The sequence below is a fragment of the Rhodococcus sp. P4_F3_2 genome (genome assembly GCF_056401335.1).
This window is the reverse complement of sequence record NZ_JBFUJN010000025.1, coordinates 1-55,511: the sequence shown is the minus strand read 5'-3', so window position 1 is coordinate 55,511 and position 55,511 is coordinate 1. Positions and strand designations below refer to the sequence as shown.

The window sequence follows — 55,511 nt, the reverse complement described above, 5'->3', positions numbered from 1 at the left end:
GCCGACATCGATTCCAACCCAAACCTTTTCGACCATATGCACTCCTTTCGGCACTGTCACGTTGATTGAAAGATGCAACGCGCAGTCAGTTTTGGAGCTTCTACCCTGGAATACTTTCGGATTGTTCGCCTTTCAGGCGGCAACATCGGTCGCGGTGATTTCCTGCCAGATCGCGAATCGGTCGGCCATCTCGGTACGCCATTCGGACGCCGAGAGCCGATGCCGGACTGGCCGGAAGTGCGGAGAGATACCCGAGAAGGCGGACAGGAACCGTTGCGCGTGCCCGGGCGATGTGAAGCGTTTCATCGCCCGTTCTCGCTGTCGGGTCGGTTGATGCGAGTTCTCTGCCCGGTTGTTCAAGTACTTGGATCGGCGATGCTCAACCGAGGCCAGTATCTCGCGGTGTGCGACGCTGTAGCTCGCCAGATTGTCGGTAACGATCACTCGCGGCACATACTCCAATCCTTTGAGTAGTCGGCGGAAGAACTTCTTGGCTGCCAATGCGTTTCGGCGGGACTGGACCAGCACGTCGAGCACGTTGCCGTCCTGGTCTACCGCACGCCACAGGTAATGCTGGGTGCCGTTGATCCGGATGAACACCTCGTCGAGATGCCACCTGTCGCCGGTCCGGGCCCGCCGTCGGCGCAGCTGGTTTGCGTAGGCCTGCCCGAACTTGGCGCACCACCGTCGGATCGTCTCGTAGCTGACCACGACACCGCGTTCGAGCACGAGTTCCTCGACTTCGCGAAAGCTGAGCGGGAAGCGGAAGTGCAGCCACACGCAGTGGTTGATGATCTCGGCCGGGTATCTGTGGCCTTTGTACGACGGCATTGCGGTGCTCACGCCTCATTCTCCCAGTTGTCCGCGTTCAACAACGTGACAGTGCCCGTGCGAGTTTCAAAGTAGATCGGTCTTAGTGGGTACTTCTCGGTCGTTGACGCTGTCTGTGTCCACGAGGTGGCGAGCGCGCTGGGGAATGGATATTGCCGAGGCGTCTTTGACCGATTCGATTGTTGCTTTGTGTCAGCCTCGTCGATATCGGTTATCACGAAACATGAAGTGCCTCACTGCAACAGCCAGTGATTTCGTGAAGAACGCAGGCCGCTCTTTTCTGCCCATGGCGCAACCGTCGCGAAGGAGTCATCGCAGACGGAGGATATCGGGGATGGTCGCGTCGGAACAGCGTTTCCCATCTTGGCTGCGAGAGCGCGGCGTTACGCCTCAGCCCGTACACGCCCAGACGCAAGGGGGAAGGCCGGGTGACTTACGCCGCGTTTTCGCCGAAGAACTATTTACAACCGTGAGCGCATCAGTGAGCTGATGCAGCACGGCATGCCGCCGCCGAAGTCTGGAATCTTCACGATAAATATATCGCCGACCATATCCGGAAGCGTAGAGGACTGCCGGACGCTGAGGCCGGGTCAATGGGTCCGTGCCTCAAACGCGCTCAGGTGTCAGCAAAATCGGATCGATTCGGGAGGGGAGCGCAGCTGAGAGAAAAAACAGCTCGCGCGGTATAGTTCGTTGCGACTTGTACGATTCACGGGGGTGTGGGAATGCAGTCTGAGCAGCTCAGGGCCGTTGGTGGGACGGGGGCACTTCATCAGCTTGTGCACAAAGCGAACCCCCAGGCATGTTTGATTAGTGGTTGGTCGCCGCTGCGGCCTCCGGAGTCGTATGTTCTGGAGATCGACTGGTCTTCGGCCGACTCGAGTTTCGAGTCGGGCACGGATGGTCTGGATGTGCTTTTGGTAGCGGAGACGGTCAGACAGGCTGGCTTGCTTATACCTCACATCGGGTTCGGTATACCGCGGAACTGGGTATACGTCATGTCCTCGTTGGAGGTCGAAGTTTTCACAGAGCTTTCCGGCCGTGCCGCGAATAATGTTGGGGCCCAAGTTGAATGTCGTGATGTGATCTACCGTGACAGTGCTCTGCAGGCGCTGACTGTGAACTTGCGTTTCAGTGCAGAACACCGCGATGTCGCTATCGGAGTAGGTAAGCTGCGGGTCCTCCCGCCCGACGTTTACCTACGCTTGCGGAGCAACTCCATTTCGCCCGCCACTTTCGAAGCGCCGACGTCAGCGACCTTGCAATCCTTCGACGGCAGTTCAGCGCAGTGTTTCCTGCGAGAAGCCGATGCCGACATTACTGACGACTTGCTCGGAGGAGACCTCAATGGTGGAACTGAGCTGCGAGTTGACACCCGTCACCCTGTGTATTTCGACCATCCGTCAGACCACATCCCAGGAATGGTTGCCATCGAAGCTTGTAGGCAGTTAGTGGAACGTGACGAAGGGATACGCTCACCAGCACGGATGACGGCGCTGTTTCATCGTTACCTCGAATACGACCCTCACCCCGTATTGCGACTTGACTCCCACGGATCTGACCTGGTGGTCAACATCTACCAGGGTGAAGACGACATTCTCGGGCCTGCAGCAACTGTCACGTTCGCCGACCATCACCCGTGAAGCGCGAATCGATCTTGGTCACCGGTGGATCTGGATTCGTCGGCTCTGCAGTTTCGCGTTGTCTGGCCAAGCGCGCAGGGATCCGCGTGAGATGGGGAGTGCACACGGCACTCCCGCCGACACTTCGACGAACCGACGAACTCGTCGAAGTGGATCTGGCTCGTCCCGAAACCATCCGCGCTGCGGTCATCGGTGTGGACGTAGTGCTCCATCTCGCACATCTAGTTCGCGGACACGAGAAGGATCTCCACGCCGTTAACACGGTGGGGGCGCAGGTATTAGCCGATGAAGCCAGACGCTGCGGCGTAGAGGTGATCGCTCTCAGTACTGCAGCAGTGTATGGCGACGGTCCCTGGCGAGGGCAGGACATTCACGAGCTCGTTGAATCGCCGACGTCGATGGTCAGCAGAACGCGGGCGGCCGGAGATCGCTATGTGATCGAATCCGGCGGCACCGTGATACGTCCCCACTTTGTCCTCGGGCCTGGGGATCGATGGGTGATTCCGCGGGCGGCTGAGCTTGTGCAGAAATTTGGGTGGATAGGTCTTCACGCTCGACACACTCAGATCGGTGTTGACGCACTGGCCGAGCTTCTTATTGCAACCGCCACGGAGGAAGGATTGTCGCCCGGCATCAAACTTGCGGCGGCAGGCGCGGCGCGTAACCTCGAGCCGGAGATAAGGAACTATCTGCGGTCCCAAAAGGTATCGGTTGATCCTCCTGCGGCTCCAACGAGTCGAATCATGAGGTCGCTCACTCACGCCGAACGCGGAACTTTAGAACACGATCTTCGTTTGCTGACCACTGATCATTACCTGACGTGCTCCTGCGGAGCAGTCCAGTAGTCTCGCGTGATCGGCCAGGAGGGGCATGAGTTCCGCTCTCTCCGATGTGTTGTCGTGCGGCGTTGCAGATCCAATCTTGTGCGGACACAGGTCTCTCAATCCCACCCCTGCAAGTTCGGAGACTTTGATGGGGCGAGGCGATTCGGTAGAGGTGCGGGGTAGAGGTGCGGGACGGCCTGTGGTGTGGTTGCCCTGGGGTATGGCGCGTAAGACGGCGAAGCGCTCTTACCGGTTTCTGTGGGGCGTGCGCTCGCCTGCCGTGACGTGGAAGCGGAGGTGGTTGCCGACTGGGGGTAGTGGGCATGTGGCGAAATCTATGAAGGCGCAAGGAAGGTTGAGCGCGCGATTGAAGTCCAACTCCAGGTGTGCGGCCGAAGAACCGATAGTGGACTCTGAACCCTGGCCGATGATGAGCTTCCGACTTGCCTTGTAAGTGGATACACCGCTGGTCGCGTCGGTGAAAAGTACTACTGGCCGGCCTTGTTTTCCGCTGAATACGGTGAGGCTGTGTTCGGTGCCGTTGAAGTTGAACATGACTTCGCCGGGTGCAGTGCAGACATGTTCGAGTCCCTCCACCGATGCACCGACTGAGATCAGGTGTGGTTGCTCGAAAGCGCGATATTTCGCTGGAATGACCCACGCCTCATCAACTGGGAAGGTCGGCACTCCGACAAATGAGTGCAACGCCGGGGATTTTGGATCGCGAACTCTGACAACAAAATCCTCCCCCCGCCGAACGATTTCGGCCGCTATGTCACCGAAGGGAACGATGGTTCCAGGACCCAATGGATCGAGCCCGTCGAAGCGCGTTTCGTGACCGTTGTCGTCACTCATAACTGCTGATCTCCCCTCTGCCCACCACTGGCCCGGCAGCCTCGTCAAACGTCGGGGTTGGCTATCCAGCCATTCGAGGCTTGTAATCGATAACCATCCGAAGGGATCTGAAAGCTCAGCTTCCCGTGCAGCATGCCACTGCTTCCAGGACGTAGTGAAGGATGCACGGTTCTCGACTGTCACTTTCCGTCTCCCGTTTGTCTGACTCGATCGTTAATGCTCTTGAATCGCAGCGGCGATTTGACAACCAAATACCGACCGCTGAGCGTGCCTACTATCGGCGTCTGCGATACAACGTTCGGTTGTGCGACGATTGGGCTATGCAACAACGTGCGAAAGCTACACGCGAAGCAGTGCTCAACGCCGCAGCGAAAGTATTTGCCCTGCGCGGATACACGTCCGCAACCATAGCCGAGATACTTGCTGAAAGCGGAGTTACGAAGGGCGCAGCCTACTTTCACTTCGATTCCAAGGAAGATCTTGCACGAGCAATTGTCAACGAGCAACTGTCGTGGATGGCGAAGCAGCCGGAGGCTCAGGAATTGGGTTTGCAAGCCTCTGTGGACCTGAGTTACAAGTTCGCTGAGGCTCTTCAGTCCAATCCGGTTGTACGTGCGAGTATTCGGCTGACCTTAGAGCGCAATACATTCGAGGACCGGCCCGGCGAACAGAATCCTTACTGTGGCTGGATCACCCAAGTTAGTAACAGTCTTGAGCCGGATGTTTCGTCCGGTGTGCTCCGAATCCCAGCGCCTGACGCTGCGTACCTCATAGTGTCGATGCTGACGGGTACTCAACTGGTAGCGGAGGCTCTGACTCGCCGAGCTGACCTTATCGAGCGGGTCCATTTCTTGTGGGTTTCGATCCTTCCAGCCTTGGTGTCTTCGTCCGATTCGGGTATTGATATCAGGCCTCCCTGGTCACGAAAATAGCCAGCCCTGGCGCCTCGGCGCCGATCCAGCGTCAGAGTGTGCGATATCACATTTTGACCCCTTTTGTTGGTCGACACCGCGGCTTCTGCAACTGAATAACACCAGCTAGATCTTGTTTTTCGGCAGTGGAGACTCGCTGCCGAATGTCGGCGCATACGTCGTGGTTCGGCGTGTGTCTTAAATGAACCGCGTGCGCGGTTTTGTGCTAGCTTCACTCGTGTGAGATCGAGGCGCGACAAACCTGAGGGTGGGGCGGTCCCCACACGATCCTGTTCGTGCGAATACGGGGCCGTGAAGAGTTTGGTGTCTGGCGCGGCGGATTCGCCAGAGTGCGATGTTCGTGGCGATGGCACACGAACTGTGAAAAATAACAGCCGACAACATCTTTCGTAGCGGGGGGCCATGAGTCTGTCAGCGAAACTGGATGCGATCCTCCCTAGTGGGCCGCGTCTCAACCGGGAACACTCGCGTACCTCGGAGGACCACCTGGAATGGCCGAGAAAGTTCGGCCTGATCACCGATGACGAAGGGGTACAACGACATCGAGCGGGCGATTATGCTGAGTTGGCCTGCCGGTTCTATCCAACTGCGTCAGGTGACGACCTTGATCTCGGGGTGGATCTGATGAGCTGGTTCTTTCTCTTTGACGATCAGTTCGATGGTCCGCTCGGATCCGATTCTGCGAAGTCTCAAATGTTGATCACCGAGTTGGAAGCGGTCCTCGAAGAGCGGCAGCCTGCGACTCATTCTTCCGCGAAGACAAAGATCGCGATTGCCTTTCGTGACATCTGGTTGCGGACGTGCAATCCGATGCCTGATCACTTCATCGATCGGGCGCGGCAGAATTGGATCGGGTACTTCCGAGGATATCTGTCGGAAACTGAGGCCAAGCTGGCAGGCACGCGGCTCTCGCAAAGTGACTATCTGGCAGTGCGGCGTTCGACGATCGGGGTACTGCCGACGCTTGACATGGCGGAGAGAGTGACACGAAGTGCATTGCCTGAGAGAGTGAACGACGCCCACATAGTATCGGCCCAGCGAAACATCACGATCGATGTGAACGTGTTGTTCAATGATATCGCCTCGTACACAAAGGAACTGGCGATCGGAGAGCTCAACAACTTGGTTCTCATCGTCGCCGGTAGCCAGGATCTCGGCGAAATCGCGGCCGCTGCAAGGGAAATAACGCAAACGGCGGTATACAAAATTCGAGAATTCACTGCCCTGTGCGCCGCCGCAGACCAACATCTTTCGTCCATTTATGACCTGTGTCCGGCTGATCAAGAAGCTCTGAAGAACTACCAGCAGAATGCCCTGACGACGTTGATTCGGGGATCGCTCGATTGGCATCGCACATCTGGACGCTACAAGGCAGACTTCGCCCGCGATGCGGCCAAGCGCCCGCATGTGGACGACCTGGTAACGGTTTCCGGGGACGCCACATTGAATCAAAATCGTTGATCACTGTTCGGCTTCTACGAGGGGATTTTAGACACCATGACCACGACTGCCCCGCCACTCCGCCAAGTCAAGACGGCGCCTGGCTCGCTTCCTTTGATCGGCCACACTTTCCAATTAATGCGTGACCCTACGAAATTTCTCGCTCATCTGGCGGACGGTGGAGACGATTTGGTGAGGATCAAGATCGGCCCCACCGAGGCATTTGTACCTTGCCGCCCTGAGTCCCTTCAGAAAGTTCTCAAAAACGACCGTGTCTATGACAAGGGCGGAGTGTTCTACGAGAACGCGAGAGATATCGCCGGTAACGGCCTGGTGACCTGCCCGTACAAAGATCATCGACGCCAGCGGCGTCTGATGCAATCAGCATTCCAACGGTCCCAGCTTGAAAAGTACTCCGAGTCCATGAGGGAGGAAATCGAGGACAGTGCCTCACGATGGGCATCCGGAGAAGCATTCGACTCGTTTCCCACGATGTTCGGCATGGCTTTGCGGACTGTTGCTCGGACACTGTACGCGGTCCCAGTAGCGGAAGAGACCGTTCACCGCGTCGAAAAGTCCTTCGAGTACGTACTGAGTTCACTTTTCCGGCAAATGTTTTTACCTCAAACCCTTCGGCGGTTGCCAACACCCGGCAACCGCCGATACCGACGTGAACTCGATTTCCTTCACAGCACCGTTCAGGACCTGATCGACGAGTATCGGCGGCGCGAGCCAGACGAGGAGCCCGACGACCTCCTGTCGGCATTGCTGACGTCCGTTGATGACGAAGACGGTTCGACATTGTCCGACAAAGAGATTCACGACCAAGTCATCACCATCATGGCAGCCGGCACGGAAACCGTTGCGGCCACATTGACGTGGATCTTCTATTTGATGTCGACGCACCCCGAAATAGCGGAGGCGCTGTACCGTGAGATCGACGACGTCCTTGACGGTCGACAGGTCGAATGGTCTGACCTCGACAAACTCGAGCTAACCAACCGAGTCATCACCGAAACGCTCAGACTTTACCCACCGGCGTGGCTATTCACGCGACGAACCGCGACCGAAACCGAATTGTCGGGCGTGCGGATACCCGCGGGCAGCACCATCGTGTACAGCCCTTCAGCGGTGCAGAGGGATGCCGGGGTGTACGAAGCCGAGGACACGTTCGATCCCGACCGCTGGACTGCCGATCGTGTCACTGCGAAACAACGTCAGGGATTCGTTGCATTCGGCACCGGAGCGCGAAAGTGCATTGGTGACATCTACGCGAGAACCGAGATTGCCATAGGTCTGGCGACCATCCTCGGCAAATGGAACGTCGTATGCGAGCCGGATCATGACGTGCGGCAAGTAGTACTAGCGACCGTCTATCACCCTCGCCAGCTCAAGATCAGACTCGAACCTCGGCCAAAAGTGAGAGTTTCAGAAGCGAATCCTGGATGACTCGATCACTTTTCAGATAGAGAGGAAGTGGCTACCGCCTATGTCCATCAAGGTTGGGATTAATGGATTCGGACGGATCGGAAGGAACGTGGTCCGCGCCGCCGTCGCAGCACAAGCGGATATCGACTTCGTAGCGGTGAACGATCTCRCGACTCCGCACGTTCTAGCGCATCTTTTGCGCTACGACTCCATCGCAGGCCGGTTTCCGCTAGATATCGAAGTCCATAACGACCATATCGACATTGGGTCAGGGAAATGGACGATCAAGGTCACATCGGAACGTGACCCCGCCCAGATCCCCTGGTCCGAACTCGGCGTCGACGTTGTTGTCGAATCGACGGGCCTGTTCACTTCAGCTACGCAGGCGCACAAGCACATCGACGGGGGCGCTAGCAAGGTGATCATCGCAGCACCTGCAACAGGCGAAGACGTCACCATTGTGCTGGGCGTCAATGACGAGCAGTACGTCCCTGATCTCCACCACGTCATCTCGAACGCCTCATGCACGACGAACTGCCTCGCAGTTCTGACCAAAGTGTTGCAGGAGGGCATCGGAATCGAACAGGGCATGATGACGACCGTTCATGCGTACACGCAGGATCAGAACCTCCAAGACGGTCCCCATCAGGACCTTCGCCGTGCACGTGCTGCTGCGGTGAACATCGTGCCGACGTCGAGTGGGGCGGCGAAGGCTATCGGGGTTGTGCAGCCGGAGCTAGCAGGCAAACTCGACGCGTTCGCGCTGAGAGTCCCCGTGGCGGATGGATCGGTGACGGACCTTACAGCGACGCTATCCCGGACGACTACCACCGAGGAGGTCAACGACCTTTTCAGGCACGCTTCCTCAACCCCGCAGCTGTCCGGAATTCTCGACTTCAGCACGGAACAACTAGTCAGCAGCGACATCGTCGGAAACTCGGCGTCATGCGTGTTCGATTCGCTGCTCACACGCGTTAACGGAACCCAGGTCAAAGTTGTCGGCTGGTACGACAACGAATGGGGCTACTCGAATCGCGTCGTCGATCTCATAGTGAAAATCGCGGCCAACTCGTAGGCCATAACCCCGGAAGGACGGAATACATCGTGGATCACGAAAACACCGGTTTCGCCCCCTACGAGGACTGCTCCGAGTTGCTGGCGAACCGCTCTGCTCTGGACGAGTTTTACAACACGAACGGCTACGTATTTCTACGTGGGGTGCTCGACCCGGTCAAAGTCGAATTAGTAGCTACCCAGATGCTCGACGGTCTCCGACAACTCGGACATGTTCCTGACGGCGCGACGTTGGAGAATACCGGCCTGAAATCGTATGAGGCGGTGGACGAAGCGGCCTTGCACGAGTACGTCAACTACGACGAATTTTGGAACGACCCCTCCACTGTCAGGGTCTTGGAACAAGTTTTCGGGGAACCGATCAGCGTTTTCAAGAGCACCACGATCCGCTACTACCCCGGTGGCACGAATCCAGACGGCCCGAACTACGTCACGCCACTGCACCAAGACGGCTACTACATCGGGCCAAACAAGGATTTCCGCACTACGTGGGTGCCGCTCCTTCCCACTTCCTCTACGGTCGGCGGTGTTGCGCTCGCGCCGGGTAGTCACACCGAAGGAGCGCGGGATCATGTGAGGGACGAGCGCTACGAGCGGTTCGGTCGAGCTGTGAGTGGAATCCCCGCTGACAGTCTCGAGAATTTCTATCCCTTCCGGTTCTCGCCCATGGAACCGGGTGACGTGCTCATATTCCATGCGTTCTTGTGCCACAAGTCGGTGCCCAATCTCGATCGGACTGGAAAGATCCGGATGTCGATGGACACTCGGGTCCAACCCGAGGCGACTCCGTTCGGTTACAACGCTGCCACCCCCTGGGTCGAGTCATCGAAGGATGCTTCCAAAGGGATCATGTCCAAGCTGACCGGGACACCCACCGTCGAGGCCTGAGCCAGGAGTATTGATGGACAAATCTGAGCCTCGTCTTGACCGGGCGAGTTCAATCGATCTCGCAGCAAGAGGGTCTGAGACTCTGTCACGATACGGGCTGATCGTGCTGCTGAGCGGTTTCGCAATGACGATCGCTGACACCTTTATCGTCAATGTTGCGCTCGATACGATCAAGGTCAGCCTGGGAGCTTCTCCAGCAATGTTGTCGCTGGTGGTCGCGGGATACGGAGTCAGCTACTCACTCGGTCTTGTTCTCGCCGGCCGATTCGGCGACTCATTCGGCAGAGCACGACTGTTCGTGATAGGAGTTGCCGGATTCACTCTTGCCTCCGTTGTATGCGGCCTTGCCGGCTCTCCACTTATCCTCGTCGGTGCCCGAATTATCCAAGGGCTCGCCGCCGCACTGATGGTGCCCCAGGTCCTCGGCACCGTTCAGGCGACCACCGAGGGCGATCGCAAGACGAGGGCAATTGCCCTGTACGGCTCCGCCGCCGGCATCGCTGCAGTAGCAGGACAAATCATCGGTGGACTGCTCCTGGAAGCCGACTTGTTCGGAACATCCTGGCGGATGCTCTTCTTGATCAACGTTCCCATCGGTATCTGGATTCTGTTGTCATCGCGCAGCGTTCCCGAATCACGATCACCGCAACCGTTGGGGATCGATACAGTCGGAACGATTACCTTCGCAGTTGCCCTCGCGAGTTTGCTCCTTGTCATCGTCGGCGGACCTCCGTTGGGATGGCCCTGGTGGCTGCTCATCGCACTCGCCGTCAGCATGCTCCTCGCCGCCGCTTTGTACATCTACGAACATTCGTTGGAGCGGTCAGGTAAGGCCCCTCTGCTACCTCCGGCAGTTCTGTCCATCCCCTCCGTCCATCGCGGGCTGGCGTCAATGGTCGTGTTTTCACTGGGATTCGGCGGTTTCCTATACGTCTACGCGATCGTCACTCAGCAGATGTTGGGATTCAGCGGGTTGAAATCCGGACTGATCTTGGTGCCGTTCGCATCGGCGTTTTTCCTGGTGTCTTTGGCAACTCAAAAGATTGTGAAAGTTCTTGGCGTTCGGATCATTACCGTCGGCGCCGCGATTCAAGGTCTAGGGATCACCTTGCTCGCGGTGACCTTCGCAGACCAGTGGGGTGACCCGTCAATCGTCGTACTGGTGCTCATCCTCGGATTGATCGGTGTCGGGCAAGGACTAATCGGACCGACCCTGTTCCGCGTGATTCTCTCGCGTGTTCCCATTGCCAGCGCGGGCATGGCGTCCGGCGTCGTGGTGACAAGCCAGCAGGCAGCAACGGCTGTGGGAGCCGCCGGTGGCGGAGCTCTCATTGCGGTCCTCGGCAGTCACTTCTCCGGTGGCGCGATCGCTGCTGCGTGTTTTGCAGCATTAGCGGGTGTTTCGGTCCTGACTCTCCTTTCCAGCCTCGCCCTACCTCAATTGGACAAGTGATGAGTCACGACGAATATTGGACACCGAAGGCGGCACTAGTGACCGGGGGCGCGAGCGGAATTGGTCGAGCACTGGTAGCTGCTCTGTCAGCGAATGGCGTCGAAACACTGCTCGTCGATCGCGACAGAATCAGAGTGAATGATGCTGTGAACGCGCTGAGTGGGCGCGGGGCGCCGATACACGGTCTGAATGTCGACCTTGCGACGACACATGCGGCGCCCATCGTCTCGGACCGTGTGCAAGAAGTTTTCGGCCGCCCAGCAGTCGATGTCGTCGTCAGCAACGCAGGTATTCTCGGCCCCGTTGGTACGGAACTGTGGAACACCGACATGTCGCGGGTGCGGACAACTATCGACACGAATCTCCTCTCACATATTTCCCTCGCACACCAACTCTTGCCGAAGATGATCGCTAGTGGCACTCGATGCCGATACATCTTCACCGGTTCGATGGCACCCTTCGCATCCGGGTACAACTCGGTGCCCTACGCAGCGACGAAAGCCGCACTGGTGGCAGTCGCGCGGGGGATTTCTGCTGAACTTCGTGGCACAGCTGTGCATTCAGCCGTCGTGTGCCCTGGCTTCGTTCGTACACCGATGACCGCAGAACTGATAGTTCCAGCAGGCGCTGGGGGAGAAAGCGAACTTGCGCCAGAGCACGTTGCCGAAGCAGTCATTGCTCACCTTCAGACTGATGACCTGTACATCTTCCCGAGCCCAGATACCGGAACCAGGATGCTCCAGTATGTCCAGGAACTAATGCAGGCAACTGAACCTGAACAGCATCTCCCCGAGACTCATTGGCGTGCAGGCCAAACCGACGAATACACACGGAGCGAAGCACAAACCCAAAGTAGCGATGAATGGCCGTGCAGCCTGCAGTGGACGGGCACTCACCCAATTGAGGACGGGCGATGAACAAGAAGTCGCAAACCGAATCGCCGGGGCTTCACAACACACGAAAAAGGTACGCCGCGGAGCGTTCGAAGAGATCCGAATCCGACCGCCGATATGTGCGTTTGTCCAGCATTTCGTGGGCCCGATCTAAGGACCATGTCAACCGTGCACCCTGCACCGACGCAGTTGACGTCACCATCATCGGTGCCGGCATCGGAGGATTGGTCCTCGGGGCGCTGTTGCGTCAGACAGGATCTGTGCAGCGGATCCGCCTTGTAGACGAAGCTCCGGAAGTAGGCGGGACCTGGGCAGTCAATGATTTTCCCGGCCTTGAATGTGACGTCGAGAGTTTCATCTATCTGCCGTTGCTCGAACAAACCGGGACTGTCCCTGACTACAAGTACGTGTCAGGTGAGAATATCCTCGATCATTGTAAATCTGTCGCTCGGCGCTTCCGGCTCTATGACGATGCCCTACTATCGACGAGAGTCACGGCAGCCGAATGGAATTGCGCCGATCGCGTCTGGAATATCAAGACCGATGCAGGGGACAGTTTCACGTCGAGATTCGTGTGTTCGGCCATAGGATCCTTGAGTATCCCGAAGATGCCAGACATTCCCGGTATCGAAAGTTTCATGGGTCACTCATTCCATGCGAACCGCTGGGACTACGACTACACCGGGGGAACGGGCGGTCGTGAGCTCAGCAACTTGACCAATAAGACGGTAGCTGTGATTGGCACGGGAGCTACTGCGGTGCAGGTGATTCCGAAGATCGCTGACGCAGCTCAGCGCCTACTCGTCATCCAGCGAACGCCCGCTGTCGTTCTACCGAAGCCAAACCCGGCCACCGACGAAAGATGGTACGAATCACTCCCTTCTGGATGGCAGTCGGAGCGCCGGGACAATTTTCATCGCGTCACCTCCGGGGGGACCGTACACAACGACCTCGTCGACGACGGATGGACTACGATCGCTGCACCGCTCGCAGCGTCCCTGCTGCGGTCTGCCATGGATGGGGACCGAACTGACGCGGAGGTTCTCGATCTTCGGACGATGGAGAAGATCCGCGATGGGATCGACATCGCTGTCGACGATCCGAAAACTGCCGATGCACTCAAACCGTACTACCGCCTGTTCTGCAAACGGCCGACATTTCACAGCTCGTACTATGAGACATTCAATCGAGCGAACACCGAGTTGATCGACACCAGCGGACGCGGTGTAGACCGCATCGATGCTCGAGGGCCCGTAGTGAACGGAACTGTGCATCCCGTGGATTGCATCATTTACGCGACGGGATTCGAATCTGAGTTGACGACGCCTTACACAGCGCGGGCCGGGATCGAGTTCACGGGCAGAGACGGAAGGCGACTATCGGATTGGTGGGCGGACGGAGTACGAACATTCCACGGCGTGATTTCCCATGGATTTCCAAATCTGTTCTTCATGGCCAAATCTCAGTCAGGTCTGCACGTCAATGTTCCTCACATGCTCGAAGCTGTAGCCGAGCATATTTCGTTCATGGTCGAAGAAGCTGTGGCGAATGACGCGCTCGTGGAGCCGACGCAACGAGCAGAAAGCGCCTGGGTGCAGGAAATCTCGACGTCAGCTCCGCGGGACCTCGAGTTCGCACAAAGTTGCACGCCGGGACTGTTCAACAACGAAGGCGATCCAGAACGTTCGCCTCGCCAGAACAGCAGTTACGGGAAGGGCTCCATCGCCTTCCTCGAACTTCTTGAACACTGGCGTAACTCAGGTGACAAGTCGGACGTCGGCCTCAGCAACTAGAAGAGCGTTCGCGGTGCGGAAGAATTGAAATATCAAGGGGAGGAAACCATATGAGGATCGAGAAGCTCCACGGCAGCCCCTTTGGCGCGGTAGTCCACGACGCTCCGGTCGGACCAGAAATCTCGGACGGAGCGGTTGAGCAAATCCGACGAGCCGTCGACGAACACATCGTGCTGGTTTTTCGTGGCCATCAGTACCCGTCTGACGAGGACCTGATCGCGTTCGGCCGCAGGTTCGGCTACATACCTCGAACCGGGCTCAACGCAGGAAAGGGCGCGGCCGAGATGTACAACGAGATGCTTCTGATCTCGAACATCATTGACGACAATGGGGCCAAGATCGGTGTCGGAGACGCCAACTTCATGGACTGGCACACGGACTACTCTTTTCGCCCCAAAGTCTCACAATTCGGGTTCCTGTCAGCAGTGGAACTCCCGAGGAAAGGTGGCGAGACAGCATTCACGAACATGTATGCCGCATACGAATCGATGACGCCCGAACTCCGCGGCCGCCTCGCGAATCTCAGCGTACGGCACAGCTTACGAGGCGGGTATGAAGATCATATCGAAGACGTCCTCCAGGGTGAAGTTCTCAACGGCGACCCAGCCCGTTCCAACCCGGCGGACGGGACATCAACGGTTCATCCCCTATTGGCGCGAAATCCCCGCACCGGTCGTTCCGCCATATATGTCAACCCTTTGAACTCGAAGAAGATTATTGAGTACGAGAACGAAGAAAGCGCTCTCCTTCTCAAGGAGATGTTCAAACTGCCTGGGCGAGAGGATATTTCATACACCCATCACTGGCAGGAAGGAGACATCGTACTGTGGGATCAGCTCGGAACGGTGCATGCCCGTCTGCCGTTCGACAACACGGAGAGACGCAAGCTCCGGAAAGTGGTCACCATCTTCGATGACGCGCAAGCTCCTTGGAAGCATGCGCATGCTTGACGCCAGGGCCCAGCCATTGGGGTACGGCACCAGTCACGCGAAGGTCATACTTTTCGGCGAGCACGCGGCACTTTTCGGCGGACCTGCAATTGTGTGGCCGCTGAAGCAGATTGCAGCCGAATCGGTGATCATGTCAGCAGCACGCCGCGGGATCACAGTAGTCGCTGATTCGACAGCGTCAGGTCGACTTGTCCAACAGGATGAAGGCAGCCCTCTGGCTATCGCTGCAACCGAAATGTTGTCGGTCATCGACCAGCCAGACGCGTCGTTGCTCGTCGAAGTCCGAAGTAACATTCCGGTCGCTCGCGGGCTCGGGGCCAGTGCCGCTATGGCCGCTGCAGTGGTGGACGGCATCGCCGCCGCATTTCAACTCACCTTGTCCGCCGAAGACAGATTTCATGCCATCCAGGTAGCGGAAATGCAGGCTCATGGCCGGTCCAGCGGAATCGACATACACGGTGTCACATCTGATTTGCCGATCATCGTAGAGGGGGAGACAGTCGCGGAGTTGACCCCGAGCGGTCAATTCGCTCTGACAATCGCTGACTCCGGGATCCCCTCTCGCACCGCCGAATCGGTCAGTGCGGTTGCACGATTGGTTGCCACTGATGTGGGCACGCAGGACATGCAGAATCTACTCGGTGTCTGTGCAACCGCGGTAGACACAGCGAGGAAGGCATGGGATCCGAGTGTGATCGGAAGTCTCATGCACGAGGCGCACTCGGCGTTACGTGCGTTGGGCGTGAGCAGCCACGGCATCGACCGCATGGTCTCAGCTGCCGCACACGTGCCCGGAGTGCACGGCGTCAAAGTGACTGGTGGAGGAATGGGAGGGTCAATCGTGGCAATGAGTACCACCGATGCGGCAGAGCAGGTGGCCGAGGCGCTCATTTCTGCGGGTGCGCGGCACTGCTGGAAGGTTCCCGTCCACGCTGGAGTGCCCGTATGAACGCAACCGCCACTGCCTACCCCAACATCGCTCTCATCAAATACTGGGGGAAGCAGGACGAGAATCTGATACTTCCGGCCACCCCCAGTTTGTCACTGACCCTCGATGTTTTCGCGACAACCACGACAGTGCGTTTGGTAGACCACGAGTTCGACACGGTGGTGCTCAATGGCGACGAAACAGATGGCCCCTTCGCTGAGCGCGTCGTCAGGTTCCTGGACATTGTTCGCGCTCAGTCGCGTAACTCCGCTCGTGCGCAAGTCATTACGAGAAATAGCGGACCGACGGCCGCTGGGCTCGCGTCCTCATCTTCCGGCTTTGCAGCCCTAGCCCTAGCGGCGAGCACAGCGTTCGGCATGGAGCTCTCGTCGAAGGATCTGTCAAGGCTGGCGCGCCGTGGCTCGGGCTCGGCATGCCGCTCGATCTATCCTGGCCTCTCGTCGTGGCATCCCGGTTCGGACGAGACTTCGCACGGTGAGCACATCGCCTCGACCGGCCTCGACCTCTCCATGGTGATCGTCATGGTCAACGCAGCATCAAAGTCCATATCGAGTCGCACAGCGATGCGATTTACCACCGAGACGTCCCCCTATTACGCCGCTTGGGTCGACAGCTCGCAGACCGACATGCAGCGTGCGCTCGATGCGATTGCATCGGCGGATCTACCCGCGCTAGGGCTGCTCGTCGAACGCAACGCGCTCAAAATGCACGCATCGATGCTCGCTGCCGACCCCCCCATCGTCTACTTGGAGCCGCTCTCCCTCGAGCTTGTCAGATTTGCCGGATCGCTACGCAGAGAAGGGATCGATGTCTTTGCCACGATGGACGCCGGCCCCAACGTGAAGCTTCTTTGCTCCTCGCAGGACGCCGGCATCGTGGCGGAGCAGATTTCGAAGTCTTTCGACATCGAGACCATTGTCGCACGGTCCGGTCCTGGGGTGTATCTGGATGACAGTGCGGTGAAGTCGTGACAACCGGTGACAGGCGAGACGACATCTGCACAGGCATAGGTTACGGAAAGCTGATGATTGCAGGCGAATACTCGGTCACACGCTCGGGTCGTCGAGCGATTGTCATGGGAGTGAACCGAGGAATAACTGCTCGTACGACTCCTTCGATGAGCAAGTCGGTGAGTTTGCAATACAAGCAACGCTCGGAGACAATCAGGATTGAAAAACTCTGCAGCACAGACTATTTACACTATGTGTCCCCGGACAATTCGTACGCCCTGCACCTCGTAGCCAAGATCGCGAAATTGGCGCAGTCCATGGGAGTGAGATTTACCGGCGCCAAAATAGCGATCGATTCCGACCTCGATGACCCTTTACTCCGCGTGAAGTACGGACTTGGAGGATCATCAGCTGTTGCAGCCTCGTTGGCGGTATCCCTGGACGCGTACCTAGGTCTCGCACTCGACCGCGACCGTCTCTGGAAGCTGTCGTACCTGGCGACGATTGAGTCCAACCCGCAGGCTTCCGGGGCTGATCTCGCCGCCGCGTTGTGCGGAGGGTGGGTCCACTATCGGTCACCCGACCGTGAGTGGCTAACCGACAAGATCGACAACACTGAACTCGGAGCACTGATTTGTGCGGATTGGCCCGGACTTGAGATCGAGCGACTGACGCGACCGCCAGATGCGGGTGCACTCGTGGTGGGGTGGTCCGGAACCCCAGCTACTACTGCAGATTTGGTCACGGCTGCCAGGTCTCGAATCTCGAATGATTTTCTCGAACACAGCGATCGGACCGTAGCCGGACTTTCGAAGGCGTTAACTACCGCCGACTACTCTGCTACCGCCCACTACGTCCACCAAGCGCAGGCACACTTCGAGGATTTGGACAGCCCCCCGGTGGGGATTCTCACCGACAACTTACGAACAATGATCCTCGAATCCTCGAAACTCGGGGTACCGGCCAAAGTATCTGGTGCAGGCGGGGGAGACTGCTGCATCGCCTTTCCATCCGACATTCACCATCAACGTGCACTGACTCAACGGTGGAACGATCTGGGCTTTCCAGTTCTGCCGCTGAGCCCAGCCCCGGAAGCAGAGGCCCCCGAATGAGTGAGAACGCGAGCAACCGGAAAGACGATCACGTGAGGCTCGCCAACAGCTTCCACGATGTCAGCACTTCCCTTGGAGAGCGACGGGCGTTCGACGACGTTGACTTCGTCCACCATGCGTTGGCAGGTGTAGATGTCGAGGAGGTCGACATCTCCGCCACTGTTCTTGGTGATCATTGGAGCAATCCTTTCTACATAAACGCAATGACAGGCGGCAGTCTCTACACCGGTGAAATCAATGCTGTGTTGGCTGAAGCTGCTGCCGCTACCGGCACGGCCGTCGCCAGCGGCTCGATGGCCGCGTACCTGAAAGACCCGGAAACGGCAGCGAGCTTCCGCGTCCTTCGAACCAGGAATCCGAAAGGGTTCGTCGCTGCCAATATCAATCCCAACTACCCGGTAGAGCAAGTGCGTCGAGTGGTCGATCTGCTCGAAGCAGACGCCCTGCAAATCCACGTGAACCTGGTCCAGGAATTGATCATGGGTGAGGGAGACCGGACTTTCTCTCACTGGATTCGCAACATAGCTTCGATCGTCGACGCGATGTCCGTTCCGGTCATCGTCAAGGAAGTCGGCTTCGGACTCAGCGCCAAGACATTACACAGTCTCGTGGACGTAGGGATCGAGACAGTAGATGTGAGCGGTACGGGTGGGACGAATTTCGCTGCGATCGAAGACAATCGGAAGGAGGACGGTGCTCCACGATTCGACTACCTGCACGGTTGGGGGCAGAGCACACCTCTTGCGCTGATTGAGGCTGACCAACGCGGACCGATCGTGACACGACTGGCGTCTGGCGGGGTCAGAAGCCCCTTGGACGTTGCCAAGTGTTTAGCGCTAGGTGCCCAGGCGGCAGGTGTATCGGCCTCCTTCCTTGCCAGTGCCTTGCGGACTGGATCTGATGGGCTCATTTCTGAAATCAACAGATGGCGTGGGGAATTGACCAGCATCTACAGTTTGGTCGGGGCTCAGTCGACACCAGATCTGTCGAGAACGGACCTAGTCCTCACCGGCCGGCTGCGCGATATATCAGTGGCGCATGCGCTCGAGCCCAACGCCTACGTCAATCGGACCGACACTCACGGCAGTCCTCGCACTACTCCCATCAGAGAGGTTCTCGCGCAATGACCGGACACTCAGACACGACAACACCTCCCACGCTGATCCCTACCAGATGGGTAGGCCCCCTGCGTCTTTCCGGCCCGATCATCGACGAAAGCGTTGAAGTTCCATTGGCCACGTATGAAGCGCCACTGTGGCCCTCTGTTGGGCGCGGCGCACGAGTGTCGCGGCTCGTACCGGAGGGTCGGGGAATTCGTGTGGAGGTGCTGAGTGAAAGCATGACGCGATCCGTCGTGGTGCGTACAGCGGATGTCACGGCGGCTGCGAACGTGGCCTCACGGGTGGAGGCGGATCTGCACGAACTCCAGACGGTCGTAGCCGACACCAGCAGGTTCGCGCGACTGAAAGGTGTACACACCGAGATCGTCGGTGCGTTGGTCTTCCTTCGGTTCCAATTCACGACAGGTGACGCGTCGGGGCACAACATGACGACACTCGCGTCCGAACATTTGATCGCACACGTGATGACGCACTACTCCGCAGAGTACGGTTCCATCTCTGGAAATCTTTGTGTCGACAAAAAGAATTCCTCGATCAACGGAATCCTCGGTCGAGGAAAGTCTGTGACTGCCGATATATTAATTCCTTCCGAGATTTTATCGAGTCAACTCCGTACTTCCGCTTCCAGTGTTGCGCGACTGAATCAGGAGAAAAACTATATTGGGAGCATCCTTGCCGGCGGCGTTCGGACTGCAAACGCACACTACGCCAACATGCTCCTCGCCTTCTATTTGGCTACAGGTCAAGATGCGGCGAACATAGTAGAAGGTTCGCAGGGATTTACCTATGCGGAGGATCGGGATGGTGACCTCTACTTCTCATGTTCACTTCCGAATCTCATCGTCGGAACGCATGGCAATGGAAAAGGCAGCCCCGCGATCCAGGCCAATTTGGCTCGATTGGGGTGCGGAGACGGGCACGGAGTCGGCGACGCTGCGCGGCGGTTGGCGGCCATCTGTGCTGCGACCGTCCTCTGTGGTGAGTTGTCACTCCTCGCGGCTCAAACGAATCCCGGCGAATTAATGAAATCCCATCTCTCGCTCGAAAGAAGTGAAACTCATGCCAATGCCTGAAAGCGTGACTGTTGGAATCGAAGATATCGCCTTCTCGACAGCAGGATCAGTAATCGATCTGTCGGTGATCGCGGATGCGCACGGCGTTCCTCACGACAAGTTCTATGTCGGCATTGGGCAGAATCAAATGAGTGTGGCAGGGCCCGACGAGGATCCTGTCACACTTGCTGCTGCCGCGGTGGACGAGATCAAGCAAAGAAATGATCTCACAGCCGTGCGGACTCTACTTCTCGCTACCGAATCAGGAGTTGACCAATCCAAGTCGGCGGGCGTGTTCGTTCACGGACTCGTGGGTCTCCACCCCAATGTCCGCGTGCTTGAACTCAAGCAAGCGTGCTATAGCGCTACCGGCGCCTTGATGCTTGCGCGATCACTGGTGACCTCCGATCCTTCGGAGAAAGTGCTCGTCGTCGCCACTGATATCGCCAAATACGACATTGGATCCAGCGGAGAACCAACGCAGGGCGCGGGCGCCGTTGCGATGCTTATTTCCACTACACCGAGGATCCTCGCCTTCGATAGGCCTACGGGTGTTTACACCGACGATGTCATGGATTTCTGGCGACCGAACCATCGGAAGACAGCCTTGGTGGACGGCAAGTTTTCTATCGAGGCTTATCTTCGGGCGCTGAGTGAATCATGGGAAGACTATTCCGCCCGCGGAGGGCGTCCGTATTCTGAGCTAACTACTGTCTGTTTCCATCAGCCGTTCACAAAGATGGCCAACAAGGCTCACAGGCATTTGGCTGAGATCAACTCTTCGCGGCAGACAGGCGAGGAGATAGCCACTCTTCTGGATCCCACGCAAATTTACAACCGAAGGATCGGTAATACGTATACGGCATCAATGTATTTCTCTTTGATAAGCCTGTTGGAGAATTCTGAGAAAGATTTGGACGGCGCGCATGTAGGATTCTTCAGTTACGGATCCGGAAGCGTCGGCGAATTTTGGTCGGCAACCATTCAGCCCGGGTATCGAAATTACATATCTCGTGAAAATAGCGTTCGAAAATTAGATTGCCGTACCGAGGTTGGTTATCTAGAGTATCTAGATTTTCATCAACATGGCCTTCCGGAAAATGGCTCGTCGGCTGAGGTGGAGCGTAAAACATCTTCCGGTGGATTTAGGCTTTCTGGAATAGATTCAGATCGTCGTCGATATGAGAATTTTATCTGAGTGCTCATTTTTAATTCATCTCAATCGGGATTAGAGAGGTAGGAGGACGGTATGTCCGATAGTCAGGCAACGGTGGTCGAAAATCTTCTCCGGACCTCGCGAGACCGAGTAGAGCCCGCGTTGTGGAGCGCCATCCAAACATTGGAAGAGCCGATTCGGGAGGTTTGTGAGTACCACTTCGGCTGGAGGGACCTTGACGGCGTTACTCGCCGCAGGGCGTTGGCGTTGGGCAAAGGTATTCGACCAGCGCTGGTTTTCCTCGGTGCGCGAGCGCTCGATGGTGGCGATCGAGATGCTCACGAGGCAGCAAAAGCTGCAGCCGGAATTGAGCTAATCCACAACTTTTCGCTTGTGCACGACGACATCATGGATGAAGACAAGACTCGGCGTCACCGTGAAACGGTATGGTCTGCGTTCGGGCAACCTGCAGGAATACTTGCTGGCGACGCTCTACTGTGCTTGGGCCTCAATACCGGGCCTGTTCAGTGGCGGGGAGGCGGGGAACTTGTCCGAGCGGTTCAGGAGTTGATTCATGGCCAATTCCTCGATCTTGACTTCGAGGCACGACAACATGTGGATCTACAGACATGTATTCGAATGGCGGATCTCAAAACTGCAGCACTCACGGCGGCAGCGTGCGCCCTGGGCGGTCACTCAGCGGGGGCAGACGACTCTGAGATCGAGGCACTTCGTAACTACGGCAGGAATTTCGGCTTGGCCTTCCAACTGGCCGACGATGTCCTCGGAATCACCGGTTCCTCTGGCTCGACAGGCAAAGCAGAAAAGAACGACATCTGGAGGCGCAAGCGTAGCCTCCCCGTCGTTTACGCGCTCACACAGAAAACTACTGCCGCTCAACGACTCCGAGATCTTTACGCACAAGATCAGTGGACAGGTGGTGATGTGGGCGAAGCGCATACGATCATCACCGCACTTGGTGCAGTGGAGTGGGCTCGTGAGGAATCTGACGGTCATGTGAAGGCGGCTGTCGACGCTCTGACTCGAAGTCCTCGCATTGCGAACAGCCCCGTTCTTCCGCAGCTTGAAGCGCTCGCGGTATTTGCCTCGAACCGAAATCTCTGAAGGACGTCCGCTGGCCACTCCCGTTGTCCGCCTGTCTCTGGAGCAGCGAACGATTGCTGCTGTAGCCCCGGTTGTAGCTTGTGAAACGCTGTTCACCACAGTTCTCCAGGAATGATCTGGATGGTTGAGGGGCACGGTAGGCCCCGTAGTAGCGATGCGTTCGGCGGCAAGGTGCAAAGAATGGTCAGAGCAGATGCCCATGAGCCAGCACGGGTTCACTTTGAGGTAATCGGCAGTGGAGATCGTGAGCCGATCGTAGTCCTTCCAGGCGGCGGCGTTCGATCACCCGAGTACCTAGGGGACATACGTCGGTGGGGTTCGGTTCGCCCGCTCGCAGTGGTGCACTACCGGGGAACCCCGATGTCGCCAGGACTTCCAGGGCCGTGGTGGAACCAATTCGACGACCTGGAGGAGGTGCGCCGGACACTCGGATTGAAATGCGTTGACATCCTGGCGCATTCGGCAGGTACACGAGTGGCATTGGCCTATGCCGCGATGGGCGCACCCGTGCGGCGGTTGGGGTTGGTAGCACCATCTCCCACACCTTGGTTGGTCGATACTGATGACGACACCGAGGCACTCGCCAGCGATCGTCGCGGAGAGCCGGCTATCGAGGCTGCGCTGGCAGCAGGGCCCTTGGAGTTGGAAGACGAGACGAGATTCTACGCACAACAATTCGTGACTGCCCCGCTCGGATATGCGCGATGGGACGCGAGGTCACAGCGCCATGCATTGCTCGGCGAGACTAACTTCAGAGCGCTGCAATCTTTCTTTTCTGCCCCACCTCCGCACGGGCTGATTCGCCGAATCGGCGAACTCCGTGTTCCAGTTCACATCATTGGTGGCGCTGCAGATTTGTTGTCCGGCAGGGCGACGGTTGAGGCGCTGCGTAGGGCACTTTTTGACTCTTCTGTGGAGTTTCTGGAAGCGAGTGGACATTATCCGTGGGTCGATCAACCAGAGGCGTTTGCGTGCGCCGTGCGCCGGTGGTCGTCCGCTTATACAGAGTAGGACGGCGGGGCGGGTCGGGCGTTGGGGAAGGAAGCTCCTGTCCTGTCGGTTCCAGAAGCCTGTGGTGTGTACGCGGGCGTTATATGACCGGACTGGGAAGCGGAATTTACGTGGTACTGACCGAAATTCCGCATGGACCCCGTGTCGAGCGCTCGCTGTACTTTGAAGGTGGCCCTGTCGGTTTCGTGTGAGAAGCGAGGCAATTTGCAGCCACCCTACGGGATCTCGACAGACCGCGGTGTCCAGGTGAGTGCGGGCGTACCCTCTCTGTAGCCGGTATCGTCAGCACCGAGATGCCACTCGGCCGGACTGCTGAAGACGTGCGGCCATTGGCAGGGCGTGACATCTCTGTTCCTCGGTTCAGCTGAGTAAGTCTCGCTTTTTACAGAGACTTACTCAGTCGTTGACGTTGGCAGCGGCCCGGAGGGTGGCGAGTGAGATGGGAGGGCCATTTTCCGGGTGCGGCCACGACGGGTGCGGCCACGACAGATTCGATTGTTGCTTTTGCGTCAGCCTCATCGATATCGGCGGCCACCAAAAACGAAGCGCCTCTTGGTTCGATCCGATCCCCGTCATAGGTGTGCGTCGCCTGAACGGACACCCACGACCGTCGCGCTGGTTCGCACCGCGGTTCGTCTCGCAGAGGCGACGGGCCCCAGCTGGTTGGTGGCATCCAATCGATCTGCAGCGGCGAAGTGACCACCATTTAAACGAGGGCGTTGTACGCGGCGTGGCTGGCGATCGACGGAATCAGTGACCTTGTCCAGATGGCAAGTCCGCCCCAGAGAAGTCCGGCAACCACCGTGACTGCTGCATTGAGGGCGGAGAAGGTGTAATGCGCCATGCCGAATTTGTAGCAGAGAAGGATCCACAGTCCAGCGCTCATTACGTGTGCTGCCCATTTCGGCCAGCCGCTACGAAAGTATCGGCGTGCGAGAACGACTGCAGCGATCAACGGTCCACGCCACAGGATTTCTTCTGTGACGACTCCGGAGATCAGTGTGAGACCAGGGATGTGGGATGCCCAGCCTGAACTCAGCCAGGTTGATCGTTCGGCGTCGGCGGCAAGTTGTTCGGGGGATTGATGTGTTCCTACTGTCTGGACTGCGAGGTCGAGAATCGGTCCTTGCAGCAGAGCGGTGATCGCCAGTGTGACGATGGTGACGGCGACGAGTTTTGCCATTGTTCGTGGTTGGGGGAATGTGCAGCCGATGCCCGAGCCGCGAGGAAGGTCAGCTGATGCGCTCGACCGTGAGATGGGACGTCGAACTGACTGCCCTGTCGTCGATCTCGCAGAAAGGCGAGGAGTCGGAAACGACGACCACAGTTTCGCCGCGAACCGATCCTGCAGCCCGACGGGAGGAAAGTGCTGGTACCGGTCGTGTCGGGGAATTCGCTGCGGGGAGCATTGCGACGTACCGCCGAGGAGTTGTTCCGCGATGTGATCGGCTACGAAGGACAGATACCTCTCTCCGCGGCGCACGCACTGCGCAACGGCGGCAACCTGAGCAAAGTCGCCGGCGACTCACTGACCGGCCGCAGGCGTCAGCGCCTGCGCGAACTGGTCCCGCCGATCAGTTTGTTCGGAGGCAACTGAGGCGGTGCGCCGCCGATGGACGGATGCCTGAAAGTCGGCAAAGTCGTTCCCCGAGTGAAGGAAACAGAATCGATCATGAGCAGGCCCTACCCGGGAGCGCTGATGTCGCAATTCGAGCTCATGTCCCTGGAAAGTTACAGCCGCTTCGACGACGCCGGCACCAAGTCCTTCCCCGCGCCCTTCGATGCCGACACCGTGCCCGGTTCGGGAACTTCTGCGCACCAGACGTCGATGTTGATGCGCTTCGAAGTCGAGACCCTGCCCGCAGGAACACATTTCGAAACATTCCTGAGGCTCGACCGGGCAACAGACCGCGACATCGCCTTCTTCAGCGACGTATGGGAACGATTCGCGCGAGACGGCTCCTGGGTGGGCGCAGCGCGATCGGGCACGGCAGAGTCCGCGCCGAGTCGGAGCTGACCGTCTTGACCGGCCCCGGCCCGCAGGTAGCGGACTGGCGAGCGGAACTGGAACCGCTACGAGAAGACGTGATCGAGGCACTGGGATGGCTGACATGAACTCAGACACCACCTTCGCTCCCTTCCTGGTCAGGGCGCATCTCTCGTCCGGGTTGGCACATGCAAGCCCCTGGGGGATCGCCTTGGACGGCATCCTCGCCGCGGAGCTGTGGGCCGACCACAAAGCAGGCGCCCTCGACCGCGGCGAATACGTGCCGGCGCTCTCGCCGCAGGCGACCCCGCCGGATCTCGAATTACCGCTCGCGCGCTGCACTCTGGCGGGCGCGGACTGGCATTGGTGCGCGACCTGTTCGTTCCCCGAAGACCCGGCCGGGGATCCAGTGGTGCGGCACTGGGCGAGCAGAACTGATCACCGAGGGCTCGAGGAACTCGCGTCGAGCGTGCCGGCAGTGATCTCGGACCGGCAAGGCCGCTACCGGGCGAGGTACATGCCGTTGATGATCACCAATTCCCGAACGGTCACCTGGCGCGGTGTTGGTGACCTGGCTGCTGTCGCGGCGATATTATCCGGTCTCGATGTGATCGGGAAGAAACGCGCGCACGGTGAGGGCCGCGTTCTGCGGTGGGAATTCGAGAACCGTGCAGGTGAGGATCCGTGGGAGTTCTCGCACGAGCACGCCGACGGGACGCTGGGGCGCACGACACCGGCGTCATGTGTGGCCTCGCGAGATGCGCCGGTCACCTCGGGGTTCGGGTTGGCTGGTATTCGTCCGCCGTACATGCACCCGGCGCGGATGCGCGAACTCCACCTGCCGCGGTAGCGGTGTTCGAAGGCGGACTGGTGGCGTGTTACTCGAAACGGGTAACAGGTTGTATTGGTCGAATTTTGCGACTCACCGGGCGGGGCTCGTCCGGCTGGACTCTGGGTGGTGCGATGAGTGTGAGGACTTGTTTGGGGGCGGCATCGATGTAGGAGAAGGGGTGCCGGACGTCCTCGGGGATGGGTTCGTTGTTGAGGACAGCGGAGACATAGTTCGGTAGTTCCTCTCTGTCGAAGATCCGGATGTTGGTGGGCGCGAAAAGCTCTTCCGAAGATTCGAGTGGAGATGGGGTCGCAGGCTTCCATTCGATGGGAACCCTCAGTCTCGTCATTTTCGTCCAGTCGTCGAGATAGTTTCGATAACTACGCCGCACCCAATCCTCGCTGTGTGCAAGGAGTTTCAGTGTCGATGAGTTGACAAGCAATGAGTATGCCGAGTTTTCCGAATCGAATGCGCCCAGTATGTCGCCGTGGGCGCCAGACATGACTGTCCACTGAGCAAACTGCATGAAGGTCAGCGGGGAAGGCCCTGGTGGTGGAGACACGTCGTGGGTGGTGACACGGTCGTTCGCCAGGCACGACCATGGGAGTGCGTGCTCACGGATCGCGGCTAGCGGGACGTCGTCGATTTGTCCCTTGGTCTGGGGGAACCGCTTGAGGAATACATCTGCGCTGACAGCAGTGATTCGATCGCCGGAGGGGCCGAGGCAGCATGTGTGGTCGCTGTACCGGACGCCGGGAGCGGCGAGGTTGTAGAGCGCATAGAGGCTATGCGCCCCGCTCTTTCGGGCGTAGAGGTCGAGTAGGTCGATCTGCTGCATGCCAGTGGATCGAACGGTGTGTTTGATCTTGTATTTCCCGGCCGGGTGTGCCTTGGGTGTTTGAAGCTTCTTGGCTTGGATGACGAGGTGAAACCATTTGTTCGAGCCGTCCGAGATCCACCATTCCCAGTCCGCCCCGTAGCGGGATTCCTCTCTGCGGGTGAAGGCTCCGACGTGGAGGTCGGGAAGGGTTTTCGCAAGGTCCAGCAAGATCCGTTCGGTGGTTCCTTCTTCACCTTGGCGGATGTTGTGGAACTCCCCATCCGTGAAGTTTTGGCCAGCGCGGTGTGCATTCTTGAACAACGCTATTGCGAGTTGCGTCATGCCCGGGCCAGGCGGCGTGGAGGAAGTTGGAGTTGGCACGTGTGTCCCGTCGTGTTGGGCCACCGGACAGGGGTTGCCGGCGTCAGAGGATCGCATGTCTGTGGGCGAGCGCTTAGGAATCTACCGGTGGTTGTGCAGTCGCTAGAAGTGCCCAGAAATGCACTGATCAGGTAGAACTGCGCTTCGCTTCCACGGTGTGAAGTTCGAAAAGGCAGGGTGGCCCTTCTGCTTCGGTTCAAGCAGTCCAGGTCCCTCGCTACCGTTCCCCCATCAATCCGAGAGGCAGATGTGTAGAGGAGTTGTGGTTGCGATGACCATCACCGAGATTCACCCGGGCGATATCGCTGGGAATGTCGATTGGCAAGAGCGGGCAGTGTGCCAACGTACTGATCCCGAAGCATTCTTTCCAGAACCCGGAGAAGCTGTCCGGCCGGCGAAACGGGTCTGCGCAGGATGCGAGGTTCGTGTCGACTGCTTGGCATTCGCATTGGTGAACGACGAGCGTTTTGGTGTCTGGGGTGGGTTGACTGCCTCGGAGCGGCGCCGTCGCTATCCGCGGGCGCAGCCGTGACCACCCACGTGGACTTCACCCATACCTCGTACGCGGAGGCCGCGCGATATGCCGATTCCATCAAACTCGCTCGATATATCTGGGATCGAGGGATTTGCGGCACCGAGCTCCTCGACCTCAGTGGAGCTACCCGCCGAGCACTCGCCAAAGCTGCTGTTGTGAGCCCGCCTAGTATGTCGGAAACATGGGCGACGGTGGCGGATCTTGTGGCAGAACAATCAGCGTGGGCGGACGCTCACCCAGATGATCCGGGTTCTGTTCCGCTGCACGCAGACGAACACGAGGCGTGGATTTCGTGGATCCGCCCAGCAAGCGAAATCGGTCCCTCACATGGGTGATCTTCTGTTCATGGCAGGTGCCTCGATGACATGCCTGTTGGGCGTTGCCGGCCTCACCGTTGGCCTTCGAGGGGCAAAGGATCCGACTGACGAAGACGAAGCGCTCAGGCCCGCAAGCGCATGATCCCGGCGATGTGCACCGCACCACGGCATTGACGCGGTTACAACGCAACGCGAAAACCCGAGCCCGACCCCGCGCAGAGCCGGTGAAATCGCGTCGATCGGTTCACCATCGAATCGTCGGCGGCTCCGGCTCCCTGATGACCGAAGTGACCCGATGCTTCTGAACCGTGGATAGGTCAAGGCTGAGCATTGTGTTCTTCCCTTCGGATCCCTTATCCGCGCATTGCTCAGGGCCGCCGAAGATGACGACATTGCAACCGGCAGCCTGAGTGCTTGGGAACATCAGCCCATCGATCCTTTCGCCAGGGAAGGCGTAGCGCAGATACTCGGTGAAAACCTGAGTAGGGACGTAATCGATGTGTTCGCGACCATCGAGCTCTACCGGCAGAGTGAGATCTTTGACGAAATTTTGAAGGAATCGAAGACTGAAGTAAGCACGGTGCTGGGCAGGGTCGAAAATACTCGGAATTGGAACATCGTCCAGGTGCGAGAGGTCCAGAAGTCGCAGCTCGCGGGCAGGTGAAAACTCGCCGCTGATTGCGTGCGCGTAGGAGCTGTGGGCGCCGACCTCCGCTATCGCCGTCGCAAGCTCAGTTCCGCCGTAGAACATACTGATGCCCGCTGGGCTCATACGGTTTGCGGCGGCACGGTCATGAGGAGGTGAGCCAAGTTGGGCGGCCGCGAATTCTGAAACGTCTGGGGCAGTAACAAGCATTCTTCCCCTGTAGAGGGGGGAGGGGCATGTAACCGGAAACAGACCAGGCACGGCGCGAATCATCGCTACCAAATCTTTGAAGAGGTCGACGGCTGTGAGACGGTTGCCGTCGTCGTCGCCCGGCAGACCCAAAATCAAGAACCGACTTTGATGTTTGACAATGGACTTGAAAGCATCCCAACCGTATTGTATTACCAAGTCCGGGGAGGGTCTCTGCCAATTGCGATCGACCCAAACTTGGCAAGTCAGCGCATCTGAGACATCCGCCAACAACTCGCGGCCGGGTTCAAATTCCGAGTGGAAAAAACTGATTACATCGTATACAACATCTTCGGGATCGTACTCGATGGTCAGTTCCACTTCGCTAGTGTCAACGCCCGATTCCGCGGCAGGCTCGTAGAATAGGTTGATTCCAACCATAATTGCGTCCATGAGCGAGTCGAGGGGCGCAGCCACAGGCTCTTCCTCGGTGCCGATATTTTCACAATAATCGCACTTTTCTTCGGACATATTGTCCGTAATCAACTTTGTGATGATCTCATTGTCGCTGTGCCCGAGACAGATGTTCGTCGAGGGTTCCCGATACCCGCGCTCTTCAATTTCGAGAAGCCTGTTACCTGTGCCCATGACGCCTCTTCCTTACGGTTTTCGATCGTGCTGCCTCTTTGGCAAGAATTTGAGATTACTTGTAGCTCTAGCTGTATGAGGCGCGGACGTTAGTTACGCGGTGCCGGCGGTAAGCGGCGGGCGGACGTCCTCCGCGTGTTGAATGCGGTCGGTGGTAATTGTAGTGAACATTCCAGACCTCGACGGTGGTGCGGCGCTCAGCTTCGCTGGTGTATTCGCGGGAGTGCAGCAGTTCTTCGGCGAGGATGCGGTTGTAGCGTTCGACTTTCCCGTTGTGTTTCGGCGTGTACGGCCGGATGCGGTAGTGCCTCGCTTCGCGGAGTGAAGACGTGAAATCCGCTGCCCGATAGCATGATCCGTTGTCGGTGATCACGCGCTCGATACGAGTGATTCCGTGTGCGGCGAAGAAGAGTCGGGCGTTGTGCATGAAATCGATGGCCGTTGCTGCGGTTTCGTTGTCGCGGGCTTCGGTGTACGCCAGACGAGTGTTGCCGTCGATCGCGGAATGCAGGTACGTGTAGCCGAGGCTGGTCTGCTTGTTCTTCGTTTTCCGCCGCTGGGATCGTTTGGCCTTGTCGAAGCCGCGGCCATGAACGCGCCATCCGCCGCCGTCGGGGATTTTTCCGACTTTCTTGATGTCGACGTGCACCATCTGTCCTGGTCGTTTCGCGATGATGACCTGCGGTTTTCGGTTGTTCTCGCCGTTCGGGTCGATGAACCTGCGCCGATTCAGCCTGAGGTTCCGCAGGATTTTCGTCACGGTCCGGCGAGCAATGACGATGCCGTCGGTGCGCAACTCGAACGTGATCCGTGAGGGAAGACCCTTTCCGGGTCCGGCGCATCGCTTCGATCTCGGCCACGATCCCTGCTGCCGTGGCGGTCGGGTGGTGGATCGGTGTGCTGGATCGGTCCTGCAATCCCAGGTCACCGTATTGGCGATACCGGTTGACCCACTTGGAGGCGCATTGTCGTGAGATACCCATTTCGGCGGCGACATGGGCGATCGGACGGCTCTGACACCGCTCGATCAGGCGTCGCCTTCCTTCCACGGTCAATGGGGCATTACGGTGTGTCACAGGGCTGGTCCTTCTTGCTCGAGAACGGCTATGTCGCAATTCCCATTCTCGCGCTGAGGACCAGTCCGTCTACTTCAGTCCCGCGTCAGCAACGTCCATACCCACAACATCTAGCCGTTCACTATCGACTCGACCAAACAGGTCGAGCAGAGAAACGAAGAATGGCCCGCACAAGGCAAGCAACTTTCGCGAGCGAGTCGCACCATAGTTCGACATCGCGATGAACTGCTACCCTGGCCGGGTGATCGTGATCCGACAGGCATGGTGGCGGCTGCTCTCGCAGCCCGTCTAACCATGTCGTGGGCTGTATGCAGCCCACGCGCAAGTCGAATTCCGGCCGTGCCCTTGAGGTTTCGTACAGTCCCTGACCATTCAGGAGCCGTACGTTGTCTTCCCTCGAAACCGCCACTGCACGTAGCGACCGTCTGCGCGACGACATCGCTGAAAACCCGAGCCGATATCGAGTTCTGACCGGTGAACGCCCCACCGGCCCACTGCATCTCGGACACTATTTCGGCACCCTCGCAGAAAGGGTTCGACTGCACCAGCGCGGCGTCGACACGTACATCGTCCTCGCGGACTACCAGGTCATCACCGACCGCGACGCCATCGGCGAAGTCCGCGGCAACGTGTACAGCGCGGTACTGGACTACCTTGCCGCGGGTATCGACCCGCAACGAGCGACGATCTTCACCCACTCCGCGATACCCGCACTGAACCAACTGGTGTTGCCGTTCCTGAGCCTGGTCACCGAGGCCGAGTTGCACCGCAATCCGACAGTTAAAGCGGAACTCGCCGCATCCGGGCGTGCTCTCAGTGGTCTTCTGCTCACCTACCCGGTCCATCAGGCTGCGGACATCCTGTTCTGCAAAGGCAACCTCGTCCCGGTGGGGAAGGACAACCTCCCACATGTCGAAATGACCCGTGTGATCGCGCGAAGCTTCAACGACCGCTACGGCCAGGTCTTCCCCGAACCTCAAGCGCTGCTTACCTCGAGCCGCGAAGTACCTGGACTCGACGGCAGAAAGATGTCCAAGAGCTACGGAAACGCCATCACACTGTCGATGACCGCCGACGACACCGCAGCGGCAATCCGCAAGACACCGACCGACTCACAACGCCGCATCACCTTCGACCCGATCAACCGCCCCGGGGTATCCGCACTGCTGACCACAGCAGCATTGTGCTCAGGTCGCGACGAGAATGACCTCGCCGACCAGATCGGCGACGCGGGCGCCGGCGCTCTCAAAAAGCTCACCACCATGCTCGTGAACGACTTCCTCGCTCAGCACCGGCAACGCAGAAACGACCTGGCTCAAGACCCCCGCCATGTCGCCGACATCCTGCGTGCCGGAAACGATCGCGCGAACGAATTCGCCCAACAGACGCTCGATGAGGTTCGAACCGCGATGGGCACCATGTACTGAGCAACCTTCCCATAGCGCACTCCAGGGCCGAGGACATTCATCGTGTTGCAACGATCCCCGGAAACGCCGTTTTTTGGGGGGTCAACATTGCGCTCCTACGTCGAGGCTGGACGCTCCGGCATTTTCATCATGATCAGCTCAGCGCCATCTTTGTACGGGTACGCCCACTGACCGTCCTTCGTCATCACCGTGCCGGCCTGGCCCTCGTCCGGGGCTGGGCTCCACCCTTGAGTCTCATCCGGCTCTGCAGTCTCGCTCATCTCACTATTGTCTCAACCTCCGAAAACCGGACGAAACCAGTACAGACCCGCGCACAGTAGAAGGTATGAGCGCTGCCACCGGAAAACCAGTGCCGCCGATGCTCGCCACACTCGGGCAACCCCCGACAGGGGAGCGCTGGGCTTTCGAGTCAAAATGGGATGGTCAAAGAGCCATAGCCACAACAGGTTCCACGTCCACGGCTCTGTGGTCGCGCAACGGCAACAACATTAGCGCATCATTCCCCGAGATCGTCGATGCACTCCGCCCTGTGCTCGATCACCGCGAAACCGTCCTCGACGGGGAAATCGTCGCCCTCGGGCCGGACGGTGTGCCGTCCTTCTCCCTGTTGCAACGCCGAATGCATGTCCTGCGGCCCACCGCGCAGCTTCGCAACGAGGCCGTGACCTCGTACTACGTGTTCGACGTCCTCGACGTTGATGGTGCGTCGACGACTGATCTGCCCTATCTCGAGCGCCGCGAGGCGCTCGCCAATCTCAGCCTCGAACACCCGCGCATCAAAGTTCCACCGCACTGGCTCAACGTCGACGGACCGACCATGCTCGAGGTGGCGCGCAAACACCATTTGGAAGGGATCGTGGCCAAGAACATTTCCTCGATCTATCAGTCCGGCAAGCGATCTCGCGACTGGATCAAAACGCCTCTGAGAGCTAATTGTGAGGCCGTAGTGTGCGGCTTCCTCCCCGGCTCGGGAGGTGCGCCAGGAGGAGTCGGATCGTTGATCCTCGGCGCTCACGACGATTCAGGGGTCCTCAGATATATCGGAAACGTTGGTACGGGTCTGACCGATCGACAGCGCCGCGAACTGCGGAACAAGCTCGTCGAACTCCATCAGCCGATCAGCCCGTTCACTATCGAGCCGACGCGAGCGGTCACCCGCAATGCATCCTGGTCGAGGCCGATCCTTGTCTGCGACGTGGAATACAGAGAGTACACCGGTGGCAGCCTTCGGCACCCATCCTTTCGAGGGCTGCGCAACGACAAGACCGCCGCTGAGGTCAACCCGCCAGGTCGTCACTGAGTCGGTGCGACAGTGCAATTGCGGTCCAATCGAAGCGCGGCAGAACTATCCTGGTGATTAGCCTCTCGTCATCCGCGTATCGCTTGTCGATTCAGCACGTCTACTTCGCAGCCGGGTGCGGCTGGATCGAATCCGTGCTCGATCAGCCAACGGACACCTCTCAAGCTGCGCAGCGACCACCAGGCGCGGATGACGTCGAGGTCGACGTCAGCACCGTAGCCGTCTATGACGTCATCGAGGTGTTCCGGGTGGCCGAGGGTCAGTGTTGCGAGGTCGTACAAGGGATCACCTTGGGCTGCTTCGGACCAGTCGATGACACCGGTGACCTCGTCACCGGCGACGAAGACATGCGACGCTTGAAGATCACCGTGTGTGAACACCGGAGTCCACGACCTGAGCGCAATCTCGGCAATCCGACGGTTGGATGCAATCACGCCGGTGGCAACCACCCCGCTCCTGGTCAGCCATGCACATTCGCGGTCCAGTTCCGAGGCGGTGTCGTCGAGACCACGTCCGGGCCAAGGCGGCAACGGTGCGTCGTGCAGCATTCGAACGGCGGCGCCCGCCGCGGCCCACGCCACTGAAGACGCGGTCGACGGTTCGCCGAGGCGGCCGAGCGCGTTTCCCCGCAGTGCGCCGAGCGCGAGGACAGGCGGTGTGCGCCAAAGAATCTGCGCTGTCGGGACCGGGGCGCGGAGCATTGCTTCGACCTCGATGTCGGTTTTCGACTGATCGGCGTCGATCTTGAGGAACACCTCGCCGACCCGCAGAGTCGCGCGCTCGTTGTGGGCGACGACGACCTCGACTTCTGTCACGTCGACCATTGTGACTGAGATGGGCTGTGGCGTCGCGGGGTTTCTCGTGTGCATGCGATCGTGATCGATTGTTCGAGCTCACTCGCCCGGGTCCGAGCCGGGTGGGATCATTGCTGCCACCTGAGACGAGGTGACGCAGAACGGGTGCCCGGCGGGATCGAAGAAGACCCGAAACCGCTGACCACCCGGTTGATGAGAAGCAAGCTCTGCACCGAGGTCGCGCAGCTGCTGTTCGGCTTCTGGAAGGTTGTCGACGCTGAAGTCGAGGTGAAGTCGACGAGGCGCGTCCGGGTTGGGCCACAGGTCTGGCGCATGATTGTCAACGCGTTGGAAATCAATGCGGACATCCTGCTCACTCGTGAGCACAACGAAATCCGGGTTGGCCGAACGAAGTTGTCCACCAAGGAACTTCTTATAAAACTCTGCTAGTTCTCTGGGCTGCGGGCAGTCGACGGTCACGGCGAACAACTTTGCAGGAAGCGGCATGCGACAGTTCTATCAGGGCTCCGGCATCACGCCGCCAGTTCTGTGCTCTGACCGGGGGCGTGTGGGAAGCGATGGGGAAGGCGGCGTCATGACTGTGTCCGAGGTATTCGAGCCGGTCAGCACCGAGCGGTTGGTGCTCCGCGGATACCGCGCAGATGACGTGGACGATCTGCTGCGTTATTACAGCCGTCATGAGGTGTGTCGGTTTCTGTTTGACGATCCGTGGACAATCGACCATGCGCGGAAGGTGGTGCAGCGGAAGGTTTTGTGCCGAAGCCTCGGCGACTGTCATCTGGCGCTTGTCGTCGAATACGAGGGCCGGGTGGTGGGCAATGTGGGGGCATGGTTGATCGAAGGGACCGAACACTCTGCGGAACTCGGGTGGGTGTTTTCCCCGGAGGTTGCGGGGAAGGGGTTCGCGACGGAAGCGGTGACCGCGTTGCTCGATCTCGTGTTCGCAGCACCGTCGCTGCATCGGGTGAGGGCGCAGATGGATGCGCGAAACGATGCTTCTGCTCGGCTCGCACGTCGTGTGGGAATGCGACGGGAGGCCCATTTCCGGGAAGATATGTGGGTCAAGGGCGAGTGGACGGACACGGTGGTATTCGCTGTGCTTGCTGACGAGTGGTCGCCGACATCGTGCTGAGAAGTGAGCGATCGGAGATGGTGGTTTTCAGAAGTGGGTGGGCCTTGAGATCGGTTGTGGGTGTGGTTGTTGCGCTCGTCGCCGCAGTCTCGATAAGTGCCTGCAATGCAGTGGCGCCCGAAACGGTCCCGAGTTCGGTTCCTCGGGACGCGTCGCCCACCACCGTTGTACATGCGTTTTTGGATGCGTTGAATGCGCATGACGTGGAGGCGGCGAAGCGTTTGCTGAGTCCTGAGTTCGAGCAGCGGTTCGAGAGCAGTGCGGATAGTTGGTTCACCAACATCGTCAGCATCACGAACATCGAGGTCGGGGATCCATTGCCTCAGGTCCCCGAGGGTAACGGGATGTCCGGGTACCAGCAGGGCGTTCAAGTCTTGACTCATTTCGACTTGGAACAGAGGGCTGTCGTGTCGATGCACAATGGCGCTACTTCGTGGGGGTACATGCTCGCCCGCGAGTCTGACGGTGACCCTTGGCTCATTGTCAGTCAGGGAATGGGGTAGCGCTGGAAATCAACCGATCCATCTGTCACGGATGTGTCGCCGAAACGCCGATCGAGGACTTCTCCCGGATGCTGAACCCGCGGCAATTGGCCGGATGATGTGAGTGCGGGGAGAGCGCAGTGGGGTAGACCGTCGGTTCGTTGCGTCGAGTTCTCAGGGACCGCCTTGGAGCGTGTACGGGACGAACATCCCGTTCGCTCCTTGCGCAAGGACGGTGACGGGTTGGCTGGTGGTGACGGGCCGTCCCGGCCGAATTGCGGCGTACAGGTCGATGTTCTCGTCGTCGATGTGGTCGACTTTCGAGTAGTCGTATCCACTCGCAGGTCGTGGAATGTCGGCGACGGGGTCGCCGTTGCGGTTGTAGTGCCGGTGACGGTAGGTGAGACTGATCGGGAATCCGTCAGTGGGTGTCCGGTGACGCGAGTAGTAGAGACCGCCGTAGATGGACACCACGACGAGTGTTCCGGCGATCACAAGCATGACGAACGCTGCGACGGCGTTCGTCGGCCACAGCCGTGTCCCTTTGCGCATGCACGAAGTATGGCGAACAGTAGGCACTTCCGTCTGGCGGGTTTTCGATTTCGGGCTACAGGCCCGGTGGTGGGTTGTTTCGGGATAAGTAAACGTCGGGATCATCTGTGAGCCAGGATGTACCAGACCAGGATTGCGAAGAGGGATGCCAGCGAGCAGTAGGCGAGGAAGCCTCCCATATCAATCCAGGTCCGTTTCCCGAAGGGGCCTGGGTTTGTCAGCGACACCTGGACTTCACGCCTTCTGCGTCGGGCGAGGTGGATTCACCACACGGCAACATTGGCCACGCCCCATCCCAGCAGTAGCCACCTGAGCGCCCTGTTTGCTTTGTCGACTGAAGCTCGGTTGGCTATGTCAACTTGAGGTGGCCCCGGTGTGACGGCCTGTCGTGGCCCCGTGCCTGGGAGCCCCTCATGGCGGGGAGCCGAGGGTGGGTGGAATGCTGCTGTCATGGTGATATCGGCGCAGGCTGCGATCGGGATGGCGTTGACCGAGCTGTGGATGGCGCTGACGCCTGGGCCGAACATGATGTATCTGGTATCGCGAAGTATCAGTCAGGGCCGTGCGGCCGGGCTGATTTCTTTGGCCGGCACCGGGGTGGGTTTCGTCGTCTATATGACGATGGCCAATGTTGGACTTGCTGTGGTGTTTGTGGCGGTGCCGTGGCTCTTCATCGGACTCAAGGCCGTCGGTGTCGCCTATCTGGCCTATCTCGCATGGCAGACGTTGAAGCCGGGCGGCCGTGGGTTGTTTGAAACGCAGGACCTTGCGCGGGACTCGTCGGTGAAACTGTTTCGGATGGGCCTGGTGACGAACATTCTCAACCCCAAGGTCGCGGTGCTGTATCTCGCGTTGATCCCGCAGTTCATTGATCCGTCCCGCGGTAACACCACTGCTCAGGGCTTCGCGCTCGGCGGAATCCAAATCACGGTTGGCCTCCTGGTGAACGGACTGATCGTGGTCACCGCTGGCGCGATAGCCGGCCAGCTGATGCGACGGCCGTCGTGGATGCTCTGGCAGCGACGAATTACTGGCACCCTGCTCGGTGGTGTCGCAGTGGCCCTTGCGCGGGACGTGCCTGCACGCGCCCAGGTCTAGCTGTGATTGGTGGCGTTGGCTAGTCGGTAGCTGGTGGTCCCGGTTTCGATGATGTTGCCGCGGTAGGTGAGTCGGTCGACGATCGCTGCGCAGAGGCGGGGATCGGTGAAGGTGTCGGTCCAGCCCGAGAAGGACTGGTTGGAGGCGATGGCGACGCTGTTCTTCTCTTCCCGCTCGGTGAGCACCTGGAAGAGCAGTTCGGCGCCGCGGCGGTCGAGTTCCATGTAGCCCAGTTCGTCGATGATGAGCAGGTCAACGCGGCCGTAGCGGTTGATGGTCTTCGCGAGCTGCTTCTCATCGGCGGCTTCGACCAGCTCGTTCACCAACTTGGTGGCGAGGGTGTAGCGGACCCGGAAGCCCTGCTCAGCCGCGGCGGTGCCCAATCCGATCAGCAGATGGGATTTGCCGGTGCCGGAGTCCCCGATCAGGCAGAGCGGAAGTCCGTGGCGGATCCAATCGCCGGGTAGCGAGCTGATGGATGGTGGCGGCCTCGATGTCGGGGTTGGCGTCGAAGTCGAAGTCCGCCAACCACTTCTCCCGCGGGAACCCGGCAGCTTTGACGCGGCGAACGGTGGAACGCCGGTCCCGATCGTCGACCTCGGCGAGCAGAAGTTCGGCGAGGAACCCCTGATACGAAAGCTGCTGCTTGGTCGCGGCGGTGAGGTGCTGGTCGATCATCGCCCGCACTGTCGGAAGCCGCAGGCGCCGGCAGGCTTGGTCGACTGCGGCGAGCGCGGCTTCTTCGGTGAGGCCGCCGCGGCGCCGCAACGATGGGGCCAGCGCGTTCGTCTGGTTCTTGGTGGTGGCGGTCATAGCGGAGCGGGCCTTTCATTCGGTGGGTCCAGCGGTGCGCTGTCGGAGGCGGTGCGTCGGTGATGCTGCGGAAGCAGCCGGTCGTAGGCAGCAACGCTGGGCAGAGGCCGCCGGTCGGGTGGGAGGCCGGCGATCACGGCAGCAGGATCGGCGAGGCGGCGTTGGGTGAGGCTGACAACTCGGTGCTCACGCCGCTCGCCGTGGCGATCGAGATGACGGGCAGGACTGGCCCTACCCGTCTGCCCATTGGCGGTCGGGGCGGTCGCGAGGAGCTGCGTTTCGGCTCGTCGGGCTTCAACGGCGACGACCTCCGCGCTCACCGCCCCGACCTTGAGCGCGGCGTCGATGGCGGCGATCACCGCAGTCGCGGGCAGGCTGCGGTGCAGCAGCAGGACGTCGATCAGTTCGTTGGTGCCGTCGGTGTCGCCGTTGACTCGTCGGGCGGCGGCCCAGAACGCATCGTGGCTGGTAGTGAACGCTCCAGCTGCGCGGGCTTGGGCCAGCGCGGTCGAACCGGGCAGGGCGCCAGGTTTGAACTTGAGGACCTCGAGGTAATGATCGAGCTCGATCTTCGTGGTGCCGCGGCCAGCGATTCTCGCGTGCCGCGCCACCAATGTTCTGCCGTCGTAGACCAGCAGCTGGGAGGCTTGTAGTGAGACTCGGACTCGGCGGCCGATCAGGTGCGCCGGCACCGAATAGCGGACCATGCGAACGGTGATCATCGCCGAACGGTCCACCCGCGGCGAAAGGATCAGGCCAGGGTCGAAATCCTCGCCGGGCAGCGGAGCCAGCGAAGCCCGGTCGTGCTCGTAGTCCTGGCCGACGGTGCGCATCCGTCCGTCGATCCGGCGGCCCTCGTCCCGGGCTTCCCAGGCTTTGATCTGCTCGTTGAGCTCATCGAGGGACTCCACCTGCGGCATCGGGGTCAGCCGGTTGCGTCGGAACCAGCCGACTTCCCCTTCCACGCCGCCTTTCTCGTGGGCTCCGGCGATACCGGGCTGGCAGTAAAATGGATCGAATCCGTAGTGCGAGTGAAACAGAGTCCACCGCGGGTTCTCCTGCCGTCGCCGGTCCCCTCCCTGGAGCACGGCGACCACCGCTGAAGTGAGGTTGTCGTAACGGATATGCCGAGTCGGAACCCCGCCCAATTCACGGAACGCCTCGACGTGCCCTTCGAGAAACGCTTCCTGACCGCCTGTCGGATAGACCCGGTGGATCGCCTTGCCCGAGTGCGAAAGCCGGTAGACGAACATGTGGCACTTGGTTTTCACCCCGCCCAGGATCACCCAGACCTCACCGAAGTCGACCTCAGCCTCCGCACCCGGGGCGTGGTCCTGGGCGATGAACACCTCCCGCCGACGGCCCGCTTCCACATCGATCTGCGCGCGGCGGACGCGGACGTAGTCCCGCACCGTCGAATACGACAACTCCGTAGCACCGTGCTCGATCGCCAGACGTTCCCGAATCCGAGTTGCGGTGTGTCGCTGCTTACGTGGGGCGTCCAGATCCGAGCGCAGCATCGCATCGATCGCCGGTTTGAACCGGTCCAGCCGCGGCGAGGCTCGCTCCGGTGTCTTCCGCGGTGGCGGCAGAGCCGACGACAACGCCTGTCGCACTGTTCGACGGTGAACGCCGTGCTTGCGCGCCAACGCCCGGATACTCAGACCCTCCACCCGGGCGTCCCGCCGGATCTGCGCGAACAAATCCACTCTCGATCCCATCTCGACCACCACCACCTGCTTCGGCTCGGAAACGATGTTCACGAGCAACCATCAGGTGGGGCCAGATCAAACCGTCGCAACACCACCGGCGAGTCGCAAACGGGGCCAGGTCTAACCGTCGAGCCGGGGCCTCATCAAGCTGTCACAACCAAGACATGTGGTGGACCGTCCGAGCCGTCTCAGATGACCACCACTTCGTCATCCTCACCACCCCAATCCCCGAGGAAGACAACAACACCAACGATTTCCCCGATGAAATAGAAGCCAGCGTCTACTACACGATCATCGACAACGAACGCCGAGTACGCGGACCGGACAACGTCTGGGGCAACGGCTACGACACCGACGAACAAATCGCACGATCCCTGCAAGACCTCCTCGATGAAGAGATCGAGGTCAGCCGGCGACCATCCAACTGGGAAAACATCCACATCGTCGCTGTGCTCCCGTTGGTCCCACCCATGCCGGTTGACTCCGAGGAGGGCTGCATGCCGGAAACTGACATCACATCGAACGGCAACCGACGACCGTGAACGGGCAACGGTACGAGCGCTCGACCGATGCTCTGCAGGCGCTTCTATGGGCGAAACCACGTCTCGGCGAGGCCGTCCCGCTCCCGCTCACACCATCAATCACATCCGCCAGGGGGCCGCATACAGTCTCAACCTGCGCTTCCTGCGGCACTTCTCCCAGCGCAGCAGAACCCGAATCCTCCTGCAATGACGTCGCATCCGCGATCGAACCGGGCTGGACGTTCACTCCCGAAGAAAGTTACTGCCCGATCTGCGCCGACGTACGAGCCCACACCTGGGGTGCTCACCGACAAGACAACGAACCGAAAGGCAAGAAACGTTGACCACACCAGCGATATCGACGCGGTGTGCGGGCCGCACCTGAACGAGAAAGTTAACTTGTCGACAAGATGGCAAGTGTGTAACCGCAAAATACCCCGGCCGACTTCGAACCGGGGTATTCGCACATTCAAGGCCGTATGAAATGCCGCGCTGGCACTCCCCGAATCCAGCGCTACGAAAACCGAACGCGCATGGCCCGATTCAGATCAGCCGAACGACGGTCCATCGGAATGGACCTGTCGCGCCGGACTTTCGCTCATCATCCTCAATTCGCGAAGAAGTCGACGTCCTCGGATCCGCACGCGTTCGCGTTCGAGGCACCTTCGAAATTCGGGCGAATCTTTCGAGTGCCCGTCATGTTTGGACGGTGCGTGGGGGCACTGAACCTTTGCCATCGAAGCTCCTAGATTGGGATTGCGGCTTGGTTTAGATTACGGCTAATGCTAACCGAAAAAGCTCTTCTGAACTGCGGTGACAGTCATCCCGACGGTTGAATGGGCAGTCGAACAATAGTCGAGTAGATAGTCGAAAAAATAGTCGGGACGCGTTGGTCGCTTGCACCTGATCTGCGGGAATCAGGCATCGGCCAAATACTCCAAAAGAAACTCCAGAGGAGAACACCAGTCCGGTCGAATCTTCATTTGGTTTGAGGTCTGGACGAGGGTTACGGACCGGCGCTGCTGATGGCGTCCGAGGTGACCCAGAGCCACAGGTCCAGGCCAGTTTTTCCGTCGCCAGTGAGCGGGTGAATTTTTACGCACGCGAGCTTGTGTATTGGCGGTCAATGACCGCACCCATCAGATTGAAGACGTGGAGTGAGATAGAGGCGTGCCGATCGAGACGCAATGAGGGCGAGATAGCCGGATTCCCAAGCTATCTCGCCCTCGGTGATATGTGCAGCTACGCGATGTGGTCGGTGACCTCGCCCGTGGTCCAGTCCTTGGACCTGAGCACAGCGAACGGCGCAGGGTACTGCTGTTCCCACAGTTCCAGCAGATACCGCTCCGACGAACTCTGTACGACCTGATCGGGCTGACCATGGCGTCCCTGCGCGCTCACACGCACCCGATACGTAGCCGCCGCGCTCTCAGGTAGGACAGAGCCGCCCTGCTCGTCGATGATCATGGCCTCCGCGCCGTGCACGCGCAGATCACCCTCGCTGACATCGAGTGGGACCTCGGTGACCTCTTCCCACTGTCGGTCGGGTAGCCCCGGCGCTTCGTCGGTGACCACGACTTCCACCTCGACCGGCCCCATCGAAATGCCGGTCTTGACGAACAAGATGTCGGCACCGCCGCGAACGAACGGCTTGTCTGCCCCGGCTGTGTCGTCGAGGTCGTCGACGTCCCATCCGGCAGGGCGCATCAACAGGAAACAACGGGAACTGACCGGGACCGTGAACTCTCTACGGACCAACTCCGCCACATCGGCCTCCTTCACAACTGCGCATGTGTGTTGACTGTCAAACTACGTCGACGAAGAAAGAATCTCCGGCCATGACGCGATTGTGCTGGTACATCACACCCAATTCGACTCCGGCGTAGCTGTTCTGCGAGTCGTTGACGTAGCACGCGCTGAACCCGATCGGACCGGTCACAGATCCATCGGATGGCAACTGCGGGATCTCGCAGCCGGGGAAGGTGCGTCCGCCGCTCGGGCCGGACGCGGCACCTTCGATGGTGCTCGCGAAGGGGTATTCGTCGCAGCTGGTCACCCCTGGCTGCGGGTTCGTCCACGACCCGCACGCGATCGCACGGTTCGCCGTCTGGATGCTCTCGTCGACGACGCGGTGCAGCGGCGTCCCGCCTCCGCCGGAGACGTAGTCACCGGGTAGCCCGGAGTTCTGTGCATTCTGAATGTGGTTACCCAACTCGTTGTACATGCTCGTGGGGTAGAGCAGGATCGGGTAGTGGGTCGGATACACGCACCCGGAGCCGGACAAACCGGGGGCGCTGTTGTCGCAACGCCATTGTGGCTGAATGATTGCGCCGGGAGAGTTCGGGTTCGCGGTCGAGGTATTGACGGTCCACTGCACTTTGGCGTTGGCCGTGATGGCGCTTCCCGCAGATCCCATCACCGCGTCGTAGTAGTAGCTCCGAGAAATCACCGGGTTGGTCAACATCGGGATACTTGTCGAGGGCGAGTAGTTGAGCCGGGTGCAATTCGAGACGCAAGTGGAGTCGATGTCCATACCTGCACTCTGCGCTGCCCCCCACAGGCCCGTAGTGCTCACAATCAACCGATGGGCCCATCGGGTCGTACCTACGACGGAACCGGTGTAGACGTAATTCGTTTCGGCCCAGAAGAATCCGCCGCGAACAGTGCCGCGACTGTTGACGAGCGCGGCATAGCCGGTTTTGATGCGGCACGCGTCGAAGCGGTAGTTGCGCCATTGAGCGTCACTCGCACTGCCGAGACACCAATCAGCCAAAGGGGGCTCGTCCTCAGTGGCCCGAGCGGTCGACGAGGACGATTTCGGGATCATCCCCGTGGTGTCGGCGCACTCGGCACTTTGACGCTCTTCCTGCGGAATCGCCGCGATGTCAGCACAGCTCGGCAGCGCCGCCTTACGGGCGGTATCACCTTCGACCGTCGGGTCGTATCGAGTGTCAGGCGCTTCGGGTACCGGAACCACCACATCCGGCGAGGTTGGTTGTGCTGAAGCAATAACGGGTTGAATGGACAAGAGGAGTGGGGCCGCGACAAAGAGCGCCACGAAAAACCGAGATCTTCTGCGCATCGATTCTCCTGAACTGAGTCCTTCGAATGGGTCCCCCGACCCGAACAGACCTTCTCACAGAAACGAACCACGCGGTATCCGTTTCGAGCAAAGAGTTCGTGAATAATATGAAAGTTTCGAGAACCCGCCACCCGCTTCACCTTTCGGAAGCGGATCGCTTACCTCACCAGACCCAGGATGGACTCGGTCAATGATCAGTAATCAAAAACATGGCTACAACGGTCACGTTGCGGGTGCTTCAGTGATGGCGTCGGCAGTGACGAGCATGTCGATGTCGACACTGTTGGTTCCGCCGTGGTCAATCACGAACTCTGTCTACAACCGAGCCACTGACCGTCACTCAAGAGCGCCCACGCGTAAAGCTTTCCCGGCATGGTGCCTTCGAGGCGGAGACCGCCGGCGAGCACTCGCAGCGGGAGCCGGTCGGGGCGCGTGGCGTTCTTCGCCAAGGGCAAAGCGCGGTTCGTCTCGACGATGACCGGCTGGGGCTCTGGGAGTGGGCGCAGAGTCGGGGTCAGTGGCCAGGGCTCACGCCAGCCGGTGAAGTCCGGGGTGGTCATAGCGCCTGCGGAAGCGGAAGCGGAGCCGATTGTGCGGGAGCGTGCGCCGTCCATCCCACTACCCCGTCTGCAGCGCTCAGATCGATCCTGCCGGATCGGGGACGTATCCCCCGGCCACTGACCTCGACATCAACGGAGAAGCCTGTGATGCGCCCATAGCCCTGCCCGATCCCCGTGTACTCGGCGACATGGGAATCAATGCGGATATCCGCCCCATCCCATCGCCCCTCGGTGACGACCAGGCACGAACCCTTGCTGCTTCACCGGACTAAACCGATACCTCTGAGTCACAGGCGAAGACGCCGGGGACGACACGACTTGCGTCGGGCGGCCGTTCCAATTTCTAGGGCAGTTGCACAAGGGTTGGATGTTCATGAACGGATCGGACTTCCATGCCGCAATCAGCGGAATGACCCTGCAGGACGGCGACCCTACGCCGTGACACTGCTCCTACGTTGGTTCGTCGTCTTGATAGTGGATGCGGTAGCCGATGCGTGCCGCGGCACTCACCACGGCGGAGTCGAAGTCGGTCTTCTCTGCCAGCATCAGGAAACCGAAAATATCGCCGGTCTCGTGGCAGGAGAAGCAATGGAATAGCTGCGACTGAACACGAACATAGAAGTTCGCAGCGTGGTCTCCGTGAAACGGGCAGTAGCCCTTCTTCGCGTCGCGCCCACTCCACTTGAGCTTCGTGAACTCCTCAACGACATCTGCCAGCGAGGTCCGTTCCCGAATCGTAGTCAGTTCCCCGTCAGGAATGCGTGAACTAGTCATGCACCCGAACCTAGTCGCCTGAACGAAGCTGCACAGTCCAGTCACATTTTTCAGTCACTACGCAGCTATTGCCAAGGGCACGAGCGCCATCCGTTCCCTACCCCAGCCCCCGCCTTCCGGTCTCAGAGGTCCCGGGGTGATGTTTCCGTAACATCGAGTACCAAATACAGCTTAATTCTTTGGAAAACCGTCCACAAAGTCACGAATGGATCCTTATTAGACAAAGTTTACGTAAAATTGGTTTCAAAGTTTCGTACCAAACAGTTCCCTTCTTTCGTTGAACATGCAACGATGAGATCGCTCTCGTTGATGACTGTTCGACCCTTTCCGACGGAAGAGACAGGTATGAGCAAACATTCGTTCTTGAAATTAGGCACCGCCCTCGGAGCAGCACTCGCACTGACGCTGGGGAGCGGAGGAGCCGCGATCGCGGATCCGGCAACGACACCGACGGACCCTCTGCCACCCAAGCCCGCACCCGAATTCGAATACCCCGACGTACCGCCGGAACTGGAAGGCGGAGTTGCTCCACGGCACGCGATCACCTGTTTTTACCAGGCGATAGGTCCGGCGAAAACAGGGTTGGCCCCGGTCTCGCCCATGTCGTTCGGAATGTCGGTCAGTTGCACCGACACTCCCGATCTCCGCGGAATCACCACCATCCTGTGGCGATACGACTTCGACACCGGCGAGTACTACCGACACAGTGAACGGTATTCCAATGAGCGCAATACCCAGCAGACGCTCACTTACTACGCATCATGCTCCGGCCAAAAGCAGTACGCATTCCATACCCAAGTCATCGGCATTGCCTACCACGGCAATTGGGACGAGACCAGCGACGACAGCGACGCAGTCATCGAGTACTGCTGACACCTTCCTAACATCGCCCATGCACATGTGAAGTGAGGACCAAATCCAATGCACCTTCGTACCGCGTCAAAGATGATGATCACCGCCGCCACAGTGTCAGCACTTGCTTTCGTCGGCGTTCCGACAGCTTCAGCCGAGACCTCCACGGGATGGACCGGGTCCACGGGGTTAGTAGGAGGCACTCTGTACCTGACCAATTCGGCAGTCTCAAACGCCCCCGCTCCGGTAGCAACAAGCACCGCCTGGACTGTCTTCGGTGAACTGATCACCCCAGGCAACGCAGGAATTCTGTCCCGACTGTTCAAATCGGGCATTCTCTGCGAAGCCCAGGGATACTTCTACCTCGCATATCCGGTCAATACCTATTCTGTGTCCACGAGCGGCGCAGATTGCGGGCCCGGCTCCTACAACAGCCATGGCTTGCAAAGGTTCTACAACGGATCGTCTTACGTCGATCACGTCACCTTCCCCAGTTCGCCTCTGGACTTTCCCGCACCCGGAGCACGATCCGCCGAGGCTCCCGAGCCCTCGATAAACGAGCGTGGGCAGACTGTCGGAACGGCCGAGGGGGTCGAGAACGATGCGGATCTTCCCGACTTGATTGCGGCACAAGGCTCTAACGGTCAGGTCGGGTACGTGAAGAAGACTGATCTCGTTGCCCCTGAGCTGTCGAAAGAGCAGGTTTTGTCGTTGCCCCAAACGACTCTCGCGGACGGCACAGTCGCGTTTCACGAGCCCGCTCGCACCATTGCCGTATATGAGGAAGATGGTGTGACACAGACCGGCACGTTTACCGTCGGTTAGCCACTGAATCGGTGCTGGGCGGCGTGCGTGCCAACGCCGCCCAGCACGGCGGCGTGCGTGCCAACGCCGCCCAGCACCGCGTTGCTCTCTACGAGTGCAAGCCTCTGATCACGGGAATGCCGAGATCTACAGAGGAACGGTGTACCCCGTCACGCATACGTTCCAGGCTGACGATTTTGGCGGCAGCAGCATTGAGGCTGACTGTGAGACCTTCGACTTCACCGGTCCATCCGTTGCTGCGAGCCTCGTCGATGCGGTCGCGCAGGTTCGCCGCTATTTCTGCGAGCCGGTCGTGCGACCGTGGATCGACGTGCAGGCTCGGGCACCGGATGCAGGCATGTTCGTGTTTACAGGGAGTGCCGTACGGTCGGCCGCATGTCCCGAGCTCGAGTTTGCGGTGCTCGAAGTGCTGGTGAAAATCGCGCCACTCTTCTGCCGTGGGTTCTCGGTACTCCCCGTCTGGGCGGACAGCGCGACGAGCATCGAGGAATGCCCTGTAGGAGCGAACCAGTTCCTCGTCGAACACTGCGGTGTATGCCTGTGTTGTCGAAATATTCTTGTGCCCAAGTAGTTTCGAGACGATATGCACCGGTAGACCGCCGCCGACGGATTCAGTTGCGAACATTCGCCGGAAGTCATGCGCGGTATACCGTAGCGTCTCGCCGACGGCGTTCGTCACGCCTGCGTCCGACACAATTTGGTCGAGCCATTTCTGTACCGAGGCAGGGCTGGGAACTGACCAGTTCCAACCGTGTCGGTGCTGGAACAAGTGCGGCAGACGAGGACCAAAAACGCGTTCGTAATGGTCATAACGCGGAGTCAAGGGGATCGCGCCGTCATTGTCTGCACGCAGACGACTGATGATGGTGGCAAGCACACTGGCCAGTTCCGGACTGATCAACAGTAGACGCTCCTCGTTGTTCTTCGAGGGAACGATCTGCAACATGGGAACTATCTCCCCGGTCTCGGGAAGTTGATAAGACGTGATCGCGAGATGGGTGATCTCGAGAAGCTCTTCGACGCGAATACCTGTGTGGCGCAGAGTCTCTATCACCGACCACGACCAAAACGCTTCGTGTTCGTCCTTGCCGACTGCGATGACCTCGCCGGTGTGAAGATCTTCGATCTGGATGGGCGGTGCATCGTGCCCGTAGCTGGTTTTGTCGAACGATTTCGGGATGGTTCGCTGGTAGCTACCGCCGGCGAGTTCGAAAGTCTCGCCGATCGGGGTGGACAGTGTCGCGGCAAGGATGGCCGCGGTCTCGGATTTGCGGCGAGCGGCGGCAGCGATTAGCGCCGGAAGATGCGGTAAACGCTCCCGGATTCGTTGATGAATTTCCGCTGTGGCTTGGGTACGGGCTTTGTGGGAACCCCGCGTGTCTTGCCTGCGAACCGGACTGGGAAAACTCCACTGCGCCCACGTCGGGTCGTCCGTTGCCCACTCCTGAATGTCTCGATACATTCCTCGAACCGCCATCAGGGTGCTGAAGTAGTCTCGGCGCGGTCGAGTTTCGCCGGCGTCGTTGACGATCACACTCAGTCGCAGTTTCCATGCCTCGGCAGCATCGCGGGGGATGTCGAGTGTCTCGAGACCTGGGTTGTGGCGTTCGATGTCGGACCAGAACCGGCCGACAACACTTGAGACAAGCGAGGCGAAACTGTTGTAGTCCATTCCCGGTCGCCGCTCGTTCAGATATCGAATGAGGACCTCGCGTACCGCGGACTGTTCGATACCGTACCCGTCGACGAGATCCTCAGTCTTGCGCTGACCGTGGCGAATCGCCATATCCAGGGTTCTGGTGTCCATCGAGATCGGCGATCCCCACCAAGGCCGACCATGCCAGATGCGCGGTGCGCGGGTTAGAGCCTCGGTGCAAGAAGTGCCAGGCACGATAGGCCAGCAGATCATTCGAGTTAAGTTCGTGAAGGTCTCTGCCAGTGTGCAGAACTATCTGAGTGGCGACCACCATTGCTTGCTTGCGTTGGTTGGCGTTGGCCGCGAGAGCATCCGCTCGTTCTTCGAATCGAGCGAAGAGGTCAGGTCGAAACGCTGCCCGCGCAATCGAGTACAGGTTCGTCGCTTGGTAGTTCGAGAGGAATCCATAACCTGGGAAGACGATACGACCGAGAAACAACCGAACCAACCCGCGCTTCATCTCGTCGCGCTTTCCTTTCTCCTGTCGTGGATCGTCGGGGTCTGTCAATGCATCGAGCCATGCCAAATCGGTATCGCTACCGGAGGAAATCCACTTTTCCTGCCAACCCGTCCCAGGATGGTTGTCGAGCCATTCCAAGATGATTCGAGCCGTGCGCTCGCTGCCCTTCTTCCGCGCATGCCGGGAGGTCGTCGCGTTCGTTTTGTTTGTGTATGGCGGCAGCACCGCGAGAACCTCCGGGATCGACATCCGATCCCGCATTCCCCCCTTGACCGGAATGTCCGCGAGGTCTTCTCGACGCTGGAACTGATGACGCAGGCGCGGATTCGTCGGAACTCGCAAATTGGAATCGGGTGTTGTCGAGGTCATGGCAGTGTTCCTCCGAACAAGATCTCCAGATCGGTTCGCTCGTATCCAGCGGAAACGTCGACGAAGGGGCGCGCGCTGTTCTCGTCGCGATGAGCGAGATGGCGACGGACACGCTCGATCACCGCGGCCTGGTCTTCTACCAGGTAGATATCGCTGGTCGTCGACAAGTGCGCGTGGCCCAGAATTGTCTGAACGTCACGAGCAGAGAGGTTTTCATCCCTGGACAYCCGCAAAGCCGCGGTGTGGCGCAGATCGTGCATCGTCCAGTTCGTACCCAGTTTGTCGTTCGCGCGCATCACGACTTTGCGGAGCCCGTCGTAAGTCAACATCCCGTATGCCAACTCGCCTCTGCTATTTCGGCGTCGTCGACGTGACTGCCATAGAGGTTCGTTCGGATTCGGGTGCACTCCAAGATCTGCGAGGTACAACCTCAGCCACACGAACGCCTCCGAGCTCGCCGGTAGCCACTGCTCCGCCCGGGTTCCTTTGCGAGTGACGCGAATCAGTTGATCCCCCCAGTCGACGTCGATCATCCGGAGTCCCAGGATTTCCGCTGCCCGTACACCGTTACTGACCACCAGTGCCAGTAGCGCCCGGTCCCGATTCGAACCCAACGCCATGAACAATTCGTGCCATCTCGCGTCCGGGATGGCACGGGGACGACGTATCGGTACCTTCGGGTTGTACCGAATCCGTCCTTCCTTGCGGAACAACTCGAGCGGATTGTGGTGAGCATTGGCCCGGGTGTCTCTTCTGGCCAACGGCACAGGATTGATCACCGGACCTTCGCCCTGATCGATCCAGAATTCGTAGAACGCCCGCACCACTGCATTCGAGTGCCGGATGGTGCGCGCGGCGTACCGGTCGTCCAGATACTGCTTCCGCGTGATCGCATTGACCGTGCCCGCCGTGTCCACCGACTTCGTTCGCGGCCAGTCTCGAATCTTGCGTGTCTTGAGCAGCCACAACACCAAATCTCGACACTCCGCAGAAGTTGCCTGGTTCCATGCCACCTCGACTGCACGCAGCCACCGCCACCATCGGAGCAGGTCGTAGGCATAGCTGCGCACTGACGATGAGCTGTTTCCCTGCGCGACGAAATCTGTCAGGAACCGGTTTATCGGTTCCACCACCGCCCCGTCGTCTCCACACACCACCCACGGAACCACAGCCTCGTTTCGGATAACCCGCCCCCAACGGACGACCTCTATCGCCTCGATATCACGCTGCGCGCATTCAGACACTGGACACCACCTTCCGGAATCTCGGGATAGGTGATTCCTACCGACCTCGGGCCGAATGCCGCTCAAGCATGAAGGCGTGTCGCTTCTTAGTCCGGTCAACAGAGCGCGCACGGGCAACTACCGCGCGCGCCCTGGTCGGAGGAACCGCTGCGCCGGCCAGCCCGAGAACAATCAAGTCCATTCCGTCGAGCAAAATCGCCGCCACGTCTATCGCCGCAGACCCCGGAGTAGGGATCAGGGCACAGCGGGCGAGGTCGGCTCCCATTTCGGTGGCCGCGAGGAGTCCGAGTTTCGGCAGGCCGATGATCGCGGCGTGCTTACCGCTGCCGGTGACGGAGGCGAGCAGGCTGAGTAGCACCGACGACGCACCGTCCACCGAGACGACAGAACCGCGTGTGAGTCCCCTCGGGAGCAGGTCAGCGAGCGCCGGAGGAACCTCGAGGACACTCGTTGCGGATTCGGTGATCGTCTCGGGGCGTGTCTCGAACCGCGCTTCGCTGTGTTCGGTGGGTACGGCCGGGGCAGCGGCCCCGTCGGTACGAGCGGGGATCGACGCCATACGTCGGCGCAGTGCCTCGATGCGATCACCGGGAGTCAGTGACGCGAGAGTGTTCGGGTCGGCGGTCATAGGTGCTGACCTCCTCCGTCATCGCCTTACCGCTCACACTCTAGTCGAACGTATATTCGAAATCGAGTGGAGCGTACGTCGACGCTTGCCCTCCGAGATGGGGGATCGAGTGTTTTGATCCGGCGCAGCAGGGAAGTCGTACGGGGCGGGAAGCGGCGAAGTACTGAAGGGGTATCTGCGCCCGCACCGCGCACAAGGCCCGCCAACCGGCTGTGTACTCGCCGGGGGGTGGGCCTCATGCGGGTGATGTGGGGATACCCGCGCCACCGCGACAGGTAATCAGGTGTTTGTTCGGCCCGACACGGCCTCGTAGGGCGCACGCCCGGAAGCAGTGAAGCTCTCGCGATGGGCCTGCACGATCGCGTGCGTCGCGCGCAGGCTTCGCGCGGCGTCAGCGAGGTGAGCGACGATGTCCTGGTCTTCGGCTTCGGCCGCGAGGAAGGACTCGACCTCCGGTGATGCGGTCGGTCCTGCGTACATCGCCCGCAGTGTTGCGCGGGCTTCGGCGATTGCTGCTTGTGCCTTGAAGAGTGCATCGATCATGGCTGACAACTGGGCATGCGCGGCGGTCTCCTCGTGGCCGATGACGGCTTCCGCTGGGGGAGCGGAGTCCGCACGTAAGGGATGGTGGGCGGGCCTGCTCATGCGCGGTCCTCCGCCTCGGCCCCGGCAGTGGCACTGAGCAGGTATGAGGACAGCATGTCCGAGGTGCGAGCGGCGAGGTCGAGGTCCTCGCGCAAGATCGAGACGCTGTGTACTGCCCCGACGAAACCCGAGCACAGATTCCACGCCAAGCGGTGATTGGTGGCGGTATCGCTGATCGACCCCGAGCGGATACCGGCTTCGACGAGATCGCTGGTGGTGTCGATCCACCGGCGGTACGAGGTGTGCGCGCCGTCGATGGAGGGATCGAGAGTGAGTTTGAAACCAGCGCGGATATTCCGATCTCCTTCGACGTGGTCGGCGAGGGAGGCGAACACGGTACGTAGCTGCTCGGCAATTGATCCACCGGCTGCTGCTGCGTCGGAAACCGATTGCGCGACTGCATCATCCCAGTACTCGATGAGCTGCTGTGCGAGCGCTTCCTTGGACAGGAAATGAAAGTAGACGGAACCTTTGGTGATGGAATTGGCCTTGATCACATCGTTCATGGTGGTCGCGGCGTAACCGGCGGTGTCGAAAGCGATCGCAAACACTCTCACGATCGCGGCCCGGGTGGCGATCGCGCGTTGCTGGGGTCGGCGTTGCGCACTGCCGGCGGGCCGGCCGATGTGGGGCCGAATAGAATCGCTCATGGTTACAGACTCCTGTTTCTGTGACTGGTTGGTTGGCCCTGGCGGTGCTCTGAACACCGCCAGGGCCGTTCATCTCCGTACGTCCGCTTCACTGTGTTGTAGGCGGGTTGCAGCTGGTCGGCGGGCCTCCCTGTGGTCAGGGCGTGGGTCGTGTCCGTAGTTCCCCGATGAACTTCTCGGCTCTGTTGAGTTTGTCTCGCACCACGCCGATCGCCTCGCTCACCTCGTCGAGCTCGTTGTCGCTGAGCGGGGCCGCCAGGCCGTCGTCGATGGTGACCGGGTTGAGTGCGCCCGCGAGATCGCGGCCGGCATGAATCATGGCCCGCGCCGAATGTGTAGCGGCCGGACTGACCACCACCTCCTCTCGGCCTGCGGTTCGCGAACGAGGAGGCCGCCCGTACGCCACACGCGCAGGCTCGCCCGCCTTCTGGGCGCTCACCATTCCGAGCTGATCGCCGTAGTGCGCGAACCAGATCCGCACATCTTCGGCAGGCCGGCCAACCCTTGCCGCGATCTCCACGTCGGTCAGGTCGTCGAATTCACCTGCCGCGCATTGCTCGGCCGTGACCGGAGCGAGCAAACCGATCAACTCGTAGTCCCCGACCTCGAGGATGGACAGCAACGTCGAAAAGCGCGGCTCCGAGACGCCCGACTCGTACCGCGAGAGCACGGGCTGAGCAATGCCAGCTCTGCTCGCCAAGTCGCGTTGAGACCAACCATGCTGTGCGCGTAGGCGTTTGAGGTGTTCGGCTGCACTCATGTTCGGCATAATTGCAACACTTCCACCTGAATACTAAAAAGTCAAGTCGATAACCAAATAAGTATCACTTGTGTTAGTGTTCTCCTCACTCGACACACAGCCTCCACTCGAAGAGGAACCATGACCACCATCGACATTCCGGCCGAGTTCACCGATGCATTCATCGCCTACGCCAACGAAAAGAACGAAAGCGACGACGAATTGAACATCGACGTCGCCGACGACGGGCGCGCCCTGTACGTGTGCACGGTCAGTCCCGTTCAGACGGCCCTTCGGTTGACGACCGGCGACGGCGGAACCGTCACAGCGGAAATCGGCACCGTAGAGCTGGTTCGCGGCCTGGGCGGGGAGGTGGAAGAGAACTGGTACGAGGACGGAACGGTCGAGATCACGCTCAGCGACCCGGTACACGCAGCACAGCAAGCAGTCGAATGCTGGATCCAGACGCTCTGACACGCGCGCGGCGTACATACGCCGGGTCGCTCGATCTGTCGCGAGAGCCGGTGGTGTCCGAACCGCATGACACGATGACAAACACAAACCTCGCCCGAAGGCGTCAGCCTCGGCGACACCACACCACGGGGGTTCGATGACCAACTACGACAGCGAATTCGACGCAGTACTTAATCGCGGACGCGTCTACGACAGTGCCGCGCAACTGCGCGCCACCCCCGAGGGGACGCCGATCACCGACGCCGAAGGAGGACACTGGATCCGCGGATTCAACGACCCCGCCGAACCTCGGTGGCGCCGCCGGACAGCGCCACGGCTGATCTGGATAGGAGTCGGGGGAGGTCACGACCGGCGCCAGTCCTCCGAAATCTCTCTCCCCGCCACCCATGCTGTTACCGAAGACTTCTGGCCCACCACCCTCCTGGACGGACCTCCGCCGTCGATGGCGATCGAATCGATCCCCGGAGCCTGCATCGGCGGCAACCCCGGCCTCTCGGTATGGGATGCGGTCGAACAAAGAAACCGCGACTTCATATCCAGCCTCGGGAAATCGGATACGACGCACATTCACCCCTGAAACGACACGGTCGCCGCACACCCTCTTGAGGACCTGCGACGACCGTGACGATTCGCCTGCGACTTAGTAACTCTTGTTCGCGAAATGCTTGTTCAGTGCGATCAAGGCTTTGGCCAGGAAATAGACAGCGGTGCCGACGACTGCAACGCTGAGTGCGATCTCGACGATGACACTGCCCGCACCCTCCCGGTAAACCTTTTCGCTGATCTGCACTCCGAACCCGATCAGAACAGTCGCAAGGGCAGGAACGGCGATCGCAAGAAACAGCAGATCGGGAGTATCGCGCCCGCTGTAATCACGTCCCGTGATGAAGGATGCGAGCCAGTTACTGGCCGGGGCCGCCAGCATGTAGCAGGCGGCCAACACGACGGTGCCGCCGATGGTGAACCACACCGCGAACTCGGTGCTGCGACTGTGACGTGCCAGCGCGCCTAGAGAAGTGAGCAGCGGCCACAACGACAAGGCCCACAGCCCGATTGAGACGAGTACTGCGATGACGCAGTGCCGTGTGCTGTTCAGCTCCCGGTCGTCATAGATCCAGTACGACATCCGGCCGATAGTGACGGCGGCGAAGGCGATCGCACCCCCGAGTAGGAACAGGGCCAGGGCGCCGATCCAGCCCCAGGCTGACCAGTCGGAGCTGTGGACGCCGTACGACACCGACGAAACCAGTGGGTTCATAGGAATATTCGCTTTCCTCGTAGAAACAATTCGGTTGTGATTGGCGTCCCTGAGCATTATTCCGCATCTCGGCCGTTGGGCGCCGAGGCGCGGCCGACGGCGCGGAAGGTTCTCGATACGAATCGATGCTCGAAAACAGTTGCAGGGGAGAGAAAATGGATGATCGGCGCCTGGCCCCATCACCAGCGCGGGGCAAGCCGAGAAACCAACTGAGTTCCTTAGCGGTGGAGATACTTTCGGGTAAATCGCTTCAGCCTGGACGTGTGGTCCTGCTGTCGGTGGAAAGTCCAGGTAGAGGTCGCCCACAAACCTATAGGTTGCCAATTGACAACCTATAGGTTAGGCTGTGGTTGTCAACTAAATAGAGAGGTGCGAAGATTGCCACAGAGATTCAGAGGAATCGACCAGGACACGAAAGTGATCCTGAAGGCACTCGAGAAGGCCGGATTCGAAATCCGCGCCACGAAAGCGGGTCACCCGATGGTCTACAAA

The 55,511-nt window shown here is 59.6% G+C and carries 57 protein-coding genes and 4 pseudogenes (1 of these 61 running past the window's edge); 36 read left to right on the top strand and 25 right to left on the bottom strand.

Annotation, left to right across the window (positions count from 1 at the left end; all coding sequences use genetic code 11):
- Positions 1-36, bottom strand: the 5' portion of a protein-coding gene (locus AC1DWA_RS23875; RefSeq protein WP_477917124.1) for an IS110 family RNA-guided transposase. 1,182 nt of this gene lie to the left of the window's left edge; only the first 36 of its 1,218 coding nucleotides appear in the window; its start codon is at positions 34-36; the stop codon falls past the left edge of the window.
- A gap of 96 nt (positions 37-132) precedes the next feature.
- Entirely contained in the window at positions 133-831 is a 699-nt protein-coding gene (locus AC1DWA_RS23870; RefSeq protein WP_477847237.1) for an IS6 family transposase, read from the bottom strand.
- Positions 832-1,556: 725 nt separating this feature from the next.
- Here AC1DWA_RS23870 and AC1DWA_RS23865 point away from each other — a divergent pair.
- Complete coding sequence (locus AC1DWA_RS23865) at positions 1,557-2,474, top strand: AfsA-related hotdog domain-containing protein (RefSeq protein WP_477847207.1); 918 nt, start codon at positions 1,557-1,559, stop codon at positions 2,472-2,474.
- Positions 2,471-3,319 (top strand): NAD-dependent epimerase/dehydratase family protein, encoded by an 849-nt coding sequence (locus tag AC1DWA_RS23860; protein ID WP_477847205.1) that lies wholly within the window; start codon positions 2,471-2,473, stop codon positions 3,317-3,319. Before AC1DWA_RS23865 ends, AC1DWA_RS23860 begins: the two co-directional genes overlap by 4 nt.
- A gap of 225 nt (positions 3,320-3,544) precedes the next feature.
- Here the strand turns inward: AC1DWA_RS23860 and AC1DWA_RS23855 are convergent, their stop codons facing one another.
- Complete coding sequence (locus AC1DWA_RS23855; protein ID WP_477917122.1) at positions 3,545-4,336, bottom strand: DUF1684 domain-containing protein; 792 nt, start codon at positions 4,334-4,336, stop codon at positions 3,545-3,547.
- Positions 4,337-4,473: 137 nt separating this feature from the next.
- Between AC1DWA_RS23855 and AC1DWA_RS23850 the strand changes: the two genes are divergently transcribed.
- The 18 genes and pseudogenes from AC1DWA_RS23850 (at position 4,474) to AC1DWA_RS23765 (ending at position 23,480) form a co-directional block, all read left to right on the top strand.
- On the top strand, positions 4,474-5,085 hold the full coding sequence (locus tag AC1DWA_RS23850) for a ScbR family autoregulator-binding transcription factor (protein WP_477847201.1): 612 nt from the start codon (positions 4,474-4,476) through the stop codon (positions 5,083-5,085).
- A 402-nt stretch (positions 5,086-5,487) separates the two neighbouring features.
- A complete protein-coding gene (locus AC1DWA_RS23845; protein WP_477847199.1) occupies positions 5,488-6,546 on the top strand; it encodes a terpene synthase family protein in 1,059 nt (352 codons plus the stop codon).
- A 36-nt stretch (positions 6,547-6,582) separates the two neighbouring features.
- Positions 6,583-7,974, top strand: a complete 1,392-nt coding sequence (locus AC1DWA_RS23840) for a cytochrome P450 (protein WP_477847197.1) — start codon at positions 6,583-6,585, stop codon at positions 7,972-7,974.
- A 40-nt stretch (positions 7,975-8,014) separates the two neighbouring features.
- On the top strand, positions 8,015-9,028 hold the full coding sequence (gene gap, locus AC1DWA_RS23835; RefSeq protein WP_477917120.1) for a type I glyceraldehyde-3-phosphate dehydrogenase: 1,014 nt from the start codon (positions 8,015-8,017) through the stop codon (positions 9,026-9,028).
- 29 nt (positions 9,029-9,057) lie between these two features.
- A complete protein-coding gene (locus AC1DWA_RS23830) occupies positions 9,058-9,915 on the top strand; it encodes a phytanoyl-CoA dioxygenase family protein (protein WP_477847193.1) in 858 nt (285 codons plus the stop codon).
- A gap of 13 nt (positions 9,916-9,928) precedes the next feature.
- On the top strand, positions 9,929-11,368 hold the full coding sequence (locus AC1DWA_RS23825; RefSeq protein ID WP_477847191.1) for an MFS transporter: 1,440 nt from the start codon (positions 9,929-9,931) through the stop codon (positions 11,366-11,368).
- On the top strand, positions 11,368-12,285 hold the full coding sequence (locus tag AC1DWA_RS23820) for an SDR family NAD(P)-dependent oxidoreductase (RefSeq protein WP_477847189.1): 918 nt from the start codon (positions 11,368-11,370) through the stop codon (positions 12,283-12,285). Before AC1DWA_RS23825 ends, AC1DWA_RS23820 begins: the two co-directional genes overlap by 1 nt.
- Positions 12,282-12,617 (top strand): annotated as a pseudogene (locus tag AC1DWA_RS23815) (NAD(P)-binding protein); the annotation flags it as partial. The gene AC1DWA_RS23820 and the pseudogene AC1DWA_RS23815, both read left to right, overlap by 4 nt.
- A 252-nt stretch (positions 12,618-12,869) precedes the next feature.
- Complete coding sequence (locus AC1DWA_RS23810) at positions 12,870-14,054, top strand: flavin-containing monooxygenase (RefSeq protein WP_477847241.1); 1,185 nt, start codon at positions 12,870-12,872, stop codon at positions 14,052-14,054.
- A gap of 50 nt (positions 14,055-14,104) precedes the next feature.
- Complete coding sequence (locus AC1DWA_RS23805) at positions 14,105-15,004, top strand: TauD/TfdA dioxygenase family protein (RefSeq protein ID WP_477847187.1); 900 nt, start codon at positions 14,105-14,107, stop codon at positions 15,002-15,004.
- Entirely contained in the window at positions 14,997-15,953 is a 957-nt protein-coding gene (mvk, locus tag AC1DWA_RS23800) for a mevalonate kinase (RefSeq protein WP_477847185.1), read from the top strand. The genes AC1DWA_RS23805 and mvk overlap by 8 nt, the downstream gene beginning before the upstream one ends.
- Positions 15,950-16,924 carry a diphosphomevalonate decarboxylase gene (mvaD, locus tag AC1DWA_RS23795; protein WP_477847183.1) on the top strand — a complete coding sequence of 325 codons (975 nt, stop codon included), beginning with the start codon at positions 15,950-15,952 and terminating at the stop codon, positions 16,922-16,924. Before mvk ends, mvaD begins: the two co-directional genes overlap by 4 nt.
- Before the next feature lie 53 nt (positions 16,925-16,977).
- Positions 16,978-18,015 (top strand): phosphomevalonate kinase, encoded by a 1,038-nt coding sequence (locus tag AC1DWA_RS23790; RefSeq protein WP_477847235.1) that lies wholly within the window; start codon positions 16,978-16,980, stop codon positions 18,013-18,015.
- A complete protein-coding gene (gene fni, locus AC1DWA_RS23785) occupies positions 18,012-19,142 on the top strand; it encodes a type 2 isopentenyl-diphosphate Delta-isomerase (protein ID WP_477847181.1) in 1,131 nt (376 codons plus the stop codon). The genes AC1DWA_RS23790 and fni overlap by 4 nt, the downstream gene beginning before the upstream one ends.
- The gene (locus AC1DWA_RS23780) at positions 19,139-20,209 is read left to right on the top strand and encodes a hydroxymethylglutaryl-CoA reductase (RefSeq protein ID WP_477847177.1); all 1,071 of its coding nucleotides are present in this window, start codon (positions 19,139-19,141) and stop codon (positions 20,207-20,209) included. Before fni ends, AC1DWA_RS23780 begins: the two co-directional genes overlap by 4 nt.
- Positions 20,202-21,386: a hydroxymethylglutaryl-CoA synthase gene (locus AC1DWA_RS23775; protein ID WP_477847175.1), complete on the top strand. Its 1,185-nt coding sequence runs from the start codon at positions 20,202-20,204 to the stop codon at positions 21,384-21,386. The genes AC1DWA_RS23780 and AC1DWA_RS23775 overlap by 8 nt, the downstream gene beginning before the upstream one ends.
- A 51-nt stretch (positions 21,387-21,437) precedes the next feature.
- On the top strand, positions 21,438-22,469 hold the full coding sequence (locus AC1DWA_RS23770) for a polyprenyl synthetase family protein (RefSeq protein WP_477847173.1): 1,032 nt from the start codon (positions 21,438-21,440) through the stop codon (positions 22,467-22,469).
- Between the two features lie 111 nt (positions 22,470-22,580).
- Positions 22,581-23,480 carry an alpha/beta fold hydrolase gene (locus AC1DWA_RS23765; protein WP_477847172.1) on the top strand — a complete coding sequence of 300 codons (900 nt, stop codon included), beginning with the start codon at positions 22,581-22,583 and terminating at the stop codon, positions 23,478-23,480.
- A 706-nt stretch (positions 23,481-24,186) separates the two neighbouring features.
- Here AC1DWA_RS23765 and AC1DWA_RS23760 read toward each other — a convergent pair.
- The gene (locus AC1DWA_RS23760; RefSeq protein WP_477847170.1) at positions 24,187-24,663 is read right to left on the bottom strand and encodes a CPBP family intramembrane glutamic endopeptidase; all 477 of its coding nucleotides are present in this window, start codon (positions 24,661-24,663) and stop codon (positions 24,187-24,189) included.
- Positions 24,664-24,846: 183 nt separating this feature from the next.
- Between AC1DWA_RS23760 and AC1DWA_RS23755 the strand changes: the two genes are divergently transcribed.
- From AC1DWA_RS23755 to AC1DWA_RS23745, 3 genes are all read left to right on the top strand, one after another.
- A complete protein-coding gene (locus tag AC1DWA_RS23755; RefSeq protein WP_477917118.1) occupies positions 24,847-25,077 on the top strand; it encodes a hypothetical protein in 231 nt (76 codons plus the stop codon).
- 75 nt (positions 25,078-25,152) lie between these two features.
- On the top strand, positions 25,153-25,497 hold the full coding sequence (locus tag AC1DWA_RS23750) for a hypothetical protein (RefSeq protein ID WP_477847166.1): 345 nt from the start codon (positions 25,153-25,155) through the stop codon (positions 25,495-25,497).
- A gap of 85 nt (positions 25,498-25,582) precedes the next feature.
- A complete protein-coding gene (locus AC1DWA_RS23745) occupies positions 25,583-26,317 on the top strand; it encodes a hypothetical protein (protein ID WP_477847164.1) in 735 nt (244 codons plus the stop codon).
- A 28-nt stretch (positions 26,318-26,345) separates the two neighbouring features.
- Here AC1DWA_RS23745 and AC1DWA_RS23740 read toward each other — a convergent pair whose 3' ends face one another.
- Positions 26,346-27,461, bottom strand: coding sequence for a DUF6615 family protein (locus AC1DWA_RS23740; RefSeq protein ID WP_477847162.1), 1,116 nt, complete (start codon positions 27,459-27,461; stop codon positions 26,346-26,348).
- A gap of 310 nt (positions 27,462-27,771) precedes the next feature.
- Here AC1DWA_RS23740 and AC1DWA_RS23735 point away from each other — a divergent pair, with 310 nt between their 5' ends.
- Both AC1DWA_RS23735 and AC1DWA_RS23730 read left to right on the top strand, forming a co-directional pair.
- Complete coding sequence (locus tag AC1DWA_RS23735) at positions 27,772-28,032, top strand: WhiB family transcriptional regulator (RefSeq protein ID WP_477847160.1); 261 nt, start codon at positions 27,772-27,774, stop codon at positions 28,030-28,032.
- Positions 28,029-28,370: a hypothetical protein gene (locus AC1DWA_RS23730; protein WP_477847158.1), complete on the top strand. Its 342-nt coding sequence runs from the start codon at positions 28,029-28,031 to the stop codon at positions 28,368-28,370. The genes AC1DWA_RS23735 and AC1DWA_RS23730 overlap by 4 nt, the downstream gene beginning before the upstream one ends.
- Positions 28,371-28,596: 226 nt before the next feature.
- Here AC1DWA_RS23730 and AC1DWA_RS23725 read toward each other — a convergent pair whose 3' ends face one another.
- Both AC1DWA_RS23725 and AC1DWA_RS23720 read right to left on the bottom strand, forming a co-directional pair.
- A complete protein-coding gene (locus AC1DWA_RS23725) occupies positions 28,597-29,835 on the bottom strand; it encodes a HEPN-associated N-terminal domain-containing protein (RefSeq protein ID WP_477847156.1) in 1,239 nt (412 codons plus the stop codon).
- A 67-nt stretch (positions 29,836-29,902) separates the two neighbouring features.
- Positions 29,903-30,911 (bottom strand): annotated as a pseudogene (locus tag AC1DWA_RS23720) (IS481 family transposase).
- 386 nt (positions 30,912-31,297) lie between these two features.
- Here AC1DWA_RS23720 and trpS point away from each other — a divergent pair.
- A complete protein-coding gene (gene trpS, locus AC1DWA_RS23715; protein WP_477847154.1) occupies positions 31,298-32,338 on the top strand; it encodes a tryptophan--tRNA ligase in 1,041 nt (346 codons plus the stop codon).
- 95 nt (positions 32,339-32,433) lie between these two features.
- On the opposite strand, the gene AC1DWA_RS23710 is transcribed toward trpS, so the two are convergent.
- Positions 32,434-32,598, bottom strand: a complete 165-nt coding sequence (locus AC1DWA_RS23710) for a hypothetical protein (RefSeq protein ID WP_477847152.1) — start codon at positions 32,596-32,598, stop codon at positions 32,434-32,436.
- A 65-nt stretch (positions 32,599-32,663) separates the two neighbouring features.
- Between AC1DWA_RS23710 and ligD the strand changes: the two genes are divergently transcribed.
- The gene (ligD, locus tag AC1DWA_RS23705; protein WP_477847150.1) at positions 32,664-33,638 is read left to right on the top strand and encodes a non-homologous end-joining DNA ligase; all 975 of its coding nucleotides are present in this window, start codon (positions 32,664-32,666) and stop codon (positions 33,636-33,638) included.
- A 68-nt stretch (positions 33,639-33,706) separates the two neighbouring features.
- Here the strand turns inward: ligD and AC1DWA_RS23700 are convergent, their stop codons facing one another.
- Positions 33,707-34,462, bottom strand: a complete 756-nt coding sequence (locus AC1DWA_RS23700) for a phosphotransferase family protein (protein ID WP_477847148.1) — start codon at positions 34,460-34,462, stop codon at positions 33,707-33,709.
- Between the two features lie 69 nt (positions 34,463-34,531).
- Complete coding sequence (locus tag AC1DWA_RS23695) at positions 34,532-34,939, bottom strand: VOC family protein (protein ID WP_477847146.1); 408 nt, start codon at positions 34,937-34,939, stop codon at positions 34,532-34,534.
- A gap of 88 nt (positions 34,940-35,027) precedes the next feature.
- Here AC1DWA_RS23695 and AC1DWA_RS23690 point away from each other — a divergent pair, with 88 nt between their 5' ends.
- Together AC1DWA_RS23690 and AC1DWA_RS23685 are read left to right on the top strand one after the other, a co-directional pair.
- Complete coding sequence (locus AC1DWA_RS23690) at positions 35,028-35,585, top strand: GNAT family N-acetyltransferase (protein ID WP_477847144.1); 558 nt, start codon at positions 35,028-35,030, stop codon at positions 35,583-35,585.
- A gap of 17 nt (positions 35,586-35,602) precedes the next feature.
- Positions 35,603-36,088 carry a hypothetical protein gene (locus AC1DWA_RS23685; protein WP_477917116.1) on the top strand — a complete coding sequence of 162 codons (486 nt, stop codon included), beginning with the start codon at positions 35,603-35,605 and terminating at the stop codon, positions 36,086-36,088.
- Positions 36,089-36,241: 153 nt separating this feature from the next.
- On the opposite strand, the gene AC1DWA_RS23680 is transcribed toward AC1DWA_RS23685, so the two are convergent.
- A complete protein-coding gene (locus AC1DWA_RS23680; RefSeq protein WP_477847140.1) occupies positions 36,242-36,619 on the bottom strand; it encodes a hypothetical protein in 378 nt (125 codons plus the stop codon).
- 453 nt (positions 36,620-37,072) lie between these two features.
- On the opposite strand from AC1DWA_RS23680, the gene AC1DWA_RS23675 reads away from it, so the two are divergent.
- Positions 37,073-37,717, top strand: a complete 645-nt coding sequence (locus AC1DWA_RS23675) for a LysE family translocator (RefSeq protein ID WP_477847233.1) — start codon at positions 37,073-37,075, stop codon at positions 37,715-37,717.
- On the opposite strand, the pseudogene istB reads toward AC1DWA_RS23675, so the two are convergent.
- Both istB and istA read right to left on the bottom strand, forming a co-directional pair.
- Positions 37,714-38,530, bottom strand: a pseudogene (istB, locus tag AC1DWA_RS23670) (IS21-like element helper ATPase IstB). The gene AC1DWA_RS23675 and the pseudogene istB overlap by 4 nt on opposite strands.
- Positions 38,527-40,251, bottom strand: a complete 1,725-nt coding sequence (gene istA, locus AC1DWA_RS23665; RefSeq protein ID WP_477847231.1) for an IS21 family transposase — start codon at positions 40,249-40,251, stop codon at positions 38,527-38,529. Before istA ends, istB begins: the two are co-directional and overlap by 4 nt.
- 155 nt (positions 40,252-40,406) lie before the next feature.
- Between istA and AC1DWA_RS23660 the strand changes: the two genes are divergently transcribed.
- Positions 40,407-40,784: a hypothetical protein gene (locus AC1DWA_RS23660; RefSeq protein ID WP_477847138.1), complete on the top strand. Its 378-nt coding sequence runs from the start codon at positions 40,407-40,409 to the stop codon at positions 40,782-40,784.
- A 1,221-nt stretch (positions 40,785-42,005) separates the two neighbouring features.
- Here the strand turns inward: AC1DWA_RS23660 and AC1DWA_RS23655 are convergent.
- From AC1DWA_RS23655 to AC1DWA_RS23645, 3 genes are all read right to left on the bottom strand, one after another.
- Positions 42,006-42,530: a hypothetical protein gene (locus AC1DWA_RS23655; protein WP_477847136.1), complete on the bottom strand. Its 525-nt coding sequence runs from the start codon at positions 42,528-42,530 to the stop codon at positions 42,006-42,008.
- Between the two features lie 37 nt (positions 42,531-42,567).
- Positions 42,568-43,845 (bottom strand): NucA/NucB deoxyribonuclease domain-containing protein, encoded by a 1,278-nt coding sequence (locus AC1DWA_RS23650; protein WP_477847134.1) that lies wholly within the window; start codon positions 43,843-43,845, stop codon positions 42,568-42,570.
- Positions 43,846-44,147: 302 nt separating this feature from the next.
- Positions 44,148-44,405, bottom strand: a complete 258-nt coding sequence (locus tag AC1DWA_RS23645; RefSeq protein ID WP_477847132.1) for a hypothetical protein — start codon at positions 44,403-44,405, stop codon at positions 44,148-44,150.
- A gap of 41 nt (positions 44,406-44,446) precedes the next feature.
- Here AC1DWA_RS23645 and AC1DWA_RS23640 point away from each other — a divergent pair, with 41 nt between their 5' ends.
- Entirely contained in the window at positions 44,447-44,677 is a 231-nt protein-coding gene (locus AC1DWA_RS23640; RefSeq protein WP_477847130.1) for a hypothetical protein, read from the top strand.
- A gap of 178 nt (positions 44,678-44,855) precedes the next feature.
- Here the strand turns inward: AC1DWA_RS23640 and AC1DWA_RS23635 are convergent, their stop codons facing one another.
- The gene (locus AC1DWA_RS23635) at positions 44,856-45,179 is read right to left on the bottom strand and encodes a CHC2 zinc finger domain-containing protein (protein ID WP_477847128.1); all 324 of its coding nucleotides are present in this window, start codon (positions 45,177-45,179) and stop codon (positions 44,856-44,858) included.
- Between the two features lie 345 nt (positions 45,180-45,524).
- Here AC1DWA_RS23635 and AC1DWA_RS23630 point away from each other — a divergent pair, with 345 nt between their 5' ends.
- Together AC1DWA_RS23630 and AC1DWA_RS23625 are read left to right on the top strand one after the other, a co-directional pair.
- Positions 45,525-46,052: a hypothetical protein gene (locus AC1DWA_RS23630; RefSeq protein WP_477847126.1), complete on the top strand. Its 528-nt coding sequence runs from the start codon at positions 45,525-45,527 to the stop codon at positions 46,050-46,052.
- 48 nt (positions 46,053-46,100) lie between these two features.
- Complete coding sequence (locus tag AC1DWA_RS23625) at positions 46,101-46,856, top strand: hypothetical protein (RefSeq protein WP_477847124.1); 756 nt, start codon at positions 46,101-46,103, stop codon at positions 46,854-46,856.
- An 88-nt stretch (positions 46,857-46,944) separates the two neighbouring features.
- Here AC1DWA_RS23625 and AC1DWA_RS23620 read toward each other — a convergent pair whose 3' ends face one another.
- The 7 genes and pseudogenes from AC1DWA_RS23620 to AC1DWA_RS23590 all read right to left on the bottom strand — a co-directional run bounded on the left by AC1DWA_RS23620 (position 46,945) and on the right by AC1DWA_RS23590 (position 53,308).
- Positions 46,945-48,663 (bottom strand): tyrosine-type recombinase/integrase, encoded by a 1,719-nt coding sequence (locus tag AC1DWA_RS23620; RefSeq protein WP_477847122.1) that lies wholly within the window; start codon positions 48,661-48,663, stop codon positions 46,945-46,947.
- Entirely contained in the window at positions 48,611-49,381 is a 771-nt protein-coding gene (locus AC1DWA_RS23615) for a hypothetical protein (protein ID WP_477847120.1), read from the bottom strand. The genes AC1DWA_RS23620 and AC1DWA_RS23615 overlap by 53 nt, the downstream gene beginning before the upstream one ends.
- Positions 49,378-50,625 carry a tyrosine-type recombinase/integrase gene (locus AC1DWA_RS23610; RefSeq protein ID WP_477917114.1) on the bottom strand — a complete coding sequence of 416 codons (1,248 nt, stop codon included), beginning with the start codon at positions 50,623-50,625 and terminating at the stop codon, positions 49,378-49,380. Before AC1DWA_RS23610 ends, AC1DWA_RS23615 begins: the two co-directional genes overlap by 4 nt.
- Positions 50,626-50,713: 88 nt before the next feature.
- Positions 50,714-51,073: pseudogene (locus tag AC1DWA_RS23605) on the bottom strand (hypothetical protein); the annotation flags it as partial.
- Between the two features lie 459 nt (positions 51,074-51,532).
- Entirely contained in the window at positions 51,533-51,898 is a 366-nt protein-coding gene (locus tag AC1DWA_RS23600; RefSeq protein ID WP_477847117.1) for a hypothetical protein, read from the bottom strand.
- Complete coding sequence (locus AC1DWA_RS23595; protein ID WP_477847115.1) at positions 51,895-52,548, bottom strand: TetR family transcriptional regulator; 654 nt, start codon at positions 52,546-52,548, stop codon at positions 51,895-51,897. The genes AC1DWA_RS23600 and AC1DWA_RS23595 overlap by 4 nt, the downstream gene beginning before the upstream one ends.
- A 136-nt stretch (positions 52,549-52,684) precedes the next feature.
- Positions 52,685-53,308, bottom strand: a complete 624-nt coding sequence (locus tag AC1DWA_RS23590) for a helix-turn-helix domain-containing protein (RefSeq protein ID WP_477847113.1) — start codon at positions 53,306-53,308, stop codon at positions 52,685-52,687.
- A gap of 120 nt (positions 53,309-53,428) precedes the next feature.
- Here AC1DWA_RS23590 and AC1DWA_RS23585 point away from each other — a divergent pair, with 120 nt between their 5' ends.
- Together AC1DWA_RS23585 and AC1DWA_RS23580 are read left to right on the top strand one after the other, a co-directional pair.
- Positions 53,429-53,761 carry a hypothetical protein gene (locus AC1DWA_RS23585; protein ID WP_477847111.1) on the top strand — a complete coding sequence of 111 codons (333 nt, stop codon included), beginning with the start codon at positions 53,429-53,431 and terminating at the stop codon, positions 53,759-53,761.
- 136 nt (positions 53,762-53,897) lie between these two features.
- Positions 53,898-54,338: a hypothetical protein gene (locus AC1DWA_RS23580; protein ID WP_477847109.1), complete on the top strand. Its 441-nt coding sequence runs from the start codon at positions 53,898-53,900 to the stop codon at positions 54,336-54,338.
- A 63-nt stretch (positions 54,339-54,401) separates the two neighbouring features.
- Here AC1DWA_RS23580 and AC1DWA_RS23575 read toward each other — a convergent pair whose 3' ends face one another.
- Positions 54,402-55,019: a hypothetical protein gene (locus AC1DWA_RS23575; RefSeq protein WP_477847107.1), complete on the bottom strand. Its 618-nt coding sequence runs from the start codon at positions 55,017-55,019 to the stop codon at positions 54,402-54,404.
- Between the last annotated feature and the right edge of the window lie 492 nt (positions 55,020-55,511).

What these genes read in the sequence shown, in the direction of transcription:
- AC1DWA_RS23625 (WP_477847124.1), top strand. Translation starts at nt 46,101, where the DNA reads ATGCACCTTCGTACCGCGTCAAAGATGATGATCACCGCCGCCACAGTG.
- AC1DWA_RS23725 (WP_477847156.1), bottom strand. Translation starts at nt 29,835, where the DNA reads ATGGGCACAGGTAACAGGCTTCTCGAAATTGAAGAGCGCGGGTATCGG.
- AC1DWA_RS23630 (WP_477847126.1), top strand. Translation starts at nt 45,525, where the DNA reads ATGAGCAAACATTCGTTCTTGAAATTAGGCACCGCCCTCGGAGCAGCA.
- mvaD (WP_477847183.1), top strand. Translation starts at nt 15,950, where the DNA reads ATGAACGCAACCGCCACTGCCTACCCCAACATCGCTCTCATCAAATAC.
- AC1DWA_RS23825 (WP_477847191.1), top strand. Translation starts at nt 9,929, where the DNA reads ATGGACAAATCTGAGCCTCGTCTTGACCGGGCGAGTTCAATCGATCTC.
- AC1DWA_RS23770 (WP_477847173.1), top strand. Translation starts at nt 21,438, where the DNA reads ATGTCCGATAGTCAGGCAACGGTGGTCGAAAATCTTCTCCGGACCTCG.
- AC1DWA_RS23645 (WP_477847132.1), bottom strand. Translation starts at nt 44,405, where the DNA reads ATGACCACCCCGGACTTCACCGGCTGGCGTGAGCCCTGGCCACTGACC.
- istA (WP_477847231.1), bottom strand. Translation starts at nt 40,251, where the DNA reads ATGGGATCGAGAGTGGATTTGTTCGCGCAGATCCGGCGGGACGCCCGG.
- AC1DWA_RS23690 (WP_477847144.1), top strand. Translation starts at nt 35,028, where the DNA reads ATGACTGTGTCCGAGGTATTCGAGCCGGTCAGCACCGAGCGGTTGGTG.
- AC1DWA_RS23680 (WP_477847140.1), bottom strand. Translation starts at nt 36,619, where the DNA reads ATGCGCAAAGGGACACGGCTGTGGCCGACGAACGCCGTCGCAGCGTTC.
- AC1DWA_RS23850 (WP_477847201.1), top strand. Translation starts at nt 4,474, where the DNA reads ATGCAACAACGTGCGAAAGCTACACGCGAAGCAGTGCTCAACGCCGCA.
- fni (WP_477847181.1), top strand. Translation starts at nt 18,012, where the DNA reads ATGAGTGAGAACGCGAGCAACCGGAAAGACGATCACGTGAGGCTCGCC.
- AC1DWA_RS23820 (WP_477847189.1), top strand. Translation starts at nt 11,368, where the DNA reads ATGAGTCACGACGAATATTGGACACCGAAGGCGGCACTAGTGACCGGG.
- AC1DWA_RS23660 (WP_477847138.1), top strand. Translation starts at nt 40,407, where the DNA reads ATGTGGTGGACCGTCCGAGCCGTCTCAGATGACCACCACTTCGTCATC.
- AC1DWA_RS23805 (WP_477847187.1), top strand. Translation starts at nt 14,105, where the DNA reads ATGAGGATCGAGAAGCTCCACGGCAGCCCCTTTGGCGCGGTAGTCCAC.
- AC1DWA_RS23810 (WP_477847241.1), top strand. Translation starts at nt 12,870, where the DNA reads ATGCCAGACATTCCCGGTATCGAAAGTTTCATGGGTCACTCATTCCAT.
- AC1DWA_RS23580 (WP_477847109.1), top strand. Translation starts at nt 53,898, where the DNA reads ATGACCAACTACGACAGCGAATTCGACGCAGTACTTAATCGCGGACGC.
- AC1DWA_RS23780 (WP_477847177.1), top strand. Translation starts at nt 19,139, where the DNA reads ATGACCGGACACTCAGACACGACAACACCTCCCACGCTGATCCCTACC.
- AC1DWA_RS23620 (WP_477847122.1), bottom strand. Translation starts at nt 48,663, where the DNA reads ATGGACACCAGAACCCTGGATATGGCGATTCGCCACGGTCAGCGCAAG.
- AC1DWA_RS23700 (WP_477847148.1), bottom strand. Translation starts at nt 34,462, where the DNA reads ATGGTCGACGTGACAGAAGTCGAGGTCGTCGTCGCCCACAACGAGCGC.
- mvk (WP_477847185.1), top strand. Translation starts at nt 14,997, where the DNA reads ATGCTTGACGCCAGGGCCCAGCCATTGGGGTACGGCACCAGTCACGCG.
- AC1DWA_RS23845 (WP_477847199.1), top strand. Translation starts at nt 5,488, where the DNA reads ATGAGTCTGTCAGCGAAACTGGATGCGATCCTCCCTAGTGGGCCGCGT.
- AC1DWA_RS23745 (WP_477847164.1), top strand. Translation starts at nt 25,583, where the DNA reads ATGGCTGACATGAACTCAGACACCACCTTCGCTCCCTTCCTGGTCAGG.
- AC1DWA_RS23600 (WP_477847117.1), bottom strand. Translation starts at nt 51,898, where the DNA reads ATGAGCAGGCCCGCCCACCATCCCTTACGTGCGGACTCCGCTCCCCCA.
- AC1DWA_RS23595 (WP_477847115.1), bottom strand. Translation starts at nt 52,548, where the DNA reads ATGAGCGATTCTATTCGGCCCCACATCGGCCGGCCCGCCGGCAGTGCG.
- AC1DWA_RS23735 (WP_477847160.1), top strand. Translation starts at nt 27,772, where the DNA reads ATGACCATCACCGAGATTCACCCGGGCGATATCGCTGGGAATGTCGAT.
- AC1DWA_RS23635 (WP_477847128.1), bottom strand. Translation starts at nt 45,179, where the DNA reads ATGACTAGTTCACGCATTCCTGACGGGGAACTGACTACGATTCGGGAA.
- AC1DWA_RS23585 (WP_477847111.1), top strand. Translation starts at nt 53,429, where the DNA reads ATGACCACCATCGACATTCCGGCCGAGTTCACCGATGCATTCATCGCC.
- ligD (WP_477847150.1), top strand. Translation starts at nt 32,664, where the DNA reads ATGAGCGCTGCCACCGGAAAACCAGTGCCGCCGATGCTCGCCACACTC.
- AC1DWA_RS23685 (WP_477917116.1), top strand. Translation starts at nt 35,603, where the DNA reads ATGGTGGTTTTCAGAAGTGGGTGGGCCTTGAGATCGGTTGTGGGTGTG.
- AC1DWA_RS23765 (WP_477847172.1), top strand. Translation starts at nt 22,581, where the DNA reads ATGATCTGGATGGTTGAGGGGCACGGTAGGCCCCGTAGTAGCGATGCG.
- AC1DWA_RS23740 (WP_477847162.1), bottom strand. Translation starts at nt 27,461, where the DNA reads ATGACGCAACTCGCAATAGCGTTGTTCAAGAATGCACACCGCGCTGGC.
- AC1DWA_RS23775 (WP_477847175.1), top strand. Translation starts at nt 20,202, where the DNA reads ATGCCTGAAAGCGTGACTGTTGGAATCGAAGATATCGCCTTCTCGACA.
- AC1DWA_RS23790 (WP_477847235.1), top strand. Translation starts at nt 16,978, where the DNA reads ATGATTGCAGGCGAATACTCGGTCACACGCTCGGGTCGTCGAGCGATT.
- AC1DWA_RS23615 (WP_477847120.1), bottom strand. Translation starts at nt 49,381, where the DNA reads ATGACCTCGACAACACCCGATTCCAATTTGCGAGTTCCGACGAATCCG.
- AC1DWA_RS23750 (WP_477847166.1), top strand. Translation starts at nt 25,153, where the DNA reads ATGAGCAGGCCCTACCCGGGAGCGCTGATGTCGCAATTCGAGCTCATG.
- AC1DWA_RS23590 (WP_477847113.1), bottom strand. Translation starts at nt 53,308, where the DNA reads ATGAGTGCAGCCGAACACCTCAAACGCCTACGCGCACAGCATGGTTGG.
- AC1DWA_RS23865 (WP_477847207.1), top strand. Translation starts at nt 1,557, where the DNA reads ATGCAGTCTGAGCAGCTCAGGGCCGTTGGTGGGACGGGGGCACTTCAT.
- AC1DWA_RS23710 (WP_477847152.1), bottom strand. Translation starts at nt 32,598, where the DNA reads ATGAGCGAGACTGCAGAGCCGGATGAGACTCAAGGGTGGAGCCCAGCC.
- AC1DWA_RS23695 (WP_477847146.1), bottom strand. Translation starts at nt 34,939, where the DNA reads ATGCCGCTTCCTGCAAAGTTGTTCGCCGTGACCGTCGACTGCCCGCAG.
- AC1DWA_RS23870 (WP_477847237.1), bottom strand. Translation starts at nt 831, where the DNA reads ATGCCGTCGTACAAAGGCCACAGATACCCGGCCGAGATCATCAACCAC.
- AC1DWA_RS23840 (WP_477847197.1), top strand. Translation starts at nt 6,583, where the DNA reads ATGACCACGACTGCCCCGCCACTCCGCCAAGTCAAGACGGCGCCTGGC.
- AC1DWA_RS23760 (WP_477847170.1), bottom strand. Translation starts at nt 24,663, where the DNA reads ATGGCAAAACTCGTCGCCGTCACCATCGTCACACTGGCGATCACCGCT.
- AC1DWA_RS23575 (WP_477847107.1), bottom strand. Translation starts at nt 55,019, where the DNA reads ATGAACCCACTGGTTTCGTCGGTGTCGTACGGCGTCCACAGCTCCGAC.
- AC1DWA_RS23650 (WP_477847134.1), bottom strand. Translation starts at nt 43,845, where the DNA reads ATGCGCAGAAGATCTCGGTTTTTCGTGGCGCTCTTTGTCGCGGCCCCA.